The 55,662-nt window shown below is 73.8% G+C and carries 55 protein-coding genes (1 of these 55 cut by a window edge); 26 read left to right on the forward strand and 29 right to left on the reverse strand.

What is annotated here, in order from left to right; translation table 11 throughout:
• Positions 1 to 200 precede the first annotated feature (200 nt).
• The 5 genes from HGAM_RS00035 to HGAM_RS00055 are packed head-to-tail and all read left to right on the forward strand — an operon-like array spanning position 201 to position 6,210.
• Positions 201 to 923, forward strand: a complete 723-nt coding sequence (locus HGAM_RS00035) for a response regulator transcription factor (protein WP_019143420.1) — start codon at positions 201 to 203, stop codon at positions 921 to 923.
• A 1-nt stretch (position 924) separates the two neighbouring features.
• Positions 925 to 2,346 carry a sensor histidine kinase gene (locus HGAM_RS00040; protein WP_019143421.1) on the forward strand — a complete coding sequence of 474 codons (1,422 nt, stop codon included), beginning with the start codon at positions 925 to 927 and terminating at the stop codon, positions 2,344 to 2,346.
• A gap of 51 nt (positions 2,347 to 2,397) precedes the next feature.
• A complete protein-coding gene (locus HGAM_RS00045) occupies positions 2,398 to 4,461 on the forward strand; it encodes an ArnT family glycosyltransferase (RefSeq protein ID WP_019143422.1) in 2,064 nt (687 codons plus the stop codon).
• Complete coding sequence (locus HGAM_RS16915) at positions 4,458 to 5,738, forward strand: bifunctional glycosyltransferase family 2/GtrA family protein (protein ID WP_019143423.1); 1,281 nt, start codon at positions 4,458 to 4,460, stop codon at positions 5,736 to 5,738. Before HGAM_RS00045 ends, HGAM_RS16915 begins: the two co-directional genes overlap by 4 nt.
• Positions 5,725 to 6,210, forward strand: coding sequence for a DUF2505 domain-containing protein (locus tag HGAM_RS00055; RefSeq protein ID WP_172636406.1), 486 nt, complete (start codon positions 5,725 to 5,727; stop codon positions 6,208 to 6,210). Before HGAM_RS16915 ends, HGAM_RS00055 begins: the two co-directional genes overlap by 14 nt.
• Positions 6,211 to 6,303: 93 nt before the next feature.
• Here the strand turns inward: HGAM_RS00055 and HGAM_RS00060 are convergent, their stop codons facing one another.
• The 4 genes from HGAM_RS00060 to HGAM_RS16920 are packed head-to-tail and all read right to left on the reverse strand — an operon-like array spanning position 6,304 to position 9,829.
• Positions 6,304 to 6,603, reverse strand: a complete 300-nt coding sequence (locus HGAM_RS00060; protein WP_020691552.1) for a hypothetical protein — start codon at positions 6,601 to 6,603, stop codon at positions 6,304 to 6,306.
• Positions 6,604 to 6,610: 7 nt separating this feature from the next.
• Positions 6,611 to 7,996, reverse strand: a complete 1,386-nt coding sequence (locus tag HGAM_RS00065; RefSeq protein WP_049798145.1) for a wax ester/triacylglycerol synthase family O-acyltransferase — start codon at positions 7,994 to 7,996, stop codon at positions 6,611 to 6,613.
• 46 nt (positions 7,997 to 8,042) lie between these two features.
• Positions 8,043 to 9,191 carry a CpaE/TadZ family protein gene (locus HGAM_RS00070; RefSeq protein ID WP_019143427.1) on the reverse strand — a complete coding sequence of 383 codons (1,149 nt, stop codon included), beginning with the start codon at positions 9,189 to 9,191 and terminating at the stop codon, positions 8,043 to 8,045.
• Positions 9,191 to 9,829 (reverse strand): hypothetical protein, encoded by a 639-nt coding sequence (locus HGAM_RS16920; RefSeq protein ID WP_019143428.1) that lies wholly within the window; start codon positions 9,827 to 9,829, stop codon positions 9,191 to 9,193. Before HGAM_RS16920 ends, HGAM_RS00070 begins: the two co-directional genes overlap by 1 nt.
• Positions 9,830 to 9,991: 162 nt before the next feature.
• On the opposite strand from HGAM_RS16920, the gene HGAM_RS16925 reads away from it, so the two are divergent.
• Positions 9,992 to 10,231, forward strand: a complete 240-nt coding sequence (locus HGAM_RS16925; protein WP_019143429.1) for a helix-turn-helix domain-containing protein — start codon at positions 9,992 to 9,994, stop codon at positions 10,229 to 10,231.
• Between the two features lie 8 nt (positions 10,232 to 10,239).
• Here HGAM_RS16925 and HGAM_RS00085 read toward each other — a convergent pair whose 3' ends face one another.
• A complete protein-coding gene (locus HGAM_RS00085; RefSeq protein WP_019143430.1) occupies positions 10,240 to 10,743 on the reverse strand; it encodes a hypothetical protein in 504 nt (167 codons plus the stop codon).
• A gap of 128 nt (positions 10,744 to 10,871) precedes the next feature.
• On the opposite strand from HGAM_RS00085, the gene HGAM_RS00090 reads away from it, so the two are divergent.
• Together HGAM_RS00090 and HGAM_RS00095 are read left to right on the forward strand one after the other, a co-directional pair.
• Positions 10,872 to 11,474: a LysM peptidoglycan-binding domain-containing protein gene (locus HGAM_RS00090; RefSeq protein ID WP_038951426.1), complete on the forward strand. Its 603-nt coding sequence runs from the start codon at positions 10,872 to 10,874 to the stop codon at positions 11,472 to 11,474.
• Positions 11,471 to 11,944, forward strand: a complete 474-nt coding sequence (locus HGAM_RS00095) for an Rv3235 family protein (RefSeq protein WP_019143431.1) — start codon at positions 11,471 to 11,473, stop codon at positions 11,942 to 11,944. The genes HGAM_RS00090 and HGAM_RS00095 overlap by 4 nt, the downstream gene beginning before the upstream one ends.
• Before the next feature lie 64 nt (positions 11,945 to 12,008).
• On the opposite strand, the gene secA is transcribed toward HGAM_RS00095, so the two are convergent.
• The 9 genes from secA to ahcY form a co-directional block, all read right to left on the reverse strand.
• Positions 12,009 to 14,741, reverse strand: a complete 2,733-nt coding sequence (secA, locus tag HGAM_RS00100) for a preprotein translocase subunit SecA (RefSeq protein ID WP_019143432.1) — start codon at positions 14,739 to 14,741, stop codon at positions 12,009 to 12,011.
• Between the two features lie 37 nt (positions 14,742 to 14,778).
• The gene (locus tag HGAM_RS00105) at positions 14,779 to 15,990 is read right to left on the reverse strand and encodes a winged helix-turn-helix domain-containing protein (RefSeq protein ID WP_019143433.1); all 1,212 of its coding nucleotides are present in this window, start codon (positions 15,988 to 15,990) and stop codon (positions 14,779 to 14,781) included.
• A gap of 108 nt (positions 15,991 to 16,098) precedes the next feature.
• The gene (locus tag HGAM_RS00110) at positions 16,099 to 16,761 is read right to left on the reverse strand and encodes a response regulator (protein WP_245532093.1); all 663 of its coding nucleotides are present in this window, start codon (positions 16,759 to 16,761) and stop codon (positions 16,099 to 16,101) included.
• 54 nt (positions 16,762 to 16,815) lie between these two features.
• Entirely contained in the window at positions 16,816 to 17,472 is a 657-nt protein-coding gene (hpf, locus tag HGAM_RS00115) for a ribosome hibernation-promoting factor, HPF/YfiA family (protein WP_019143435.1), read from the reverse strand.
• A gap of 45 nt (positions 17,473 to 17,517) precedes the next feature.
• A complete protein-coding gene (locus HGAM_RS00120) occupies positions 17,518 to 18,195 on the reverse strand; it encodes a ComF family protein (protein ID WP_019143436.1) in 678 nt (225 codons plus the stop codon).
• Positions 18,196 to 18,252: 57 nt separating this feature from the next.
• A complete protein-coding gene (locus HGAM_RS00125; protein ID WP_019143437.1) occupies positions 18,253 to 19,995 on the reverse strand; it encodes an LpqB family beta-propeller domain-containing protein in 1,743 nt (580 codons plus the stop codon).
• Positions 19,992 to 21,533, reverse strand: coding sequence for an MtrAB system histidine kinase MtrB (gene mtrB, locus HGAM_RS16930; RefSeq protein WP_019143438.1), 1,542 nt, complete (start codon positions 21,531 to 21,533; stop codon positions 19,992 to 19,994). The genes HGAM_RS00125 and mtrB overlap by 4 nt, the downstream gene beginning before the upstream one ends.
• Positions 21,534 to 21,537: 4 nt before the next feature.
• Entirely contained in the window at positions 21,538 to 22,248 is a 711-nt protein-coding gene (mtrA, locus tag HGAM_RS00135; protein WP_038951428.1) for an MtrAB system response regulator MtrA, read from the reverse strand.
• 25 nt (positions 22,249 to 22,273) lie between these two features.
• On the reverse strand, positions 22,274 to 23,704 hold the full coding sequence (gene ahcY / locus HGAM_RS00140; RefSeq protein WP_019143440.1) for an adenosylhomocysteinase: 1,431 nt from the start codon (positions 23,702 to 23,704) through the stop codon (positions 22,274 to 22,276).
• A 166-nt stretch (positions 23,705 to 23,870) separates the two neighbouring features.
• Here ahcY and HGAM_RS00145 point away from each other — a divergent pair, with 166 nt between their 5' ends.
• Positions 23,871 to 24,806, forward strand: a complete 936-nt coding sequence (locus tag HGAM_RS00145; RefSeq protein WP_019143441.1) for a DUF808 domain-containing protein — start codon at positions 23,871 to 23,873, stop codon at positions 24,804 to 24,806.
• Positions 24,807 to 24,813: 7 nt separating this feature from the next.
• On the opposite strand, the gene HGAM_RS19935 is transcribed toward HGAM_RS00145, so the two are convergent.
• The 3 genes from HGAM_RS19935 to HGAM_RS16935 are packed head-to-tail and all read right to left on the reverse strand — an operon-like array spanning position 24,814 to position 26,684.
• Positions 24,814 to 24,984 carry a Trm112 family protein gene (locus HGAM_RS19935; RefSeq protein ID WP_019143442.1) on the reverse strand — a complete coding sequence of 57 codons (171 nt, stop codon included), beginning with the start codon at positions 24,982 to 24,984 and terminating at the stop codon, positions 24,814 to 24,816.
• Positions 24,981 to 26,345: a phosphomannomutase/phosphoglucomutase gene (locus HGAM_RS00155; RefSeq protein ID WP_019143443.1), complete on the reverse strand. Its 1,365-nt coding sequence runs from the start codon at positions 26,343 to 26,345 to the stop codon at positions 24,981 to 24,983. Before HGAM_RS00155 ends, HGAM_RS19935 begins: the two co-directional genes overlap by 4 nt.
• 3 nt (positions 26,346 to 26,348) lie before the next feature.
• Complete coding sequence (locus HGAM_RS16935; RefSeq protein ID WP_049798077.1) at positions 26,349 to 26,684, reverse strand: DUF3499 domain-containing protein; 336 nt, start codon at positions 26,682 to 26,684, stop codon at positions 26,349 to 26,351.
• Positions 26,685 to 26,746: 62 nt separating this feature from the next.
• Between HGAM_RS16935 and HGAM_RS00165 the strand changes: the two genes are divergently transcribed.
• A complete protein-coding gene (locus tag HGAM_RS00165) occupies positions 26,747 to 27,193 on the forward strand; it encodes a peptidase (RefSeq protein ID WP_147543445.1) in 447 nt (148 codons plus the stop codon).
• Positions 27,194 to 27,199: 6 nt separating this feature from the next.
• On the opposite strand, the gene HGAM_RS00170 is transcribed toward HGAM_RS00165, so the two are convergent.
• From HGAM_RS00170 to HGAM_RS00180, 3 genes are all read right to left on the reverse strand, one after another.
• Entirely contained in the window at positions 27,200 to 28,531 is a 1,332-nt protein-coding gene (locus HGAM_RS00170) for a DUF5719 family protein (RefSeq protein ID WP_019143446.1), read from the reverse strand.
• A complete protein-coding gene (locus tag HGAM_RS00175) occupies positions 28,528 to 31,299 on the reverse strand; it encodes a glycosyltransferase (protein WP_019143447.1) in 2,772 nt (923 codons plus the stop codon). The genes HGAM_RS00170 and HGAM_RS00175 overlap by 4 nt, the downstream gene beginning before the upstream one ends.
• Before the next feature lie 98 nt (positions 31,300 to 31,397).
• Complete coding sequence (locus HGAM_RS00180) at positions 31,398 to 31,658, reverse strand: WhiB family transcriptional regulator (protein ID WP_049798078.1); 261 nt, start codon at positions 31,656 to 31,658, stop codon at positions 31,398 to 31,400.
• A gap of 120 nt (positions 31,659 to 31,778) precedes the next feature.
• Between HGAM_RS00180 and HGAM_RS00185 the strand changes: the two genes are divergently transcribed.
• The 4 genes from HGAM_RS00185 (at position 31,779) to HGAM_RS00200 (ending at position 34,836) form a co-directional block, all read left to right on the forward strand.
• Positions 31,779 to 32,528, forward strand: coding sequence for a 2-phospho-L-lactate transferase CofD family protein (locus HGAM_RS00185; RefSeq protein ID WP_019143449.1), 750 nt, complete (start codon positions 31,779 to 31,781; stop codon positions 32,526 to 32,528).
• Positions 32,525 to 33,196 carry a TIGR03089 family protein gene (locus tag HGAM_RS16940; protein WP_019143450.1) on the forward strand — a complete coding sequence of 224 codons (672 nt, stop codon included), beginning with the start codon at positions 32,525 to 32,527 and terminating at the stop codon, positions 33,194 to 33,196. Before HGAM_RS00185 ends, HGAM_RS16940 begins: the two co-directional genes overlap by 4 nt.
• 70 nt (positions 33,197 to 33,266) lie before the next feature.
• On the forward strand, positions 33,267 to 34,118 hold the full coding sequence (locus HGAM_RS00195) for an ABC transporter permease (RefSeq protein ID WP_019143451.1): 852 nt from the start codon (positions 33,267 to 33,269) through the stop codon (positions 34,116 to 34,118).
• Complete coding sequence (locus HGAM_RS00200) at positions 34,111 to 34,836, forward strand: ABC transporter ATP-binding protein (protein ID WP_019143452.1); 726 nt, start codon at positions 34,111 to 34,113, stop codon at positions 34,834 to 34,836. The genes HGAM_RS00195 and HGAM_RS00200 overlap by 8 nt, the downstream gene beginning before the upstream one ends.
• A 45-nt stretch (positions 34,837 to 34,881) precedes the next feature.
• Here HGAM_RS00200 and HGAM_RS16945 read toward each other — a convergent pair whose 3' ends face one another.
• Positions 34,882 to 36,336 (reverse strand): LCP family protein, encoded by a 1,455-nt coding sequence (locus tag HGAM_RS16945; protein WP_019143453.1) that lies wholly within the window; start codon positions 36,334 to 36,336, stop codon positions 34,882 to 34,884.
• A 152-nt stretch (positions 36,337 to 36,488) separates the two neighbouring features.
• Between HGAM_RS16945 and HGAM_RS00210 the strand changes: the two genes are divergently transcribed.
• From HGAM_RS00210 to HGAM_RS00220, 3 genes are read left to right on the forward strand one after another with little or no spacing between them, the layout of a single operon-like run.
• Complete coding sequence (locus HGAM_RS00210) at positions 36,489 to 37,607, forward strand: LCP family protein (protein WP_019143454.1); 1,119 nt, start codon at positions 36,489 to 36,491, stop codon at positions 37,605 to 37,607.
• A gap of 43 nt (positions 37,608 to 37,650) precedes the next feature.
• Entirely contained in the window at positions 37,651 to 38,706 is a 1,056-nt protein-coding gene (locus tag HGAM_RS00215; protein WP_019143455.1) for an NAD-dependent epimerase/dehydratase family protein, read from the forward strand.
• 48 nt (positions 38,707 to 38,754) lie between these two features.
• Positions 38,755 to 39,582, forward strand: coding sequence for a hypothetical protein (locus tag HGAM_RS00220; protein WP_019143456.1), 828 nt, complete (start codon positions 38,755 to 38,757; stop codon positions 39,580 to 39,582).
• On the opposite strand, the gene HGAM_RS16950 is transcribed toward HGAM_RS00220, so the two are convergent.
• Positions 39,579 to 40,523, reverse strand: a complete 945-nt coding sequence (locus HGAM_RS16950; protein ID WP_049798079.1) for a DMT family transporter — start codon at positions 40,521 to 40,523, stop codon at positions 39,579 to 39,581. The two genes, HGAM_RS00220 and HGAM_RS16950, sit on opposite strands and share 4 nt — an antisense overlap.
• Before the next feature lie 45 nt (positions 40,524 to 40,568).
• Between HGAM_RS16950 and HGAM_RS00230 the strand changes: the two genes are divergently transcribed.
• Genes HGAM_RS00230 through HGAM_RS00240 form a run of 3 tightly spaced genes read left to right on the forward strand, consistent with a single transcriptional unit; the run spans position 40,569 to position 41,882 of the window.
• On the forward strand, positions 40,569 to 41,138 hold the full coding sequence (locus HGAM_RS00230) for a TetR/AcrR family transcriptional regulator (protein ID WP_038951432.1): 570 nt from the start codon (positions 40,569 to 40,571) through the stop codon (positions 41,136 to 41,138).
• 10 nt (positions 41,139 to 41,148) lie between these two features.
• Positions 41,149 to 41,451 carry a hypothetical protein gene (locus tag HGAM_RS00235; RefSeq protein ID WP_019143458.1) on the forward strand — a complete coding sequence of 101 codons (303 nt, stop codon included), beginning with the start codon at positions 41,149 to 41,151 and terminating at the stop codon, positions 41,449 to 41,451.
• Positions 41,452 to 41,477: 26 nt separating this feature from the next.
• Complete coding sequence (locus tag HGAM_RS00240) at positions 41,478 to 41,882, forward strand: hypothetical protein (RefSeq protein WP_019143459.1); 405 nt, start codon at positions 41,478 to 41,480, stop codon at positions 41,880 to 41,882.
• Positions 41,883 to 41,939: 57 nt separating this feature from the next.
• On the opposite strand, the gene HGAM_RS00245 is transcribed toward HGAM_RS00240, so the two are convergent.
• Positions 41,940 to 43,103, reverse strand: a complete 1,164-nt coding sequence (locus tag HGAM_RS00245) for an acyl-CoA dehydrogenase family protein (protein WP_019143460.1) — start codon at positions 43,101 to 43,103, stop codon at positions 41,940 to 41,942.
• Between the two features lie 107 nt (positions 43,104 to 43,210).
• Between HGAM_RS00245 and HGAM_RS00250 the strand changes: the two genes are divergently transcribed.
• The 3 genes from HGAM_RS00250 to HGAM_RS00260 all read left to right on the forward strand — a co-directional run bounded on the left by HGAM_RS00250 (position 43,211) and on the right by HGAM_RS00260 (position 46,003).
• A complete protein-coding gene (locus HGAM_RS00250) occupies positions 43,211 to 43,816 on the forward strand; it encodes a hypothetical protein (RefSeq protein ID WP_019143461.1) in 606 nt (201 codons plus the stop codon).
• Positions 43,817 to 43,994: 178 nt separating this feature from the next.
• The gene (mqo, locus tag HGAM_RS00255; RefSeq protein ID WP_019143462.1) at positions 43,995 to 45,506 is read left to right on the forward strand and encodes a malate dehydrogenase (quinone); all 1,512 of its coding nucleotides are present in this window, start codon (positions 43,995 to 43,997) and stop codon (positions 45,504 to 45,506) included.
• A gap of 71 nt (positions 45,507 to 45,577) precedes the next feature.
• Positions 45,578 to 46,003, forward strand: a complete 426-nt coding sequence (locus tag HGAM_RS00260) for a VOC family protein (protein WP_019143463.1) — start codon at positions 45,578 to 45,580, stop codon at positions 46,001 to 46,003.
• Between the two features lie 117 nt (positions 46,004 to 46,120).
• Here HGAM_RS00260 and purE read toward each other — a convergent pair whose 3' ends face one another.
• Genes purE through HGAM_RS00285 form a run of 5 tightly spaced genes read right to left on the reverse strand, consistent with a single transcriptional unit; the run spans position 46,121 to position 50,170 of the window.
• Positions 46,121 to 46,627, reverse strand: coding sequence for a 5-(carboxyamino)imidazole ribonucleotide mutase (gene purE, locus HGAM_RS00265; protein ID WP_019143464.1), 507 nt, complete (start codon positions 46,625 to 46,627; stop codon positions 46,121 to 46,123).
• Positions 46,620 to 47,780, reverse strand: a complete 1,161-nt coding sequence (locus tag HGAM_RS00270) for a 5-(carboxyamino)imidazole ribonucleotide synthase (protein ID WP_019143465.1) — start codon at positions 47,778 to 47,780, stop codon at positions 46,620 to 46,622. The genes purE and HGAM_RS00270 overlap by 8 nt, the downstream gene beginning before the upstream one ends.
• A 22-nt stretch (positions 47,781 to 47,802) precedes the next feature.
• Complete coding sequence (locus tag HGAM_RS16955; RefSeq protein WP_019143466.1) at positions 47,803 to 48,834, reverse strand: adenylate/guanylate cyclase domain-containing protein; 1,032 nt, start codon at positions 48,832 to 48,834, stop codon at positions 47,803 to 47,805.
• Positions 48,821 to 49,333, reverse strand: a complete 513-nt coding sequence (locus HGAM_RS16960; protein ID WP_019143467.1) for a PH domain-containing protein — start codon at positions 49,331 to 49,333, stop codon at positions 48,821 to 48,823. Before HGAM_RS16960 ends, HGAM_RS16955 begins: the two co-directional genes overlap by 14 nt.
• Positions 49,334 to 49,369: 36 nt before the next feature.
• Positions 49,370 to 50,170, reverse strand: a complete 801-nt coding sequence (locus HGAM_RS00285) for a biotin--[acetyl-CoA-carboxylase] ligase (RefSeq protein ID WP_019143468.1) — start codon at positions 50,168 to 50,170, stop codon at positions 49,370 to 49,372.
• Positions 50,171 to 50,219: 49 nt separating this feature from the next.
• Here HGAM_RS00285 and HGAM_RS00290 point away from each other — a divergent pair, with 49 nt between their 5' ends.
• Both HGAM_RS00290 and HGAM_RS00295 read left to right on the forward strand, forming a co-directional pair.
• Positions 50,220 to 51,809: an acyl-CoA carboxylase subunit beta gene (locus HGAM_RS00290; RefSeq protein ID WP_019143469.1), complete on the forward strand. Its 1,590-nt coding sequence runs from the start codon at positions 50,220 to 50,222 to the stop codon at positions 51,807 to 51,809.
• A complete protein-coding gene (locus HGAM_RS00295; RefSeq protein ID WP_019143470.1) occupies positions 51,806 to 52,069 on the forward strand; it encodes an acyl-CoA carboxylase epsilon subunit in 264 nt (87 codons plus the stop codon). Before HGAM_RS00290 ends, HGAM_RS00295 begins: the two co-directional genes overlap by 4 nt.
• Before the next feature lie 669 nt (positions 52,070 to 52,738).
• Here HGAM_RS00295 and HGAM_RS16965 read toward each other — a convergent pair.
• Positions 52,739 to 55,003 (reverse strand): putative bifunctional diguanylate cyclase/phosphodiesterase, encoded by a 2,265-nt coding sequence (locus HGAM_RS16965; RefSeq protein ID WP_019143472.1) that lies wholly within the window; start codon positions 55,001 to 55,003, stop codon positions 52,739 to 52,741.
• Between the two features lie 123 nt (positions 55,004 to 55,126).
• Here HGAM_RS16965 and HGAM_RS00310 point away from each other — a divergent pair, with 123 nt between their 5' ends.
• On the forward strand, positions 55,127 to 55,662 hold the 5' portion of the coding sequence (locus HGAM_RS00310) for a Maf family protein (protein WP_019143473.1). Its footprint extends 61 nt past the window's final position; the window shows 536 of its 597 coding nt (coding positions 1-536); it begins with the start codon at positions 55,127 to 55,129; the stop codon falls past the right edge of the window.

Genomic DNA, 55,662 nt, shown 5'->3' on the forward strand with positions numbered 1-55,662 from the left:
CGATGCCGAGCAGCAGGGCGCACGCCGCGGCGACGGCGGCGGTGCGCAGGGACCACGAGGATGTCTGGCTCATGGCCCCAGGCTGCGGCCCGCGGCTGTGGCGGACCTGTGCCGGACGCCGCAGGACGCTGTGACCCGAGCACAGGATCTCCACAGGCTTCTCCCAGGGGACGACCAGCCCGCGGTGCCACGATGGCCTCGTGGAAGCCACTCTCCAGCGCCCCGACGGATCCCCGCTGCGCGTCCTGGTCGTCGACGACGAGGTCAACATCGCCGAGCTGCTGCGCATGGCGCTGCGCTACGAGGGCTGGGAGGTCAGCGTCGCGCACACCGGCCGGGCCGCCGTGCAGACCGCCCGCGAGGTGCGTCCCGACGCCATCGTCCTGGACTGGATGCTGCCGGACTTCGACGGCCTGGAGGTGCTGCGCAAGGTCCGCACCGACCTGCCCGATGTCCCGGTGCTGTTCCTGACCGCGCGCGACGCCGTCGAGGACCGGGTCGCCGGGCTCACCGCCGGCGGCGACGACTACGTCACCAAGCCGTTCAGCCTCGAGGAGGTCGTGGCCCGGCTCCGCGGCCTCATGCGTCGCGCCGGGGCCGCCGACGTGCGTCCCGGGCACGTGCTCACCGTCGGCGACCTCGTGCTGGACGAGGACAGCCACGACGTCACCCGCGGCGGCGACCCGGTCGCGCTGACGGCCACCGAGTTCGAGCTGCTGCGCTTCCTCATGCGCAACCCCCGGCGGGTGCTGAGCAAGGCCCAGATCCTCGACCGGGTGTGGCACTACGACTTCGGCGGGCAGGCCAACGTGGTGGAGCTGTACATCTCCTACCTGCGCAAGAAGATCGACGCCGGGCGCGCGCCGATGATCCACACCCGCCGCGGCGCCGGGTACGTCCTCAAGCCCGCCGAGCAGGACTGACGTGCGCCGGCTGCTGCCCGCCTCGCTGACCGGACGCCTCGTGGTCGCCGTCGTGGCGCTCACCGCGCTCGTCGCCCTGCTGGTCGGCACGAGCGTCACGCTCGTCATGCGCTCCTACCTGACCGACCGGCTCGACCAGCAGCTCACCGAGTCCGTCGGCCGGGCACGCGCCGACCTGCTGCGCAACGGGTTCGGCGACGACGACCGCCGTCCTCCGCCCGGCCAGTCCGACGGTCTGCTCAGCCTGATCACCGACGGCCAGCGGTCGATCGCCACCTACATCGACACCGAGGGCGACCTGCTCGCGGTGCCGTCGCGCGTCCAGGCCGAGCTCGTCGACACCCCGTCGGACGGCGCGGTGCACCACCACGACCTGCCCAAGTACGGCTCGTACCGCGCGGTCGCCGTCACCGAGGACGGACTGACCACCGTGGTGGCCCTGCCGACGCGCGACGTCGACGAGACGATCGCCAGCCTGCTGTGGTGGGAGGTGCTGCTCGGGCTGGCCGCCACCGTCGCCGCCGGCCTGGCCGGACGCGCGATCGTCCGCCACCAGCTGCGTCCGCTGCGCGAGGTGGCGCAGGCCGCGCACGAGGTGACCGAGCTGCCGCTGTCGTCGGGCAAGGTCGACATGGACGTCCGGCTGCCCGAGCGGCTCACCGACCCCGCCACCGAGGTCGGGGCCGTCGGCGACTCGCTCAACCACCTGCTCGACCACGTCGCGACGTCCCTGGACGCCCGGCACGCGTCCGAGCAGCAGCTCCGCCGCTTCCTGGCCGACGCCTCGCACGAGCTGCGCACGCCGCTGGCCACGATCGCGGGGTACGCGGAGCTCTCGCGCCGCACACCGGACGACGCGACCGAGCTCGACCAGGCGATGCGCAAGGTCGAGTCCGAGGCGTCCCGGATGTCCGGGCTCGTCGAGGACATGCTGCTGCTGGCCCGGCTCGACGCCGGCCGCCCGCTGGAGCGCGAGCCGGTCGACCTGACCCTGCTCGTCATGGAGGCGCTGGACGACGCCCGGGTGGTGGACGCCGAGCGCACCTGGCGGCTGGACCTGCCGGGCGAGCCGGTGGGGACGGTCGGCGACGAGCAGCGGCTGCACCAGGTGGTGACGAACCTGCTCGGCAACGCCACGCGGCACACCCCGCCCGGGACCACCGTCACCGCCGGGGTGCGGGCCGAGGGCGACCGGGCCGTCGTGACCGTGCACGACGACGGACCGGGTGTGCCGGCCCCGCTGCAGCGCACGATCTTCGAGCGGTTCAGCCGCGGCGACTCCTCGCGCACGCGGGCGTCCGGTGGCGCGGGCCTGGGGCTGTCGTTGGTGCGCGCCATCGCCGAGTCGCACGGCGGCTCGGCGTCGCTGCACAGCGTCCCCGGCGACACCACGTTCACCGTGACGCTGCCGCTTCACAGGTAGTCCACGGTCGCGGCACACCGCCGCGCCAGCGGGGCTCGCGACCGTGAGGTCATGCAGCAGAGCATCCTCGACCCCCGCCCCTCGGAGCCCGCCGCTCCCCCACGTCCCCCGACCCCCTCGGCGCGTGACCGCGCCGTCGCGCGAGCCCGACGGCTCTGGCGCGGACGTCCGCAGGACCCCGCCTGGACCCGAGCGGCCCTGCTGGGCCTGCTCGGCCTCACGTTCGTGCTGTACGTCTGGGGCCTCGGCGCGTCCGGCTGGGCGAACTCCTTCTACTCCGCGGCCGTCCAGGCCGGGTCGGACTCGTGGACGGCGTTCTTCTTCGGCGCCTCGGACGCCGCCGGGTCCATCACCGTCGACAAGCCGCCGCTCGCGCTGTGGCCGATGGCGCTGTCGGTGCGACTCCTGGGCCTGTCGTCGTGGAGCATCCTGCTCCCGCAGGCGCTCATGGGCGTCGGCACGGTCGCCCTGCTCCACGCCACGGTGCGGCGCGCGACCGGGAGCCCGGCCGCGGGCCTGCTCGCCGGCGTCGTCCTGGCCACCACCCCGGTCGCCGTGCTGATGTTCCGGTTCAACAACCCGGACGCCCTGCTGGTGCTGCTCATGACCGGCGCCGCGTACGCCACGCTGCGGGCGCTGGAGCGTCCCGAGCGGGCCGTCCGCTGGCTCGTCCTGGGCGGTGCGCTCGTGGGCCTGGCGTTCCTGACCAAGACCCTGCAGGCGTTCCTCGTCCTGCCCGCCCTGGCCGTGGCCTACGGGCTGTGCGCGGCGGTGCCGCTCGGCCGCCGGCTCGTCCACCTGCTGGCGGCGCTCGGCGCCGTGCTCGTGGCCGGCGGCTGGTGGGTCGCGGTCGTGGAGCTGTGGCCCGCGTCCGCCCGACCGTGGATCGGCGGCTCGCAGACGAACTCGTTCCTCGAGCTGACCTTCGGCTACAACGGCTTCGGCCGCCTGACCGGCGAGGAGACCGGCTCCGTCGGTGGTGGCGGGGGCGGCGGCTGGGGCGAGACCGGCCTGCTGCGGATGTTCGGCAGCGACGTGGCCGGCCAGGTCGCATGGCTGCTGCCCGCCGCCGGGATCCTGCTCGTCGCCGCCCTGTGGCTGACGCTGCGCCGAGCCGGCCTGCGGGCCGGACGGACGAGCCCGGTCACCGCCTCGCTCGTGCTGTGGGGCCTGTGGCTCGGCGTCACCGCGCTGACCTTCAGCCTCATGGCGGGCATCTTCCACGCGTACTACACGGTGGCGCTGGCTCCGGCGGTCGCCGCGCTCGTCGGCACCGGCCTCTGGGTGCTGTGGACGCAACGGACGTCGCTCGGCGCCACCTTCGCCGCCGCGGTGACCGTCGCGTTCTCCAGCGCGTACGCATTCACGCTGCTGGGCCGGACGCCCGACTTCGCGCCCTGGCTGCGCTGGGTCGTCGTGGTCGTCGGACTGGCCGCCGCGGCGCTGCTGCTCCTGCACCGGCTGCTGCCCGCCCGCGCTGCCGCCGCGGTCGCGATCGCCGCGGTGATCGCCGTGCTGGCCGGCCCCTCGGCCTACGCACTCGAGACCGCCGCCACGCCGCACACCGGCTCCATCCCGTCGGCCGGTCCGTCCGGTGGCGCCGACCCCGGTGGTCGCGCGGGCGGGCCCGGTGGGATGCCCGGCCGGACCGGAGACGGCCAGCCCGGCACGCATCCGGGCGGCGCGACCGGCACCGCGCCCGGCATCGGCACCGCCCCGGGTGGCGCGACCGGCACGGGTCGCGGCGGGGGCCTGCTCGACGGCAGCGAGCCGACCGCGGCGCTCACCGCGCTGCTGGCCGAGGACGCCGACAGCTACACCTGGGTCGCTGCGGCCGTCGGCTCGAACAGTGCCTCGGGCTACCAGCTCGCGACGCAGGAGCCGGTCATGCCGATCGGCGGCTTCAACGGCACCGACCCGAGCCCGACGCTCGCCGAGTTCCAGCAGCTCGTCGCCGACGGCGAGATCCACTGGTTCATCGGCGGCGGAGGCGGCGGCATGCGAGCCGGCGGCAGCGGCACGAGCGAGCAGATCTCCAGCTGGGTCGAGGAGACGTTCGCGTCCCGCACCGTCGACGGCGTGACCCTGTACGACCTGTCCGAGGGCGTCCGGTGACCGCCGGTCAGACCGCCGAGCGTCCGGTCGTCGAGCCGGACCTCGCCCGGCCCGTCCTGGACGTGGTCATCCCGGTGCACAACGAGCAGGACGCGCTGGTGCGGGCCGTCCAGACCGTCCGGGCCCACCTGTCCACGCTCCCGTACCGGGCGCGGGTGACGATCGCCGACAACGCCAGCACCGACGCCACCGAGCTGCTGGGCCACCAGCTCGCCCACGCGCACGACGACGTCCGCATGGTCCGCCTGGCCCAGAAGGGGCGCGGTCGCGCGCTCAAGCAGGTGTGGTCGCGCTCGGACGCCGAGGTGCTCGTCTACATGGACGTCGACCTGTCGACCGACCTCAACGCGCTGCTGCCGCTGGTCGCACCGCTCATCAGCGGGCACTCCGACGTGGCGATCGGCTCGCGGCTGAGCCCGGCGTCCCGCACCGTGCGCGGTCCACGGCGCGAGGTCATCTCGCGCTGCTACAACGTGCTGCTGAGGGGCACGCTGCGGGCGCGCTTCCGTGACGCCCAGTGCGGGTTCAAGGCGGTCCGTCGCGACGTCGCCGCCGAGCTGCTGCCGCTGGTCGAGGACGACGAGTGGTTCTTCGACACCGAGCTGCTCGTGCTCGCCGAGCGGGCCGGCCTGCGGATCCACGAGGTGCCGGTGGACTGGGTCGACGACCCCGACAGCTCGGTCGACGTCGTGCGCACCGCGCTGCAGGACCTGCGCGGGATGGCCCGGCTCGGCGGCGCGCTCGTGCGCGGACGCCTGCCGCTCGCCGAGGTGCAGGCCCGGCTGGGCCGGGCCGCGCGCGAGGGCGGCGAGGGGCGGCTGCGGGCCCAGGTGGCGGTGTTCGCCGCGATCGGCGTCGCGTCGACGCTCGCGTACGCCCTCCTGTACGTCCTCCTCCGGCACGCGGTCCCCGCTCAGGCGGCGAACGCGCTCGCCCTGGTGCTCACCGCGGTGGCCAACACCGCCGCGAACCGGCGGCTGACGTTCGGCGTCCGGGGCCGCAGCGGCGCCGTCACCCACCAGGCCCAGGGCCTGCTCGTGCTGGGCTGCGGGCTGGTGCTGACCAGCGCGTCGCTGTGGCTGCTGCACCGGGCGTCCGGGACGGACCACCCGCTCGCCGAGGTGGTCGTGCTGACGCTGGCCAACCTGTGCGTGACCGTGCTGCGGTTCGTGGCGATGCGCACCTGGATCTTCCGCCGACGACGCGGCCCGGCGGCCGGTGGCCGCGTGGACGAGGACCGAGGCATGCACCATGATCGAGCGCATGAAGCTGACTGAGTCGTTCGCGTACGAGGGCGCCACGCCCGACCAGGTCTACGCCCTGATCACCGACCCCGCGTTCCGCACCGAGTCCGCCGAGGCCGACGGCGCCACCGAGCACGACGTCACCGTCACACCGCGCGGCGAGGGGCACGAGGTCTCGATCGTCCGCACGATGCCCGCCGACCTGCCCGACTTCGTCAAGAAGATCACCGGCAGCACGGTCACCGTCCACCAGACCGAGGTCTGGGGCGGCCCGGCGGCCGACGGCACGCGCACGGCGGACGTCAAGGTCGAGATCAAGGGCCAGCCGGCCACGATGAAGGGCGTCGCCACGCTGCTGCCGAACGGCACCGGCACGGCGTTCGAGGTCGATGGCGAGGTCAAGGTCGCCATCCCGTTCATCGGCAAGAAGATCGAGCCCGAGGTGCACAAGGCGGTCGTCTCGTCGCTGCGCCACGAGGTGCAGCTCGGCCTCACCAAGCTCTAGGGCCTCACCCCGGCTCGGCGCTGCCGAGATGTGTGAAGAAGCGGACCACCTTCGCCCTGAAAGTGGTCCGCTTCTTCACACATCGCGGCGGAGCTAGGGGCGGGTGAGGGCCTCGAGGACCGCCGGGAGCTCCTGGGTGGCGTACCAGGCCAGGTCGCCGCTGCCGTCGACGTCGACGTGGACCGACTCGACGACGTCCAGCGTGATCGGGGCGTCCTCGTCGTCGAGCTCGGCCACGACTGCGGCGTCGCCGGCCTCGGCCGCCGCCTCCAGGGCCGCGGCCTCGTCCTCCTCGTCCTCGGTGGCGGCCACGAACCGCTCACCGGCCAGCGCGGTGCCGTCGGCGTGCAGCGCCTCGAGCTCGTCGCGGGTCACGCCTGCGTAGATCCTCATCGGGTCCTCATCGTCGGGGTCGCTGACGTCCGCGCGGAGCCCGGCTCCGACTGCCGACGCCCTCGACCAGCTCCACCAGCGCCTCGTCGATGCACTGGGCCAGGACGTCCAGGTCGCGCATCGCGTCCCGGTCGCCCACCAGACCGTAGAACACCCGGCCCGCGTACGACGTGACGCCGATGGCCAGCGCGCGGCTGCCGGTCAGCGGGAGCGCCGGGTAGACCTCGCTGAGCCGCTGCCCGGCCATGTAGACCGGGTCCTGCGGACCAGGGACGTTCGTGACCAGCAGCTGGTAGCCGCGCCCGGACTCGGCCTCGCCCACCCGCGCGCCGACCGCGTGGAACGTGGACGTCGCGAAGCCGGGCAGGCCGGCGAGCCGGTTGGCCGCGACGGCCGACCCGGTCTCGCGGTGCCCCTTGAGCGCGTACGAGACCTGATGCAGGCGGACGACCGGGTTGGCCTCCCCCACCGGCAGCGACAGCAGGTGGCCGCGCACCTTCGTGCCGAACGTCGTGGGCAGGCCGTCCTCGGCGTCCACGGACATCGGCACGAGCGCCCGGACCCGGGTGCCGGGGCTGAGCGCCTCGCCCCGGGTGAGCATCCAGCCGCGGAGCCCGCCGGCGATCGCGGCCAGGACGACGTCGTTGATCGTGCCGCCGTGGGCGTCGCGGACGAGCCGGTGGTCGTCGAGGGACGCCGACACGGTCGCGAACCGGCGGCTCTGGCCGAGCGACGTGCTCAGCGCGTGGCTGACCGGCGGCTGCTTGGGGACGACCGCGGGCGTGCGGCCCAGCACCTTGCGCAGCTGGAACTCGGCGACGCCGAGCCCCTCGGCCGGGTGGGTGACGTTGCGCCGCACGGTGCGGGCGAGCAGCTGGGCGGCGGTGGGCTCGGGGTGCGGCGACCAGCCGTCGTCGGGCAGGTCGCGCTCGTGCGGGGTCTCCTCGAGCAGCACCTGGGCGAGGTCGATCGTCTCGGAGCCGTCGACCAGCGCCTGGTGGGCCTTGAACAGCAGCGCGACGCGTCCGTCGGTCATGCCCTCGACGAGGTACAGCTCCCACAGCGGACGGGCGGGGTCGAGCCGGCGGGCGACGAGCCGGCCGACCAGGTCGAGCAGCGCCTCCGGACCACCCGGGCTGGGAAGGGCGGAGCGGCGCACGTGCAGGCCGAGGTCGAAGTGCTGGTCGTCGACCCACACCGGGGTGCCGAGCAGCGGGACCGGGCGGGCGACCTGGCGGTAGCGCGGCACGAGGTCGATGCGCTCGGCGATGAGCCGGACGAGCCGCTCGTGGTCGAGCGGGACGTCGCCCTGCTCGAGCACGGCGAGCGAGGCGACCTGGCGCGGCTGGGTGGCGGTGTCGCGCGCGAGCAGCGACGCGTCCAGCGGGGTCATGCGGCGCACCGGCCACCTCCTTCGGCCTCGGACGCTACCATCGCGGTCAGGCACCCACCGGCTGGTCGAGCAGGGCGTGGCGGACGTCCCGGGCGAGCGTCCCGAGCGCGACGGTCAGCGGCGACCCGGACGCGCGCTCACGCAGCGTGGCCCCGTGCATGAGGGCCGTGTCGAGAGCCGTGCGGTCGTACGGCAGGACGTGGTCGGGCAGCAGGCCGGTGAGCCGCTCCAGCGTCCGGGCCACCTCGTCCTGCGACCACCCCAGCGACGGCCGGGCGCCGTTGACGACCAGCCGCAGACGCGCGCCGGGCACCACCTCGCCGAGCTCGGCGACGGCGCGCACGAGCCGGGACAGCCCGACCGGGTCGGCCGCCGCGACCACCACGACCTCGTCGGCCGCCTCGAGCGACAGCCGGGTCAGCTGGTGACGGCGCGGACCGCCGCGGTCGAAGCTCGCGCCGTCCTCGAGGCAGAACCCGGCGTCGACGACCGTCAGCTCGGCCAGCGCACGGCACTGGGCCAGGACGAGCTCGTACGCGCCGGCCCGCACGTGCGGCCACATGTCGGCCCGCGGCAGGCCGGTCAGCAGCACCATCCGGTCGGCCACCGTGACCGCGTGGCGGGCGACCGCGTCGGGCTCGCCCGCGTTGCTCGCCCGCGCGGCGGCGAGCAAGCCGCTGACCTCGTCGAGCACGCCCAGCGACTGCGCCAGCGTGCCGCCGAACGGGTCGGCGTCGACCACGGCGGTGCTCGTGCCGGCCGCGGCGAGCTCGGCGGCCAGGCCCAGCGCGACCGTGCTGCGTCCCGGCGCGCCGACCGGTCCCCAGACGGCGACGACGCGGCCGTCCGCGGACGGCCGTCCGGGCGGCGGCTCGAGCAGCAGGTCGTCGCCCAGCCGGGACACCTCGTGCCGGGCGACCACCCGCGCGATCCCCAGCGGCGCGACCCGCTCGGGCTCGGCCTCGACCGCGACCACGTGCACGCCGTCCTGCTGCAGCCGCCACACGACGTCGGCGTCGAGGCCGGGCAGGTCCTGGTCGACGAGGGCGACCGCGCCCGGACGTCCGTCGGCCGCCACCAGCAGGTCGGCCACGTCGACGCAGCGGCGCAGCAGCGTCAGCGCCGGGTCGGTCTCGGCCGTGCGGAGGACGTCCGGCTCCCAGGCCGCCCCGCCGGCGGCCACGAGGACGTCCATCACCGCACCCGCACGAGCGTCACGTGCCGCGCCGACACCGCGGCGACCACCTGGGCCTGCAGGGCGTCCGAGCCCACCGCCACGACCACCGTGCGCGCGGTCTGGCCGAGGGCCGGATCGGCCTCACCGGCGGCGACCACCCGCGCGTCGGACAGCACCCGGTCGGCCGGCTCCGTGCCGCCCTGTCCGGGCGCCGGCCCGGCCCAGACGTCGACCCGGTCACCGGCAGACAGGTCGGCGGGGTACGCGCCATCCTCGACCTTGAGCGGCAGCTCGTGCCCGTCGGAGGCGGCGGACGCCGCCGTGAACGCGCTCGCGTCGACCAGCGAGCCCGCCGGGACGTCGCGCGCCCACACGCGGCCGTCGAGCGGCGGCGGCTCGTCGGCGGTCAGGTAGTGCCGGGCGCTGTCGGCGTCGAGCCGGGCGCGGACCGGCTCGAGCTGGTCGGCGCTCACCGGCCCCGCCGCGCGGACGTCGTCCGCGACGGCCCAGTAGGCGACGGTGTCGTCCTGGCTGGCGACGAGCCGGGCGCCGCCGACCGTGGCACCGAGCACGAGGGCCAGCGCCACGAGCAGGCGTGGGTCGCGCCAGGTCCGTCCGGGCAGCCGGCGCGCCGGGCGCACCGGCGCCTGGTCCACGCTCTTCCTGGTCGTCCGTGCCGTCATCGAGCCCCCCGCAGGTCGTCGTGATGAGGCCATTCGACCGTGCGGCCGGGGCACCCGTCCAGGGCCTCCCGGGTTGTCCACAGGCGGTTCGGTCTCCCGTCCGAGCTGACACCTGGTGCGTGACATGCTTGCCGCATGTCGTCCGCCGCCACTCCGCGCTTCCTGACGCTGGCCGACGTCGCGGAGGTCCTGAACGTGACGGTGCGCCAGGTGTACGCGCTGGTCCGCTCCGGCGACCTGCGCGGCATCCAGATCGGCGGCCGTGGTCAGTGGCGCATCGAGAGCAGCGAGCTCGAGGACTACATCCAGCGCCAGTACGCCCGCACCGAGCAGCATCTCGACGCCGAGGCCGACGCCCACGCCGACCACGCCTGACCTGGCGGTCAGTCCCGCGTCGTGACCGTCGCGAGACCGCGGTAGGCCAGCAGCTCCGCGGCACCCGACTCCCCGACCAGCTCCACGTGGTCGCGCCCCACGCGGGCGACCCGCCCGGCGACCCGTGATCCGTCCACGAGCACCACGACGACGTCGGCCGCCTCGTCGCGCAGCACGCGCCAGGCCGACGGCCAGCCCAGACGCTGGGCGACCTCGGCCGCCGGCGGCCGGCGCGGACCGGGCGGTGCGACGCCGAGCACGGCGCGGCTCGCCACCAGCACGTCGCCGCCGGCGGTGCGCACGTGCACCAGCGCGGGGCGGACGCCCAGCACCTCGCCCTCGACGACTCCCGCCCCCAGCACACGCATTCGCGTCCGGACGCCCACGAGGTCGCTCCAGGACGTCTCGGCGTCCTCCTCCTCGGCCAGGTCCGCGACCAGGGCGTCGCGCTCCAGCAGGTCCTCGTCGGCGGCCTGCTGCTCGATCTCGGCGAACAGACGGTCCCAGCGCATGGCGGCACCGTACCGCCGTCCCGTCGTCCCCAGGTCCAGGGCGACCCGGTTGACGATGGACCCGGGACGCGCGTCCCATGGAGTCAGACGGTGTCAAACGACATCAAACGTGACGATCGGGGGCGATCATGCGTCGCAGCAGCACGATCCTGGGCACCGGCCTCGCGCTGGCCGCCTCCGCCGGGCTGGCCGTCAAAACACCCCGGGACCTCGACGTCCTGACCGGCCCCGACTTCGCCGCAGCGCTCGAGGCGCTCGTCTCCCTCGCGCTGCTGGGACTGTGCGGCTGGGCCGGGCTGGTCGGCACGCTGGCCCTGCTGGCCGAGCACGTCGGCTGGGCGGCCCGCGTGCTCGGGCGCCTGGCGCCCCGGCTCGTCCGGCACGTGCTGGTCGGCGGCGCGGTGGGGGCCGGGCTGGTCGTCCCGGCCGCCGCGGGCGCCACCAGCCTCGACGGCCTCCCCTACCCCGAGCGTCCGACCGGCGGACCGGTCCTGGCGCAGGCACCGACCGAACCCGCACGACCTGCGGTCGCCCCGGCCACCCACGTCGTCCGCGAGGGCGAGTCGCTGTGGACGATCGCCGCCGACCACCTGCCGGCGCAGGCCGGCACCGACGACGTCGCTGGCGCCGTCCGGCGCTGGCACGCGGCCAACCGAGCCGTCCTGGGCGACGACCCCGACCTCATCCATCCCGGCCAGCGACTGCGGCCACCGACGAAGGACACGCCATGAGAACAGCCACCTCGCTCGTCGTCCGGACGACGCCGTTCCCGCACACGCAGAGCGACGCGCCCGCCCCCGGCCAGTACCCGCTGCCGCTGCGCGGCATCCCCGCGGCGACGGTCGAGCCGCCGCGGACGACCGCCACGCCGGCCGGCACGTCCGAGCAGGCGATCCGGTTCACCCAGGCGCTCGTCGAGGTGCTGTCCGGCGGCCGGCCGCTGCGCCAGGTGGCGTCGTGGATGGCCCCCGACGTGTACGACGGGCTGCAGCGCCGGCTCGCGCTCGGCACCGGCCGCGGCGCCACCACCCGCGCCCGCCTGGCCTCGGTGCACACCGCCGTGGTCGAGCCGGGCGTGCTCGAAGTGGCCGCCCGCATGGTGCACGCGCAGCGCTCGCGCGCCGTGGCCGTCCGCCTGGAGCACCACACCGACCGGCGCGGCGTGCGCCAGTGGCGGTGCACCGCGCTCAGCTGGGCCTGACCCCCGGACGCACGACCGGCCGGCACCCCGAGGAGCACCGGCCGGTGGTGACGACGTCAGGACGTCAGCGGTTCTTCTTGCGCGACTGGCGCTGCGCCTTGGCCTTCTGCCGGGCGCGGTTCTTGGCGTTGGCCTCGCGACGCTTGTCGGCGTCGGCCGGCTCGGCCTCCTCGGCCACCAGCTCGGCCTCGCCCTGCTCGTCCGGGCCCGTGTACGACAGCTGCTGCGGGACGTTGGACTGCAGGCCCTTGGCGCTGAGCTGCGGCGCCTCCTCGACGGTCTCGCCCGACGGGCCGACCTCCTCGATCTGCACCTCGACGTTGAAGATGAAGCCCACCGACTCCTCGGCGATGCCCTCCATCATGGCGTTGAACAGGTCGAAGCCCTCGCGCTGGTACTCCACCAGCGGGTCGCGCTGGCTGTACGCGCGCAGGCCGATGCCCTCGCGCAGGTAGTCCATCTCGTACAGGTGCTCACGCCACTTGCGGTCGAGCACGCTGAGCACGACGCGACGCTCCAGCTCGCGCATGATGCGCTCGCCGAGCTCCTCCTCGCGCTGCTCGTACGCGGCCAGCGCGTCGGCGGTCAGCACCTCGGTGAGCTTCTCACGGGTCAGCTTGTTCTTGCCGCCGACCTGCTCCACGAGCGCGTCGGCGTCGACCGTCACCGGGTACAGGGTGCCCAGGGCGGTCCAGAGCTGCTCCAGGTCCCAGTCGTCGGCGTAGCCGTCGGACGTCACGCCGCGCACGTAGCCGGCCACGACGTTGCCGACCATGTCGCGCACCCACTCGCGCAGGTCCTCGCCCTCGAGCACCTTGCGGCGCTCGGCGTAGACGACCTCACGCTGACGGCTCATGACGTCGTCGTACTTGAGGATGTTCTTCCGCGACTCGAAGTTCTGCGCCTCGACCTGCGACTGCGCGGACGCAATCGCGCCGGTGACGCGCTTGTTCTCGATCGGCACGTCGTCGGGGATCTTCATGGTCTGCAGGACCCAGTTGACCCAGTCGGACTTGAACAGCCGCATGAGGTCGTCCTCGAGCGACAGGTAGAACCGGGTCTCGCCCGGGTCGCCCTGACGGCCCGAACGACCGCGCAGCTGGTTGTCGATGCGGCGCGACTCGTGCCGCTCGGTGCCGATGACGGCCAGGCCGCCGAGGTCGCGCACCTCGTCGCGCTCGGCCTTGACCTGGCGGTCGGCCTGCTCGAGCGCCGCGGGCCAGGCCTCGCGCCACGCGTCGGCGTCCTCGAGCGGGTCCAGGCCCTGCTTGCGCAGCTGCTGGTCGGCCAGGAACTCGACGCTGCCGCCGAGCATGATGTCGGTGCCGCGGCCGGCCATGTTGGTGGCGACGGTGACGGCGCCCTTGTGGCCAGCGAGCGCGACGATCGCGGCCTCGCGCTCGTGCTGCTTGGCGTTGAGCACCGCGTGCGGGACGCCGCGCTTGCGCAGCAGCTTCGACAGCCGCTCGGACTTCTCGACGCTCGTGGTGCCGACCAGGATCGGCTGGCCCTTCGCGTGACGCTCGGCGATGTCCTCGACGACGGCGTTGAACTTGGCGTCCTCGGTGCGGTAGACGAGGTCGGGCTGGTCGACGCGTGCGACCGGCTTGTTGGTCGGGATCGGGACGACGCCGAGCTTGTAGATCTTGTCGAACTCGCTGGCCTCGGTCATCGCCGTGCCGGTCATGCCCGAGAGCTTCTCGTACAGGCGGAAGTAGTTCTGCAGCGTGACGGTGGCGAGGGTCTGGTACTCCTCGCGGATGCGCACGCCCTCCTTGGCCTCGATCGCCTGGTGCAGGCCCTCGTTGTAGCGACGGCCATCCAGGATGCGTCCGGTGTGCTCGTCGACGATGAGCACGTTGTCGTCGACGACCACGTACTCCTTGTCGTTGTGGAACAGCTCCTTGGCCTTGACCGCGTTGTTCAGGAAGCTGATCAGCGGTGTGTTGACCGAGTCGTAGAGGTTGTCGATGCTCAGCTGCTTCTCGACCTCGTCGATGCCGGCCTCGGTGACGGCGACGGTGCGCTTCTTCTCGTCGACCTCGTAGTGCACGTCCTTGGACATCTGGCCGACGATCTTGGCGAACACGCCGTACCACTCGACCTCGTCCTCGGTCGGGCCGGAGATGATCAGCGGGGTGCGGGCCTCGTCGATGAGGATCGAGTCGACCTCGTCGACGACGGCGAAGAAGTGGCCGCGCTGGACGCACTCGGCCAGGTCGTCGGCCATGTTGTCGCGCAGGTAGTCGAAGCCCAGCTCGTTGTTCGTGGCGTACGTGATGTCGCAGGCGTACGCGTCGCGGCGGTCGGCCGGGCGCATCGACGGCTCGATGATGCCGACGGTGAGGCCGAGGAACTGGTGCACGCGGCCCATCCACTCGGCGTGGTACTTGGCCAGGTAGTCGTTGACCGTGACGACGTGGACGCCCTTGCCGGCCAGCGCGTTGAGGTAGACCGGGAGCGTCGAGACCAGCGTCTTGCCCTCACCGGTCTTCATCTCGGCGATGTTTCCCAGGTGCAGCGCGGCGCCGCCCATGATCTGGACGGGGTAGTGCCGCTGGCCGAGCACGCGGGTCGCGGCCTCGCGCACGACGGCGAACGCCTCGGGCATGAGGTCGTCGAGGGTCTCGCCGTCGGCCAGGCGCTCGCGGAACTCCGCGGTCATGCCGCGCAGCTCCTCGTCGCTCAGGCCGGCGAACTCGTCGCCGAGCGCCTCCACCTGGCGGGAGATGCCCTGCAGCTGCCGGAGGATCTTGCCCTCGCCGGCACGGAGGATCTTGTCGATGATCTTGGGCACGGGGACGTACTCCTGGGAGAGGAAGGGCTGAGCCAGTTCAGTCTAGACATGCCAGCGCAGCCGCCAGCGGGTCGGCCAGGTCACCACGCCGCTCCACGGACGTCCGGCCGAGCCCGAGCCAGCCTGCCATCTGCACCAGCTCGGCCGCCAGGGAATCGGCGGTGTGGTCCGGCGCGTGGTCCTCGGCGAACGCCGAGCGGACCCGCAGGACGCCCTCGGCCCGGTCGGCCTTGAGGTCGACGCGGGCGACGAGCCGGTCGCCGAGCAGGAACGGCAGCACGTAGTAGCCGTGCACCCGCTGCGCCTCGGGGACGTAGATCTCGATCCGGTAGCGGAAGCCGAACAGCTTCTCGGTGCGGGTGCGCTCGAACACGAGCGGGTCGAACGGGCTGAGCAGCGCGCGGGCCTCGACCTTGCGCGGGCGCACCGCGTCGGCGTGCAGGTAGGCCGGCCGGTTCCAGCCGGCGATCTGCACCGGCTCCAGCTCGCCGGCGGCGACGAGCTGCTCGACGGCCGCCTTCGTCGGCGCCGCGGCCAGGCGGAAGTAGTCGCGCAGGCAGCCGGCGGTCGCGACGCCGAGCGCGCGGGCCGCGTGCGACACCAGCAGCCGGTGCGCCTCGTCGGCGTCCAGGTCGGGCACGCCGCGCACGGCCGGGGGCAGCACCCGCTCGGGGACGTCGTAGAGCCGCTCGAACGAGCCGTTGCGTCCGGCCGCCATGACGGCGCCGGTGTAGAAGAGGTGCTCCAGGGCCTGCTTGGCCTCCGACCAGTTCCAGCCCCAGTGGTCGCGGTCGGCTGGCGGCTCGTGCTCCACCTGCCGCGCGGTGATCGGGCCGCGCTCGCGGACGTCCTGGAGCACCCGATCCAGCAGCTCGGGACGCTCCTCGGCGATGCGTCGTGGTCCGCCCCACATGCCCGAGAGGTCACGGCGACGGAAGCCGAACGCGGGCCACAGCCGCACGTCCAGCAGGGCGGCCTCGTGCGCCCAGTACTCCACCAGCCGGCGCGGCGCCCGCGAGGACGCCCGGTGCAGCAGCTCGGTGTCGTAGGGGCCCAGCCGCGAGTACAGCGGGACGTAGTGCGCTCGGGTCAGCACGTTGACCGAGTCGATCTGGAAGAAGCCGAGCCGGTCGACGACGCGACCGAGGTGACGGGCCTGCACCTGCTCGGGGCGCGGACGGGTGAATCCCTGGGCGGCCAGCGCGATGCGCCGCGCCTGCAGGACGCTCAGCCGCAGCGGCTCGGTCACGGGCGACCGTCCGGGAAGAACGCACGACACGAACGGCCGCCCGCGAGCGGCTCGGTGGCTCGCTCGCTGTGCTCGCTCACGGCCGTCCGGACGTGTCGCTGCGCTCGCTCACGTCTCGTCGACGAGCTTGCTGCGGACGGCGTACATGGCCGCCTCCACCCGCGACTTCATCTGGAGCTTCTCCAGGATGTTGCGGATGTGGTTCTTCACCGTGTTGTCGGAGATGAACAGCGCCTCGGCGATCTGCCGGTTCGACTGGCCCTTGGCCACGTGGCGCAGGACGTCGAGCTCGCGCGGCGTGAGGCTGTGCGGCTGGGTCGTCTGGCCCTTGGCCATGTGGACGAACTCCTCGAGCAGCTTGGTGGCCATCGAGGGGTTGATCAGCGACTGACCGGCGGCGACGAGACGCACGGCCTCGGCGACCTGGTCGAACGATGAGCCGTCCTTGAGCAGGTAACCGGCCGCGCCGCTCTTGATCGAGTCGTAGAGGTCGGTCTCCTCGTCGCTGGCCGTCAGCATGATGATGCCGGTGGTCGGCGAGAGGGCCTTGATCGCGGCGCACACCTCGACGCCGCTGCGGTCGGGCATGCGGACGTCCAGCAGGACGATGTCCGGCGGCTCGGCCGCGACCAGCGACAGCGCCTGGTCACCACTGTTGGCCTCGGTGAGCTCGAGGTCTCCCTCGGCGGCGAGGACCATCTTCACGCCTCGGCGAAAGAGCTCCTGGTCGTCGACCAGGAGCACCTTGATCCGGTCCGGCTTCGTCGGCACGGGGTCGATCATGCCACGCGGCATGCGCACGACCCCGCACCGACGCCCGGTGTCTCAGGACTGCGGCGTCCGCAGATGAATGACGCCGTAGTCGTAGCCGTGCCGGCGGTACACGACGCTGGGCAGCATCGAGTCCTTCTCGACGAACAGGAAGAAGTCGTGCCCGACCAGCTCCATCTCGCTGAGCGCCTGGTCCAGGGTCATGGCCTCGGACTCGTGCGTCTTCTCGCGGACCACCAGCGGCCCCTCGCCCACGACCTCGACCGAGCCCTCGTGCCGGACGAGCAGGCCGTCGTCGACGGGCTCCTCGGCGAGCACCTGCTCGGGGACGACCGCGGTCGCCTCCGCCAGCGACGTGGGCTTGCGGTGGCCACGATGGATGCGCTGGCGGTCGGTCAGCTTGCGCAGCCGGGCCTCGAGCTTGTCGACGACGGCGTCGAGCGCCGAGTGCTGGTCGGTGGAGCAGGCCTCGCCACGGACGACCGGGCCCCGCGACCGGATCGTCACCTCGACCCGGCACGCGCAGTCGGGCCGGGAGGTCTTCTCGTGCGTCACCTCGACCTCCACCCGGCTGATCTTCTGGCGCTGGTCGAACTTGTCAAGCCGCTGCAGCTTCTCGCGTACGTGCTCGCGGAAGCGCTCACTGATCTCGCTGTTGCGGCCGTTGACGACGATCTCCATCGGGACCTCCAGTCGGTGCGACGTGCTCACGAATGCATGCCTCGACCGTAGCCCCGACCCGCACACCACGCCAGGTCAGGACCGGGGTCCGGACGCCCCTCCGGAGTGTCGCCGGGGAGTCGCCGCGACGAACGCCGCGGCGTGCGTCACCAGGCCCGCCGAGCGCAGCGCCCGGACGCTCTCGCGCAGCGTCGCGCCGGTGGTGACGACGTCGTCGACGACCAGCAGGGACCGGCCGCGCAGCGCCCGGCGTGGCTTCGCGGCGAAGGCGCCGGCGAGGTTCTCACCGCGCTCCTGGACCCCCAGGCCCGCCTGGTCGTCGACCCGGCGGACGTGCCGGAGCGCGGGCACGACGACCACGTCGAGCCCGACGACACGCAGCCGGGCGGCGGCAGCCTCGACGAGGTCGCCCACCGGGTCGCCGCCGCGCCGGCGGCGCGACGCGCGGGTGGACGGCACGGGGACGAGGGCCACGGGCCCGTCCGGGGCCGCGACGCACGCCGCGGCGGCCAGCGCGTGCGCGAGTGGAGGCTGCAGCTGCCATCGTCCGTGCTCCTTCAGCCCGGCGAGCACCGGCCGCACGACGCCGTCGTAGCCGAGCCCGGCCACCGCCGGGACGACCGACGGCACCGGTCGCGGGTCCGGCGCCAGCGCGTGGCGGCAGGCGTCGCACAGCACGAGCCCGGGCCGGTCGCATCCGGCGCAGGCGGCCCCGGTCACCAGGTCGGCGGCGGCGCTCCAGAAGGCTCCCACCCGGCGAGCGTGACGCCGCACGGCCGCGCGGGCCAGGGCCCGCCGGGCTGCTGTGGACTAGCCGGTCGGCGCGAGCGCGCGGACGCCCTCGACGTCGATGCGTGTCCAGGCGGCCGCGCCGTCGGTCTGCCAGACCGTGCCGTCGCCGGCGCGGACGAACAGCCGCCCGGTGACCGGGTCGGCGACGACCTGGCGGGCGTCGACGTCGACCAGCGTCGGCCCGTCGCTGGAGCGTCCACCGGTCACCGACGAGCCGTCGACCCGCGCGGTGAAGACCTGCTGCTCTCCGGCGACGCTGGTGGCCGCCACCACCACGTACCCGGAGCCGGCGAAGGAGACCGACCGCGGGCTCGTGAACGAGGCGGTGACCAGGGGCGTGCCGGACGGCAGCGGACGCGGCACCGACAGACCGGTGACCCGGTCCTGGGCGTCGCTGAGGACGCGTCCGACGAGCACCTGCGTGCGTCCGCCGGCGCGGGCCACCAGCGCGTAGCGGGCCTGGTCGCGCGACAGCGCGAACGAGAGCGGCTCGAGCCGCGGCCATCCGGCCAGGGACGGCGTGGCGTCCTGGCTGCCCAGCAGGCGCACCCGCGCGCGGCCGTCGGCCCGGTCGACCGCCCACACGCGGCCGCTGGCGTCCCACACCGGCGGCAGGAGGCCCGAGCCGGACACCCGGCGGCGGCCCTGCCCCGACACGGCGCCGACCACGAGCTCGGAGCCCGAGGACGTCACGGCGGCCAACGACTCGCCGCCCGGCGCGACCGTGAACGACTCCACGTCGCCACCCTGGACGACGCGCTGCTCGAGCACCTCGGGCGCGCCGTCGGCCAGGCTGACGACCGCTCCGCCGAGCAGGGCGAAGGGACCGGCCCACGCGCGCGACGGCCCGAAGACGCCCCAGCCGCCGACCGGCTCCAGGTCGCCGGACTCGGCCCGGACGACCGGGCCCGGCGGGCGGATGCGCAGCGTGCGCACCTCCGGCAGCTGGCGCAGCGTCCAGACGAGCTGGGCCGAGACCCGGTCGCGGGTGTCGGACGGGACGTCGGCCAACCCGTCGACGACCACGTCGGCCAGTCCGTCGGGCGCCACCGGGACGCTGCCCCGCAGGCGCGCCGCGTCGGGAACGAAGCTGCGCAGCGTGCCGGCATCCTGCTCGCGCGGCCCGGCCACGAGGTTGGTGACCAGCGCGGTCGCCACCTGGTCGCCCAGTGGCAGGTGGACGGGGTCGGCGACCACCCGCGAGCCCGACGGGTCGAAGAAGTACAGGTCGAACGGGCGGTAGTAGTCGGCGAAGAAGTCGTCGGTGACGAAGGTGCCCGGCGGTGCCACCTCGATGCGCCACTGACCGTCCGCGCGGCGCAGCACGAAGCTCACCGTGCGCGTCCGGACCGACGGCTCGTAGTGGCCCGTGCGGTCGAGACGGGCCTGCTCCTGGAGCCGCACGACGACCTCCAGCCCGATGTCGCGGCCGATCGCGACCTGGCGGGCCTCCTCGACACTGGCGGCGCGGTAGACGACCACCCCGGCCGTCGGGTCCCACGGCTCGGCGTCGGGGTGCAGGAACTGCTCGGCGGTGCCGCTGGAGACCGGGTAGGCCAGCATCGCGTCGAGGTAGCCGCGCACCACCTGGTCCGGCGTCGCGTTCTGCCGCGGCCCGGCCGGCTGGTAGCTCACCGGGCTCTCGGCCCCGCCCTGGTCGGCCTCCACCCGGTGGACGCGGACCTCGTCGGGGATGCCGCCGCACGCGCTCAGCGCACAGACGGCGACCAGCAGCCAGGCCAGGACGCGACGGGTGTTCATGCGAGCTCCGAGACGATCGCGGGCGGGTGCACGGACCCACCGGGACGGGGCAGGGTGAGGACGAACTCGGTCCCCTCGCCGGGCCGCGACCAGACCCGCAGCGTGCCGCCGTGCAGGGCCGCGTCCTCGCGGCTGATCGGCAGCCCGAGGCCGGTGCCGCCCTGGGTGCGGGCCGGGTCGGCGCGCCAGAACCGGTCGAAGACGCGCTGGGTCTCGTCGCCGCGCAGCCCGATGCCGAAGTCGCGGACGGCGATCGAGGCGCAGCCGTCGTTCTCGCCGACGCGCACGAGCAGGCGGTCGGTGCGGCTGTACTTCACCGCGTTGGCGACCAGGTTGCGCATGATGCGGTCGACCCGGCGGATGTCGGCGTCGACCACGACGGGCACGTCCGTGCCCTCGAGCTCGACCGGCAGCCCGGCGGCGCGCACGACGGGGTCCTGGGTCGCGTCACGGGCCACCTGGGAGAGGTCGACGGCGTCCAGCTCGAGCTGGGCGGCCCCGGCGTCGAAGCGGCTGAGGTCGAGCAGGTCCGACAGCAGCTCCTCGAACCGCTCGATCTCGGCGGTCAGCAGCTCGGCGGCGCGGGCCGTCGCGGGGTCGAACCGGTCGCGCGAGCGGTGCAGCACCTCCCCCGCCATGCGGACGGTGGTCAAAGGCGTGCGCAGCTCGTGCGAGACGTCCGACACGAAGCGCTGCTGCAGGCGCGACAGGTTCTCCAGCCGGCGGATCTGGCTCTGCAGGCTGGCCGCCATCTGGTTGAACGACGTGCTGAGCCGGGCGATGTCGTCCTCGCCGCGCACGTGCATGCGCTGCTCGAGGTTGCCCGCCGCGTACCGCTCGGCGATCCGGCGGGCGAGCCGGACCGGGTTGACGACCTGGCGCGAGACGATCCAGGCGACGGCGGCCACCAGCAGCACCATCGCCATCCCGCCGAGCAGCAGTGCGCGGAGCACCAGGTCGAGCGTCGACTGCTGCTCGGCCATCGAGAAGACGTAGTAGAGCGCGTAGGCGTCGCCGGTGCTCGGGACGTCCAGGCGCCCGCCGACGACCACGGCGGGGGCCGACTCGTCCGTGCCCGGCGAGCGTGCCGTCGAGTACGACCAGAACACGCCACCGTCGTCGCGGACCGAGACCCGCAGCGGCTCGGGGACGGTCGTCGCGTCGAACGCCACCGACGAGCGCACGGGCGCGGCCACCCCGGCCCCGCTGACCAGCGGTCCCTCCAGCACGAGGTCGTAGGGACGGGTCTCGCTGCCGGTGGTCGAGAGCTCGTCGACCATCTCGGCGAGGGTCTGGGACTGCGCACCGTCCTGGGTCTCGACGGCGGCGTCGAGCTGCACCTGCGTGGCCTCGAAGCCCGCGCGCGCCTCGGCGACGGCCACGTCCCGGCGTCCCTCGGCCAGGCCGTCGGCGACGCTGCGCACGAGGGCCCACCCGGTGAGCCCGATGACGATGACGCTCAGGACGAGCGTGCTGGCGACGACCCGGAACTGCAGCGAGCGGCGCCACAGCCGGGCCGGCGACCTCGTGGCGCTCACGCGCTCACACGGGTCCGGCGCCGGGCAGGACGGCCTGGTAGCCGATGCCGCGCACGGTGCGGATCACCCGCGGGTCGTCGGCGTCGTCCTCGATCTTGCTGCGCAGCCGAGTCATGTGGACGTTGACCAGCTTCGTGTCGCCCGGGTGGTGGTAGCCCCACACACGCTCGAGCAGCACCTCGCGGCTGAACACCTGCTCGGGGGTGCCGAGCAGGCAGGCGAGCAGGTCGAACTCCAGCGGGGTCAGGTCGAGCGGCTGGCCGGCGCGCGTCACGGTGTGCGCGGCCGGGTCGAGCACGATGTCGCCGAACACCAGCGGCTCGGCGAGCCGGTCGGTGCGGCGCAGCCGGGCCCGGATGCGCGCGACGAGCTCGGAGCTCTTGAACGGCTTGGTGATGTAGTCGTCCGCACCCGCCTCGAGGCCTTGGACGACGTCGGTCGTCTCGGCCTTCGCGGTGAGCATGACGATGGGCACGCCCGAGCGCTCCCGGATCTGGCGGCACACGCTCATGCCGTCCAGACCCGGGAGCATCAGGTCCAGCAGGACGATGTCGGGCTTGAACTCCACGAACCGCTCCAGGACCCGGTCACCGGAGGAGCACACCTCGGTGACCAGGCCCTCGCCCTCCAGCACGATCGTGAGCATCTCGGCGAGCGCGGCGTCGTCGTCGACGACCAGCACCCGGTCGGGGTTGGACCTGCGGCGATAGCTCATGTGCGGGAGGGACCGGCGACGCGGCTCAGTAGCGGTAGTGCTCGGACTTGTACGGCCCGGCCACGTCGACGCCGAGGTACTCGGCCTGCTTCTTGGACAGCTCGGTCAGCTCGACGCCGAGCGCGTCCAGGTGCAGACGGGCGACCTCCTCGTCCAGGTGCTTGGGCAGCACGTGAACGCCGAGCTCGTACTGGTCGGCCTTGGTGAACAGCTCGATCTGGGCCAGCACCTGGTTGGTGAACGAGTTCGACATGACGAACGACGGGTGGCCGGTCGCGTTGCCGAGGTTCAGCAGACGGCCCTCGGACAGCACGATGATCTTGCGGCCGTCCTGGAACTGCCAGACGTCGACCTGCGGCTTGATCGTCGTGCGCGTGATGCCGGGGACCTTCGCCAGGCCGGCCATGTCGATCTCGTTGTCGAAGTGGCCGATGTTGCCGACGATGGCCTGATTCTTCATCTTCTCGAAGTGCTCGACGCGGACGATGTCGAAGTTGCCCGTGGCCGTGATGATGATGTCGGCCTGCTCGACGACGCTCTCCAGCGTGGCGACCTGGTAGCCGTCCATCGCCGCCTGCAGCGCGCAGATCGGGTCGATCTCGGTGACGATGACGCGGGCGCCCTGGCCGCGCAGCGACTCCGCGCAGCCCTTGCCGACGTCGCCGTAGCCGCAGACGACCGCGACCTTGCCGCCGATGAGGACGTCGGTGGCGCGGTTGATGCCGTCGACCAGCGAGTGGCGGCAGCCGTACTTGTTGTCGAACTTGCTCTTGGTGACCGAGTCGTTGACGTTGATCGCCGGGAACAGCAGCGAGCCGTTCTGGAAGCGCTCGTACAGGCGCAGCACGCCGGTCGTGGTCTCCTCGGTGACGCCCTGGACACTCTCGCCGATCTTCGTCCAGCGCTGCGGGTCCTGCTCCTGAGCCCGGGCCAGGACGCGCAGGACCTCCTTGAGCTCGGGGTTGTCGGTGGTGTCGGGCGAAGGGACCGAGCCGGTCTTCTCGTACTCGACGCCGAGGTGGAGCAGCAGCGTGGCGTCGCCGCCGTCGTCCAGGATCATGTTCGGGGTCTGGCCGTTGGGCCAGACGAGGATCTGCTCGGCGAGGTCCCAGTACTCGGCCAGCGTCTCGCCCTTCCAGGCGAAGACCGGGACGCCCTTCGGGTCCTCGGGGGTGCCGTCGCGACCGACCACGATGGCGGCGGCCGCGTGGTCCTGCGTGGAGAAGATGTTGCAGCTCGCCCAGCGCACCTCGGCGCCCAGGTCGACCAGGGTCTCGATGAGGACCGCGGTCTGGATCGTCATGTGCAGCGAGCCCGCGATGCGGGCGCCCTTCAGCGGCTTGCTGGCGCCGTAGCGCTCGCGCATGGCCATGAGGCCGGGCATCTCGTGCTCAGCGAGGGTGATCTCCGCACGCCCGTACTCGGCGAGGGACAGGTCGGCGACGTTGAAATCCATGAGCGACAGCCTATCTCCCCGGGGAAGCCGTGCCCCGGGCGAGCGGGTGACCCGACGCACCGAGCCTCGTCCCCGGACTGCTGCCATGCTGGGAGCGACCGCACGACCGAAGGATCACGATGACCGAGCAACAGACCCTCCCGACGACGTCCGCCCGGAGCCCCCGGTGAGCGCCGGCCTGTTCGGCCTGCTCGACGACGTGGCCGCGCTGGCCCGCCTGGCGGCCGCCTCGATCGACGACGTGGGGGCCGCAGCGGCGAAGGCGACCGCGAAGGCCAGCGGCGTCGTCATCGACGACACGGCCGTGACGCCGCAGTACGTGCGGGGCCTGGCCGCCGAGCGCGAAGTGCCGATCATCAAGCGCATCGCGAAGGGGTCGCTGCGCAACAAGCTGCTCGTGATCCTCCCGCTGGCGCTGCTGCTGAGCCAGTTCCTGCCCTGGCTGCTCACGCCGATCCTCATGCTCGGCGGCACGTACCTCTGCTACGAGGCGGCGCACAAGATCCACGGCGCGCTCGTCGGGCACGGACCCGCGGACGCGGAGGAGGTGAAGCGCTCCGAGGACGACATCGTCTCGTCCGCGGTGCGCACCGACCTCATCCTCAGCGCCGAGATCATGGTGCTGTCGCTCAACGAGGTCGCCGACGAGAGCTTCTGGTCGCGGCTGGCCATCCTGCTCGTGGTGGCCTTCGCCATCACCGCGGTCGTCTACGGCGTCGTGGCGCTCATCGTGAAGATGGACGACGCCGGCCTGGCCCTCGCGGCCCGCGGCCAGGGCGCCGTCGCCGCGCTGGGCCGCGGCCTGGTGCGCGCCATGCCCAAGGTGCTCTCGGTGCTGTCGGTCGTCGGCACCGCCGCGATGATGTGGGTCGGCGGGCACATCCTGCTCGTCGGCGTGGACGAGCTCGGCTGGCACGGACCGTACGAGCTGGTGCACCACCTCGAGGAGGCCGCGCACGACGCCGTGCACGGCGTCGGCGCGGTGCTCGGCTGGCTGACGAACACCGCCGCGTCCGCCCTGGTGGGCCTGGCGGTCGGCTTCGTCGTGCTGGGCGTCGTCATGCTCGTCCAGCGGCTGCGCGGCGCTCCCGCCGCGCACTGAGGCCCGGTCAGCCGACCGGGCGCGCCTCGTCGATCAGCATGACCGGGATGTCGTCGCGCACCGGGTAGGCCAGCGCGCACGCGTTGCACACCAGCTCGCTGCGGTCGTCGTCGACGAACAGTGTCGAGCGGCACTGCGGGCAGACCAGGATGTCGAGCAGGCCCGGGTCGATGTTCATGCGGCGTCTCCAGATCGGATCAGGCCGAGCACCTCGTCGCGCACGCGCGCCATGGTCGCCTCGTCGGCACCCTCGACGTTGAGGCGCAGCAGGGGCTCGGTGTTGGACTTGCGGACGTTGAACCACCAGTCGGCGGCGGTCACCGTGAGGCCGTCGAGGGTGTCCTGGTCGTGCTCGGCGTACGTGCTGCGCAGCGTCTCCAGGACGGCGTCGGCGTCGTCGACGGTGCTGTTGATCTCGCCCGAGGACGGGTAGCGGTCGTACTCGGCCATGAGCTCGGACACCGTGCCCTCGGTCTCGGCGAGCGCGGCCAGGACGTGCAGGCCGGCGATCATGCCGGAGTCGGCGAGGTAGAAGTCCTTGAAGTAGAAGTGGCCCGAGTGCTCGCCACCGAAGACCGCACCGGTGCGGGCCATCTCGGCCTTGATCAGCGAGTGGCCGACCGGCGTGCGGACCGGCGTGCCGCCGTGCTCGGCGATGATCTCGGGCACCGCGCGCGAGCAGATGACGTTGTGCAGCACCGTGGCGCCGGGGTGCTCGCGCAGCGCGCGGGCGCCGATGAGGGCGGTGATGGCCGACGGCGAGACGACCGCGCCGCGCTCGTCGACCACGAAGCAGCGGTCGGCGTCGCCGTCGAAGGCCAGGCCGACGTCGGCGCCCTCGGAGCGGACGCGCTCCTGCAGGTCGACGAGCGTGCTGTGGTCGAGCGGGTTCGCCTCGTGGTTCGGGAAGCTGCCGTCGAGCTCGAAGTACATCGGCACCAGGTCGACGTCGAGGTCGGCGAAGACCGACGGGACGGTGTGCCCGGCCATGCCGTTGCCGGCATCGGCGACGACCTTCAGCCGGCGTCCGGTGACCGGGACCAGCTCGTGCAGGTAGGCGGCGTAGCGGCTGAGCGCGTCGACGGACTCGACGCCGCCGGTGACCGCCGGGGTCTGCTCGCGGTCGAGCAGCTCGCCGGCCCGGTCGGCGATCGCGCGCAGGCCGGTCTCGAGGCCGATCGGGCGGGCCCCGGCGCGGCACAGCTTGAGGCCGTTGTAGACCGCCGGGTTGTGGCTCGCGGTGACCATGGCGCCGGGCAGGTCGAGGTCGCCCGACGCGAAGTAGAGCATGTCGGTGGACGCCAGGCCGATCTCGACGACGTCGGCACCGGTGGAGCGGACGCCCTCGCCGAAGGCCCGGGCCAGCACCGGGGACGTGTCGCGCATGTCGTGGCCGACGACGACCTTGCCGCCGCCGGCGACGCCGACCTCGTGGGCGAAGGCCTCGCCGAGGGCGCGCGCGATGGTCGCGTCGAGCTGCTCGGGCGAGCGTCCGCGGACGTCGTAGGCCTTCACGATCGGTTCCAGCCGGGGGTCCATGGTCTACTCCTCGTCGTCGGGCGCGGGCACGAGCCGCAGCCCGGGGGAAGGCTCGGGGTTGGGCACCTGCCGGCCGGCCTCGCGGACGGCGTCGGCCAGGGCGAGCAGGTCGTCGTGCGACGGCTCCAGCGTGGCAGGGTCCGGCGCGAGCCGCAGCACGTCCCACCCGCGGGGGGCGGAGAGACGCTGCGAGTGCGCGGCGCACAGGTCGTAGGTGTGCGGCTCGGCATAGGTCGCGAGCGGGCCCAGCACGGCGGTCTGGTCGGCGTACACGTAGGTCAAGGTGGCGACGGCCGGCTCCGAGCAAGCCGTCCGGGTGCACCTGCGCTTCGTCGCCACCCGGGAAGGTTAACCGGCGAGGCCGACAGGGTGCGCACGCGGCGCGCCGTATGCTCGCCGGCGTGGACCTGTACAGGGGCGTGGTGGCCGGCCCGCGCGGCGGATCGATGCGCGACCGCCGCGGCCGCGGACGTCGCGGACCGGTCGCCCTTCCCGGTCCGCTCTCGCCGAGCAGCGTCCCCGTGCACCGTCCGCCGCGGGCCGAGTTCGACCTGCTGGTCGGCGACGCGCTGGACCAGCTGCGCCCCGCCTTCGAGCGCGAGGCGGCGGCCGTCGAGGTCGTCGTCGAGGAGGTGCCGATCCTGCCCGAGGAGTGGCAGGACGAGGTGCCGCTCAGCCTCGCGACCGAGCACGGCGGCACCCCGCGGGTCGTGCTGTTCCGGCTGCCGCTGACGCACCGCTCGACCGGACGCGAGGACCTCGTCGACCTGCTGCTCGACCACCTCGTCGACCGGCTGGCCGAGGTCTGGCAGGTGCCGCCGGACGACCTGGACCCGCGGCTCGGCTGAGCCGGGTCAGCGCGCCGGACGCAGGTCGGGCGCGGGCACGTCCACGGGCGCCGCGGCGAGCGTCAGCGTCGAGGCGCCGCTGCCGGACCGGTAGGCGACGGCCGCGTGCAGCTCGCCGTCCGGACGCACCTCGACCCAGGCCGCCCCGTCGCCGACCCGGCGCAGGTCGGTGACGGCGGTGGCACCGGCCGCGACCTCGACCGCGGCGGTGCCCACCTCGCGTCCGGCGGCGTCGCGCGCCACCAGGCGCACCGAGGCGGCCCGGCCGGGGGCGGAGAGCACCAGGTCGGCGCGCTGCCACGAGCCGATCGCCAGCGGCGCGACGGCCGGGCCGTCGAGCGCCGGCGCCGGGGCGGCGTCGGCGACGTCGCCGTTCGCGGCGGAGCGCACGGTGGCCACGAGCGGCACGTCGGCCCGCACCCGCAGCGAGACCACGTCGTCGCCCAGCGAGGCCGGCAGCGGCACGGCGGTGACGGCTCCGGCGCGGGCCTGCAGGTCCTCCAGCCCGGTCGGCGCGAACGTGCCGTCCGGGCCGAGCGCCTCGATCGTGACCGGCGTCGACGTGCCCGTCGGGTTGAGCAGCACGAGACGGCGGTCGCCGGGCACCACGCCGGTCACGACCTGGACCCGGCGCGCGGTCGCCACCGGAGTGACCACCTCGCGACCCGAGGCCGGCTCAGCGGCCCGGTCGCGCAGCGAGGCCGCGACCTGGCCCGAGCGCACGACGACCTGCACGGCGAGCTCGGACTCCCCCGCGGCCAGGTCGGTCAGGCGCACCGAGCGCGCCTCGCCCGGCTCGAGCGCGATGCCCGTCGTGCCGACGCCCTCGACCGGGCCCTGGGCTCCCCACAGCCGCAGGTCGACCACCGAGGAACCGCCGGACGTGCCGGTGAGCTGCAGCGTGGACTGGTGGTCCCCCGCCGCGCCGCCGCCGACCAGGTAGGGCGCCGAGGCGGCTGCCGCCCACGGACAGGCTGCCAGCTCGAGGCCGTCCTCGTCGGAGCGGGTGAACGCGACCGCTCCCGCCCCGCGCTCGTCGGTCGTGCGGACCGACACCGGACCGGACACCGTGCCCTCGGCCCAGGTGGTCGCCCCGCTGAGCGCCTCGACCGGCTCGCCGGCGGGCAGGACGGTGGCCTCGCGCCGGGCACCGTCGTGCACGGCGAGCGCCCCCGCCGCGACCCGGGTGCCGCCGGCACAGGCCAGCGTGCGGGCCTCGACGGTGAGGGTGTCGTCGCCGTCCGAGGACGTGCGGTCGGGCTCGGGAAGCAGCACGCCCGCGGCGACGAGCGCCGCGGCCACGAGCGGCCAGAGCAGGGCGCGGAGCCGGCCGGTCATCGCAGCACCTCCTTGCGGCGTCGGCGGACGGGGGCGGTCAGGACGACGGCGACGAGCCATGCCACCGCCAGCACGACGGCCACCACGGTGCGCCACCAGGAGCCGTCGGCGCTCGGCGGGGTCGCGCCCTCGAGCGTCCACACCCGGGAGGCGGGGTCGTCGCTGCCGGCGGCGCGCAGGTCGGGCAGCGCGTCCAGCCGTTGCGCGAGCGCCCGGTCGGCGTCGGGCAGGTAGACGGCGTCGACGCCGAGGTCGGCGAGCTCGGAGACCTGCGCGGCCCCGGTGCCGGCGACGAGCGCCTCGACCGTGGTGAGCAGGGCGTCCTGGCGCTCGGCGTCCGGACGCAGCGTCTCCTGGCCCAGGAACGGGCCCGCGCCGCGCACGACGTCGACCTGCATCGGGCCGTCGAGGGTGCCGGTGAGCACGAGCGTGGTGGCGTCACGGTCGGCGAGGTACGCCGGCACCGGGGTGTCGCGGTCGCGCTCGAGCGGGTCGCCCGCGCCGTGGACGACCAGCCAGGCGGCCGTGCCGAGCGGCAGGACGAGCGCCAGCAGGACGACGGGCACGGTCAGCGCCACGCGCAGCGGCCCGACCGCCTCGGCGGCCAGCAGGCACGCCACCAGCAGGGCGCCGACCCACAGCAGCGCCGGCAGGCCGGTCCACGCGGCGGCCGTCGCCGCGCCGGTGCCGGTGTCGACGGAGCTGAACAGGCCCACGACCGCCACGGCCAGGGCGACGAGCGCGGCGGACCACGCGACGACGACGGCGCGGCGCTCGCGGGCCGGGACGGCGAGGAGGGCGACGACGGCCAGGAGCAGCACCGGCGCGACGAGCCCGAGCGGGGCGCCCGCGTCCGAGCCCCGGCCCAGCGCGACGTCGATCGCCGAGGCGTCCGCCGGGAGTGGGAGTCCGGCCTCCCACCAGACCCGCGCGGGCGCGACGACGCGCTGCCACGTCCAGGGACCGACGAGCACCAGCGGCAGGACGACGGCCAGCGCGGCCGCGACCAGGAACGGCCGGGTGCGGCGCAACGCCAGGGCGAGGGCCAGCGGGAGCGCGAGCCAGAAGGCGACGGGGGCGAACGCGGTCGCGACGGCGACCCACACGCCGAGCGCCACGCCGCGCTGCCAGCGCGGCTCGAACCACAGCCGCACGGCCACGCCGGCCGCGATCGGCGCCACGACGGCGGTGACGAGCGTCCCGACCCGGCCCTCGGCGACCGCACCGGAGGCGGCCACGGCGGCGGCGTAGCCGAGCGCGGCGAGGATGCGCAGGCCGCGCCGGTCGGTGAACAGCCGGACGAACCGGTGGGCGGTGAGCGCGGCGAGGGGCACGGCCCCGAGCACCAGCACCGAGGTGACGAGCCCGGGCGCGAGCCACACGGGGGTGGCGACGACCGCGAGCAGCAGCGCGAGCACCGGGCCGGACCCGGACGTGCCCAGCCCGACGTCGTGCCCGCCGGAGAGGAACAGCTCCCACCAGCCGCCGGCCGTCCGCGGCGCGGGCAGCATCGCGCCGCCGTGCAGGTACGGCCCGCTCAGCAGGTCGCGGGACGCGACGCCCACCACGGCCAGCACGAGCAGGACGGTGAGCAGCCAGGGGCGTCGGCGCCACAACGACGGGCCGTCGTCCGGGACGTCGTCGGGCTCGGGGTCGAGCACCGAGCTGCGCCGTCCGGTGGTGACCATCGACTCGGGCCGCAGCAGCGCCGCCGCCCACTCGCGCACCGTGTCGAGCGCCCGCAGGTACGGCAGCCAGGGTGACGGGAACAGGTGGCGCAGGCGGGCGTGCGGGACGGTCTCGGCGGCGGCTCGCTCGGCCCGCGCCCGGCGGACCGACCGCGGGTGCAGGTAGACGTCGCGCAGCGCCTGCAGCTCGTCCCCCGCCTCCTCGGGCGCCTGGGCCAGCAGCAGGCCCAGCGTGCGCAGGAACGAGCCGACGAGCAGCCGCCACCAGGCGAGCGCGGCCCGGCGCCCGGTGGCGTGGGCCAGGGTGAGGAACAGCATCGCCCGCCGCTCCTCGTGCGGGCTCACGTCGCCGGTGCTGCGCGGACGCGCCCGCCGGGCGGTGGCCTCGGCGTGGAACAGGACGGCCGGCGGCGCGACCCGCACCCGGTAGCCGGCCCGGGCGGCGCGCCAGCCCAGGTCGAGGTCGTCGCCGAACATCGGGAAGTCGGCCGAGAAGCCGCCCAGCGCGTCCCACGCGTCGCGGCGCACGAGCATGCCGGCGCTGCTGACGGCCAGGACGTCGCGCGGCCGGTCGTGCTGACCGGCGTCCGGCTCGCCGGTCTCCAGCCCGGTCTCGCGGTGGGCCGTGCCGCTGACCGTCACGCCGACCTCGAGCAGGCGGCGCAGGGAGGGCCACTCGCGCAGCTTCGGGCCGACGACCGCGACGTCGTCACCGGCGGTCGTGGCCTCGTCGAGCAGCCGGGCCAGCGTGTCGGGCTCCACCGCGGAGTCGTCGTGCAGCAGCCAGATCCAGTCGGTGCGAGGCAGTTGCTCGACCGCGAGGTCGACCGCGGCCCCGAAGCCGGTGCCGGACGGGGCGTAGCTCAGCCGCTCGTCGCCGAAGGAGGCGCGCAGCAGGTCGCCGCTGCCGTCGGTCGAGGCCACGTCCACCGCGTGCCACGCGGTCGGGGCGTGCTCCATGGTCGCGATCGAGCCGAGCACGGTGGGCAGCCAGGCCATGCCGTCGTGGGCGACCAGGACCGCAGCGACGGTCGGCGGGTCCTCGAGCCAGGCGCGGGGGTCATCGGGCTCGTCGAACACCCGGCGAGCGTACAAGCCCGCGCCCAGGTGGGCACGGGCTCGGGGAGGGGGCGGGTCGGGCAGGGGTCAGCGCACCGGCAGCGCGCCGGCGGCGACGCTCAGGCGCGCTTCTTCAGCTTGCGTCGCTCACGCTCGGACAGACCGCCCCAGATGCCGAAGCGCTCGTCGTTCTCGAGCGCGTACTCCAGGCACTCCGTGCGGACCTCGCAGGTCGTGCAGACCTTCTTGGCCTCGCGCGTCGAGCCGCCCTTCTCGGGGAAGAACGCCTCGGGGTCGGTCTGGGCGCACAACGCACGCTCCTGCCAGGAGAGCTCTTCAGCGTCTTCCAGAGGCAGGTCCACACCCAGATCGAATGACATGGATGAAATTACAGTCCTGCGACACGGCCTGAGTCAAGCCGAACGCCGAAATATCATGGCGACCCGCCGCAGAACCACCCCGACACGCCGTGCGAACACGTCTTTGGCACGATGGCGGGCATGCGCGTCACCGTCCTCGCCGGGGCCGAGTCAGCCCCCTTCGTGCGCGAGCTGGCCTCCCTCCTCCCCGGTCACGACCTCACCGTCGTGGCCTCCGTCGCCCGCGACCAGTGGGTGCACGGGCTCAAGCGGACGCCGGACGCCGACGCGCTGCTCGACGGCCTGCGCGCCGAGCCGGCGCCGGCCACCAGCCGGGTCGCCGAGGAGCTCGCCGCTCTCGGTGCCGAGCCGCGCTGGGCCCACGACGACGACGCCACCCTCGCCCGCCAGGTGCTGCGCACCGAGCTGCTCGCCGCCGGCTTCGGGCTGGCCGAGGTGACCGCCGCCCTGTCGTCGCGGCTCGGGCTCCCGGCCACCGTCGTGCCGGTCTCCGAGCACCGCACCGAGCTGCACGTCGTGGTCGCCGACGGTGACGACCGCAGGGCCGTCCACGTCGAGGAGCACCTGGCCATCGGCACCGCGGCGGCCGAGGCCCTGGTCGTGGTGAGCACGGACGACTCCGCCTGCGACGCCGCGCTGGCCGCCGTCCGCGACGCCGACGTCGTCGTCCTGGCCCCGGTCGGGCCCACCGTCACCCGGACGCCGCTGCTGCGGGCCGGGGGCCTGCGCGACGCCCTCGCGGCACGGCCGCAGCCGCTGCTCGCCGCCCCCGAGGCCGACGACCCGCTCGCGAGCCTCGCCGACCCGCTCGACCTGCCGGCCACCGCGATCGGCTCGGCCGCCGACGTCGCCGCGGCGGTGCGGGCATGACCGCGCTCACCACGCTGCTCGGCCGTCGCCGCGAGCCGGGCCGCCCGTTCGTCACCTACTACGACCTCGGCAGCGGTGAGCGCGTCGAGCTGAGCGCCGTCACCACCGCCAACTGGGTGGCCAAGACCTGCGGCCTGCTGGTCGACGACCTCGACGTCGAGCCCGGCACCCGGGTCCGGCTCGGCCTGCCCACGCACTGGGAGCGCGTGGTCTGGGCGCTCGCGTGCTGGCAGGTCGGCGCCGTCGTCGTCGACACCGACGCCGCGATCGGCGTCACCGGACCCGAGCTGGACGCCGACGAGGACGTCCGCGTCGCGCTGTCGCTGCGTCCGCTCGGCCTGCCGTTCGAGTCGGCCCCCGAGGGGTTCCTCGACTTCAACAGCGTGGTGGCCGGGCACCCGGACGTCTTCGTCGCGCTCGACGAGCCCGGCGAGGACGACCTCGCGCTCGGGCTCGGCGGGCTCGTCATCAGCCACGCCGCGCTCGTCGCCGGGGCCGGCGCCGACCGGGCCCGCCGCCTGCTCGTGGACGCCGACCTGGCCGCCGAGTGCGCCGCCGTGGTCGCCGCCGCGGCCGGCGAGGGCAGCCTCGTCCTGGTCACCGGCGGCACCGCCGCGGACGTCGCGCGCGTCGCCGCGCAGGAGCACGCCGAGCCGGTCCGGCCGTGACCCCATGCCCTAGACTCGGCGCGGTCCCGGCTCCGTCCGGCCCCGCATCCCCTCGCACGAGTAGGAATCCATGAACCTGGCAGCGTACGCGGAGCAGCACGGCCTCGGCCGGGTCGGCGCCCGTCCCCCGCTCGGGGCCTACCTGCGCGAGACCTGGCGCCGGCGCGAGTTCATGTGGCTGCTGGCCCTGTACCGCGTCCGGGCCGACAACCAGCGCAATCAGCTGGGCCTGGCCTGGGTCGTCCTGCGCCCGATCATCAACGCCGTCGTCTACGGCACGGTCTTCGGCCTGATCATGGGCGGCGCGAAGCCCGACCGGTTCATCGAGTTCCTCATCGTCGGCGTCTTCTTCTTCGAGTTCTTCTCGCGGACGTTCACCAGCGGCGCGAAGTCGATCACCAGCAACCGGGCGCTCGTCCAGAGCCTGCGCTTCCCGCGCATCGTGCTGCCCATGGCCCGGGTGCTCGAGGAGCTCGTGCTCTTCCTGCCCACGCTGGCGGTGCTGCTGATCTTCGTCACGGTGAGGGGCAACACCCCGCAGTGGCACTGGCTGCTGCTCGTCCCGCTCGTGCTGCTCTACGCGATGTTCAACGTCGGGCTCACCCTGATCACGTCGCGGCTGTCGGTGCACCTGAGCGACCTGAGCGAGATCCTGCCGTTCATCAGCCGGCTGCTGTTCTTCTCCACAGGCATCTTCTTCGACCTCGAGAGCCGCTTCGAGGGCAACGAGGTCGCGCTGCGGATCCTGGACTTCCAGCCCCTGCACGAGCTGCTGACGCTCGCCCGCGGCCTGCTGCTCGACGGGCAGTACACGATCGACAACCCGTGGTACTGGATGTACTTCGCGGTGTGGTCGGTCGCCCTGCTCGTCGTCGGCATCGTGTTCTTCTGGCAGGCCGAGGAGCGGTACGGACGTGACTGAGATCCTCCCGGGCCGTCGCCCGTCCGTCGTGGTGGAGCACGTCTCGGTCGACTATCACGTCAAGACCGGACGCAAGGGCCCCGACGGCAAGCGCGCGCCGCGCACGCGCACGGTCAACGCGCTCAAGGACGTCTCGTTCGTCGCGTACGAGAACGACAGCATCGGCGTCATCGGCACGAACGGCTCGGGCAAGTCGACGCTCATGCGCGCGATCGTGGGGCTCACCCCGGTCTCGGGCGGCGCGATCCACGCCAGCGCGAACCCGAGCATGCTCGGCGTCGGCGCGTCGCTGATCAAGGACCTGCCGGGCTCGCAGAACATCATCCTCGGCGGGCTGGCCATGGGCTTCACCCGCGACGAGATCGAGGCCGCCTACGACGACATCATCGAGTTCTCGGGCCTCGGCGAGTTCATCGACCTGCCGATGCGCACCTACTCCTCGGGCATGACCGCGCGGCTGAAGTTCGCCATCGCGACGGCGCGCACCCACGAGATCCTCATCGTGGACGAGGCGCTGGCCGTCGGCGACAAGCAGTTCCGCGAGCGCAGCGAGGCCCGCATCCGCGACATCCGCGACCAGGCCGGCACGATCTTCCTGGTCAGCCACTCGATGACCTCGATCCTGGACACCTGCAACCGGGTGCTGTGGATCGAGAAGGGCGAGCTGCTCATGGACGGCGAGCCCGAGCCGGTCATCGAGGCCTACCGGGAGCGCTGAGACGCTCCCCTGCCGGCGCGCCCGCGGGCCCGCCCGGCTCCTGCGTCAGCAGGCCTTCTGCAGGTCGTCGGACTGGTTCGCCCGGCGCGGGTCCTTGCGCGGGTCGGCGCCCTCGACGGTGATCTTCGGCTTCGACAGCGGCGACAGGGTCGCGTTGCGGACGCCGTTCGACGAGTACGTCCCCTCCGACTTCGCCACGGCCTGGTGCACCATGCGGCGCACCTTGTCGAAGTCCGGGTCGCTGGTGTTCACCTGCGGCGGGACGATCGAGACCGACGAGACCTTCGCCTTGCGCGCCTTGAGCGCGAGGTCCAGGAAGGTGCCGACGTCGCCCTGCGGGATGCTGGTCTCGAAGAACGACTCGGCCGAGTCGGCGATGGCGTCGAGCTTGGTGAGCACCTTCTCCGGGCTGAGCTGGCCGAGCATCTCGGTCATGATGCACTTCTGCCGGCCCATGCGGGAGTAGTCGTCGTTGTCGACGCGGCTGCGGGCGTACCAGGTGACCTGGCGGCCGGTGAGGTGGCGCCGCCCCTCCTTGATGTAGCCGGTGACCGGGGCGCCGATGCCGCCGATGGCGGTGCGCTCCTTGACGTCCAGCGTCACGCCGCCGAGCGCGTCCACGAGGTTGGCGAAGCCGTTCATGTTGATGATCGCGTAGTAGCCGATGTCCAGGCCGGTGGTCTCCTCGACCGCCTCGACCGTCGCGTCCATGCCGGGATGCTCGGTGTCGAACAGGTCGGCGTGGTCGTTCGCCCAGGTGTTGACGCCGTTGAGGTAGCAGTCGGCCTCGCAGGAGAACCCGTCGGGGAACTGCTCGTGCATGACCGTGCCCTCGGGGAACGGGACGTCCTGCAGGTTGCGCGGCAGGCCGACGAGCACGGTGCGTCCGGTCTCGGCGTCGATCGAGGCGACGTTGATCGAGTCCGGGCGCAGGCCGACGCGGCCCTTGCCGGAGTCGCCGCCGAGCAGCAGGACGTTGTAGCGGCCGTCGGCGGCCTTGCCCTCGGCCGCCTTGCTGGCCGCGCCGGACCCGGTGACCGAGCCGATGAGCTTCTGCTGGGCCGAGACGGTCTGCGACGCCAGGATCATGGTCGCGGCGACGCCGATGCACAGCGCGCCGTTGAGCCCGGCGACGACGGCGCGGTGCCCGCGGCGCAGGTCGTGCGGGGCGCCCAGGCGCCAGGCGTCGATGAGCAGGCCGGCCCAGGCGACGGCGCCGACGATCAGCAGCAGGCGCAGCGGACGCATGACCCAGCCGTCGGTCAGCAGCGTGAGCACGGTGGCGCGGTCGACGAAGTAGACGACGACGGCGGCGACGGCCAGGGCGATGACGGTGAGCCAGACGCGGATCGCGAGACGCCCGACCCGGCGGTTGCCGGCGACGACCTGGGCGGACCCGGGCATCACCAGCGTCATCGCGGTCAGGGTGAGCGCGCGGCGGAACCGGACGGCCGCCGAGCGGTCGGCCGTGTGGGCGCTGGAGCTGATGACGTCGGGCATGGGTCCTCTGCGTGCGTGGGGAAGGTGTCGAGGTCTGGTCAGTATCCCCACGAACCCTCAACCTCGGGTCGAGGGCGCGCCGGGACACGCCGCAACTTTTCGCGCTGCCGCGCTGCCCGGACGTCCGTGACCGGTCCGGTACCCTCGGCGCCATGCCCAGCGGCCCCGACGAGAAGCGCTACGACTGGCTCTACGACGACGGGACCTCCCGTCCCGCGCCGCGTGCCGCCGACGAGCTCCCCCCGCCCGACCTCCCGCCGCCCGGACGCAAGGCCGGCGCGACCCGCGACCGCGGCGCCGGCGACGGCGGACGTCCGCGCAAGCGTCGCGTCCGCGTCGGCCGCATCGTCGCGCTGGTGGTCGTGGCCTGGATCGTCTTCCTGGTCGCCGTGCCCGTGTGGGCCTGGAACCAGGTGACCCGCGTCGACGCGGACCCGGACGAGCGCCTGGCCGACCAGCCCGGCACCACCTACCTCGTCGTCGGCTCCGACAGCCGCAAGGGCCTGAGCCAGGACGAGCGCAACAAGCTCAACACCGGCGGCGACGTCGGCGAGCGCACGGACACGATCATGCTGCTGCACGTCGGCGGGGGCCCGTCGCTGCTCATGTCGATCCCGCGCGACTCGCCGGTGGACATCCCCGGCCACGGCGAGAGCAAGATCAACGCCGCGTACGCCTACGGCGGCCCTGAGCTGCTGGTGAGCACGATCGAGGAGAACACCGGCATCCGGGTCGACGACTACGTCGAGATCGGCCTGGGCGGCCTGGTGAACCTGGTGGACGCCGTGGGCGGCGTCGAGATCTGCCCGGAGGAGGACCTGAAGGACCGCGACTCCGGGCTCGACGTGAAGGCCGGCTGCCAGGAGGCCGACGGCGTGACGGCGCTGGCGTACTCGCGCAACCGGCACAGCTTCGCCACGCAGGACATCCAGCGGGTGCAGAACCAGCGCGCCGTGATCGGCTCCATCGGGTCCGAGCTGCGCTCCCCCAGCACCGTGCTGAACCCGTTCCGGTACCTCTCGGTCGCCAAGGGGGGCGCGACCGCGCTGACCATCGGCGACAACGTCGGTCCGGTGTCGCTGGCCCGGTTCGCGCTGTCGCTCTCGTCGGTGATGGGCGGCGACGGCCTGAACTGCACCGTGCCGCTGGCCGACTTCTCGGCGCGGTGGGACAAGCAGCGCTCGGAGAAGATGTTCGACCTCATCGCCACCGACCGCACCGAGGACGTCGGCAGCCTGTGCACGAAGGACGGCCTGCCCGCCGGCGAGTGACCCCGGCGGTTTGACCGCTCGCGTCCGGGGGCACCGGCCGGGCATGAAGATCGTCGTCACCGGAGCCACCGGCAACGTCGGCGGCGCGGTCGTCCGGGCGCTCGCCGCCGACGACCGTGTCACCGAGATCCTGGGCCTGGCCCGACGCCTGCCGGACGCCGGCGCGCCGAAGACCACCTACGCGGTCGCCGACGTCGGCGAGGACGACCTCGCGCCGTTCTTCGCCGGGGCCGACGTCGTCATCCACACCGCGTGGCTGTTCCAGCCGACGCACTCGCCGACCGTAACGTGGCAGGCGAACGCCGTCGGCAGTGTCCGCGTCTTCGAGGCCGCCGCGCAGGCCGGCGTCGGCGCGCTCGTCCACACGTCCTCGGTCGGGGCCTACTCCCCCGCGCCGGGCCGGACGGTGGACGAGTCGTGGCCCACGCACAGCCAGCCGCACGCCGCCTACGGACGCGAGAAGGCGTACGCCGAGCGCGCGCTCGACGCCCTGGAGGCGGCGCATCCCGACCTGCGCGTCGTGCGCATGCGGCCGTGCTTCATCCTGCAGCGCAGCTCGGCCTCGGCCCAGAAGCGGCTCATGGCCGGACCCTTCGTGCCCACCGCGCTCGTGCGGCCCGGGCGCCTGCCCGTCGTGCCGTGGCCGAAGGGCATGACCCTGCAGACCATGCACACCGACGACGTCGCCGAGGCGTTCCGGCTCGTGTCGCTCGACGAGCGGGCGCGGGGCGCGTACAACGTCGCCGCCGGCCCGGTCATCGACGCCGAGACGTTCGGCCGGGTGATGGGCGCGAAGGTCGTGCCGGTGCCGGACGTCCTGACCCGCTCGGCGCTGTCGGCCCTGTGGCACCTGCACGTCGTCCCGGCCGAGCCGGCCCTGTTCGACCTGCTGCGCAGCCTGCCGCTGCTGGACGCGTCGCGGCTGCGGTCGCTCGGCTGGGCCCCGCGGGTCCCGGCCGACGAGGCGCTGCGCGAGGTGCTGCACGGCATGGCCGACCACGCCGGCGGCGCGTCCCCCTCGCAGGCCGCGGACGCGGCGACCACCCGGGCCGACGAGGTGCGCACCGGCGTCGGCGAGACGTCCACCCCGGAGGGCTAGCCGGCCGGGACGGTCCGGAGCGACCCGCTGCGCGCCTAGCCTCGGAAGATGACCGAGAAGGACGACACCGCGGGCCGCGTCCCGGCGTGGAAGCGGCCGTACCTGCTGGCCACGCTCGTCTTCGGCACGGCCTGCCTGGTCGCGGGCGCCGTCGCCGTCTTCACGACCGACAACGAGCTGGGGTCGGCGTCGCTCGTCGCGGCCGGCGTGGTCGTCGCCGGGTTCGGCGTCTTCGGCGACCGCGTCCGGTCGGTCGAGGCCGGCGGGGTCAAGCTCGGCCTGGAGCAGCGCGCCGAGCAGGACTTCGTCGCGGCGGCGCAGGCCCGGGCCACCGGCGACGTCGAGCGGGCGTCCCGCCTGGAGCGACGCGCCGCCATGCTGCGGGCGACCGCGGCGGCGGTGGGCACCCGCTACGAGCACCTGCGATCGTCCCAGCCGTCCGGCTGGGACCGGACCAAGCAGCTCGAGGCGGTCATGCAGAGCGCCCGCGAGATGGAGACCTCCGACCTGTCGCCGTCGGACGTGGAGGACGTCTTCGACACCGACGGCGAGGGCAACCGGGTCGTCGCCCTCGCCCTGATCGAGCGCGACCCCCGGCTGGCCACGCTCGAGGTGCTCAAGCAGGCCATGGTCCACAGCCGCTCGTCGTTCGAGCAGTACCACGGCCTGTCGGCGGCGGAGGCCGCCCTGCCGTTCCTCGCCGCCGACGACCGGCTGCGGCTGCGGCGCGCCGTCGAGGCGCTGCTCATCGGCCCCCTGGGCGACCGGACGTCCGACCGGCGGACCGTGGCGCGCCGGATCCTCGAGGCCACCCGGGCCGACGAGGAACGCTTGGGCGTCGGCCGCGAGCCCGGCTCGCCGGACCCGCGCGGCTAGGCGGGCGCGGCGACCGCCGTCCGGCGCCGCGCCGTCGCGGTGGCCGCGGCGACGAGCGTGAGGGCGAGCCCGGCGACCGTCACGGCCGTCAGCGGCTCGCCGAACATGAGCGCGCCCCAGACGCTGGTCACCGGCGCGACGAGGAACATCAGACTGTTGACCGGCACCACGCCGATGCGCTCGACCAGCAGCCAGTACAGGCCGTAGCCGCCCAGCGTCGCCAGCACGACCAGCCAGGCGGTGGCCAGCCAGAAGTCGCGCGAGGCCGGCGGCACCGCGGTGCCGGTGAGCACCGCGGCGCTCGTGAGCAGCACCGCGGACGTGGCGGCGTGGACGGCCAGGGCGGTCAGCGGCGGCGTCGCCAGCCCCGCCCGGCGCTCCACGATCGTGGACGCGAGCAGGCTGAGCATGCCGCCCAGCGGCACCGCGTAGGCCCAGGCCGGGACGTCCCCGGCACCGGACGTGGCGTCGGCCCACGAGACCAGCAGCACGCCGGCGAGACCGAGCCCGAGGCCGGCCCACTGGCGTCCAGTGACCGCCGCACCCAGGAGCGGGCCGACCAGCACGGCGGCCACGAGCGGCTGCACGCCGTCCACGAGCGCGGTCGTGCCCGAGCTGACGCCCAGGTCGATCGCGCCGTAGACGGTGAGCAGGTAGCAGGTCTGCGAGAGCACGCCGACGACGACGTGGACACGGACGGCCCGCCACGACAGTCGGGCACCCGGCCGGGTGCGGCGCCCACGCTCCAGCCGCCAGGCCAGGGGCAGGAGCAGCAGCGCGGCCGGGAGCGCCCGCCACATCAGCAGGGTCGTCGGCGCCGCCTCCCCCGTGCCGAGCTTGGCGCCGACGAAGCCGGACGACCAGCACACGACGAACAGGGCCGCCAGACCCGCCGAGACGAGGCCACGAGGAGCCCGCGGTATACCGATCGGTGTAGTCATCCCTCGAATATACCGATCGGTCTACTGCCCCGCTATTCTCGGAGCATGACGATCGACTGGACGCCTAAGGCGCACGCCGTGCTCGACGCCGCGTCCGCGCTGTTCTACGAGCACGGCATCCACGCCGTCGGGGTGGACGCGATCGCCGAGCGGGCCGGGGTCACGAAGAAGACGCTGTACGACCGCTTCGGCTCGAAGGACCGCCTGGTCGCCGAGTACCTGGCTGCGCGCGACACGCGCTGGCGCGCGCAGCTGGACGCCCGGCTGGCCGACGTCGGCGCCGACCCGCTCGAGCGGCTGCGTGCCGTCTTCGACGCGGCCGCCACGTGGGCCCGGGCCGAGGGCAGCCGCGGCTGCGCCATGATCAACGCCCACGCCGAGATCGCCGAGGACCACGTCGCGCACGAGACCACCGCCCGGCAGAAGGCCTGGACCCGCGACCTGTTCGTCACCATCGCCGCCGACGCCGGCGCGTCCGACCCGGCGGCCCTGGGCGAGCAGCTGATGCTGCTGCACGAGGGTGCGGTCGTCACCGCCGGCCTGCACGCGATGGACGCCCCGTTCGCCCGCGCCCTGGCCGCCGCCGAGACGCTGCTCGCCGCCGCGTCGCGGTAGCCTGCCGACCGTGATCGAGCCGAGCGCCCCCGCCCGCGACGTCTTCGTCCTCTCGCTGGAGCGGCACGCGCACCAGGGATGGCGCCGGCTGCGGCTGCTCGCCTGGTCGGCGCTCGCGCTCGTCTCGCTCGGCGCGGTCGACACACCGTCGGTGGGCGAGTTCGTCCTGCGCCGCCGCGCCGACGGCGTCGAGGTGCTGCGCATGGACGCCGAGTCCCAGGAGGAGACGAGCATCCTGCAGCACGAGCTGGAGTCCCAGCTCGACACCCTCACGGCCGGCGCCCTCGCCGAGCGCTGGAGCTTCGCGCTCTAGACCGCGGGCGCTCGTAGCCTGGGCCGATGACGCGCTTCGCCATCGACGCCGCCACGCTGCTGCACGTCGTCGAGTCCGGCCTCGTCCTGGGCGAACAGCACCAGCTGGTCGCCCCACGCTCGGTGCGCACCGGCGCCCTGCAGCTGCTGCTGGACGACGTCCGGGCCGGACGCCGCACCGAGCAGGACGCGCGGGCGCTGCACGACCCGGTGACCGAGCTGCGGTTCCGCGCCCTGGGCGACCGGGTCACCCGTGGGGTCGGCTGGCGCCTCGCGCTCGAGCACCAAGGACTGAGCGTCGCCGCGGCCGAGCACGTGGCCGTCGCCCGCCAGCAGGCCGACGTCCTCGTCACGACCGACCCTGCGCTCGTGGCGGCCGCCGAGGGCGTCGTCCCCGTCGTCGGGCCGCAGGCCCTGCACGACGCCACCTGACCCGGACGCACGAGGGCCCCGCGGCCGACACGGTCGCGGGGCCCTCGCGGGCGGGCGTCAGAGCTTGGACTGGACGCCGGCGAGCAGCTGGCGGGCCATGACGATGCGCTGCACCTGGTTGGTGCCCTCGTAGATCTGGGTGATCTTCGCGTCGCGCATCATGCGCTCGACCGGGTAGTCGCTGGTGAAGCCGTAGCCGCCGAGCAGCTGCACGGCGTCCGTGGTCACCTGCATGGCCACGTCGGAGGCGAACGCCTTGGCCGCGGCGCCGAAGAACGTCAGGTCCTTGTCGCCGCGCTCGGAGCGGCCGGCCGCGGCGTAGGTGATCTGCCGCGCGGCCTCCACCTTCATGCCCATGTCGGCGAGCATGAACTGGATGCCCTGGTTGTCGCTGATCGGCTTGCCGAACTGCTTGCGCTCCTGGACGTAGCCGAGCGCGTAGTCGAGCGCGCCCTGCGCGACGCCGACGGCCTGCGCGGCGATCGTCACGCGGGTGTGGTCGAGGGTCTGCATGGCGTAGGCGAAGCCCTTGCCCTCCTCACCGATGAGCCGGTCGGCCGGGATGCGCACGTCGTCCAGGTAGACCTCGCGCGTCGGCGAGCCCTTGATGCCGAGCTTCTTCTCCTTGCCGCCGAACGAGACACCCGGGTCGGACTTCTCGACGACGAACGCGCTGATGCCCTTGCTGCGCTTCTCCGGGTCGGTCATCGCCAGGACGGTGTAGTACTCGGACTCGCCGGCGTTGGTGATCCAGCGCTTCACGCCGTTGAGCACGTACGCGTCGCCGTCGCGCACCGCGCGGGTCTTCTGCGCCGCGGCGTCCGAGCCGGCGTCCGGCTCGCTGAGGCAGTACGAGAACCCGCCGTCGCCGCGGGCGAGCGCGCCGAGGTACTTGGCCTTGAGCTCCTCGCTGCCGCCGATCTGGACCGGGAGCGAGCCGAGCTTGTTCACGGCCGGGATGAGCGAGGCGGAGACGTCGACGCGGGCGACCTCCTCGATGACCAGCACGGTCGCGAGCGCGTCGGCACCGGCGCCGCCGTACTGCTCGGGCACGTGCGGGGCGTGGAAGTCGGCGGCCAGCAGCGCGTCGGCGGCCTCCTGCGGGAAGCGGGCCTGCTCGTCGACGTCGGCGGCGTGCGGGGCGATCTTGGCCTCCGCGAGCGCGCGGACGGCCTCGCGGATCGCCTGGTGCTCCTCGGAGAGGGCGAAGAAGTCGGACACGGGTTCTCCCAAAAGGTAGGACGACCTAGTAATCGTATCCGCGCCGCCCACGGCGCCCGCAGCGCCTCCGGGGTGCGCGGCCGCCCCCAGCCCCGGAGGGTGGACGCATGACGCGCTCCTTCACCGGCCACATCGCCGGCCTGGGCACCACCAGCGGCACCCGGCTCGTGCTCGGCCACTGGCTGACGAGCCCGTTCGGGTCGTTCGCCGACGTGATGGTCGAGGAGCCCGACGGCGTCCGCACGCTCGTCGCGCCGAGCACCGAGCTGGGCGACTTCGTGGCGTCCACCTACACGTTCGACCGGATCGTCGTGGAGCCGGTCGACGTCGTGCCGGGACCGACGTGGCGGGTCTCGACCCCGTCGCTCGAGCTGTCCTTCGAGGTCGGACGCCGACACCCGGTCGCCTACCCGCTGCGGCTCGTCCCGGCCGCGCTCGGACGTTCGCAGGGCTGGGCCCGGGCCGTCGACCCCGTCGCCCGCCGGCTCATGCGCGGCGTGCGCACCCACGGCAGCGCCGGCAACGGCGACCGGGTCGAGTGGTACGCCGCCCGGGACGTCCACCGCCTGCGGTCGGCGTCGGCCCGCTGGGCCGGCACCGACCTGGGCACCATGGCCCCCGTCGACCCGCCGGTGCGGTTCGGCTTCGGCTCGGCGCCGCGGACACCCACGCTGACGCACCTGACGTCGTACGTCGCCGACCGGGCTCAATAGCACCTCAACGACAGGGTGCGCCACCGCTACGCGACCCAGAACACTCCAACGCGACGAAGATCACACCACCTGGCGGCGAGTCTTCCGGCGAAGCGAGCGACACTGGAGGGGAGGGTCCTGCCGTGCCGTAGCCCCGGATCCTGACACCTGTCGTCGAATGCGGAAGTTGGTTTCCTGCGTGTCCGAGAGCGCGAACGTACCGGCCGTCTCCACCCCCTCGTCCGTCTCGCCGGGCACCACCGACGTCCTGCTGGTCGGCGCGGGCATCATGAGCGCCACCCTCGGCACCCTGCTGAAGATGCTGCAGCCGGACTGGACGATGAGCGTCGTCGAGCGCCTGTCGCAGCCCGCGCAGGAGAGCAGCGACCCGTGGAACAACGCCGGCACCGGCCACTCGGCCCTGTGCGAGCTGAACTACACGCCGCAGAAGGCCGACGGCAGCGTCGACGTCAGCAAGGCGATCACGGTCAACGAGCAGTTCCAGCTGTCGCGCCAGTTCTGGTCGTTCGGCGTCGAGAACGGCCACCTGGCCGCTCCGTCGAGCTTCATCAACTCCGTCCCGCACGTCAGCTTCGTCACCGGCGAGGCCGACGCCCAGTACCTGCGCAAGCGCTACGACGCGCTCGCCGGCAACCCGCTCTTCGCGGGCATGGAGTACGTCGACGACTCCGCCGAGTTCGCCAAGCGCCTGCCGCTCATGGCCCAGGGCCGCGACGCCGCGCAGAAGGTCGCGCTCAACTGGAGCGACAACGGCACCGACGTCGACTTCGGCTCGCTGACCCGCCAGCTCGTCGCCAACCTGTCGCAGCGCGGCGCGGACGTCCGCTACGGCACCGAGGTCGTCAAGCTCAGCCGTGACGGCGAGGGCTGGGCGGTCACGCTCCGCGACCTGGCCACCAAGACCAAGACCCGCGTCCGCGCGCGCTTCGTGTTCGTCGGCGCCGGCGGTGGCGCCCTGCACCTGCTGCAGAAGTCGGGCATCAGCGAGATCAAGGGCTTCGGCGGCTTCCCGGTCAGCGGCCAGTTCCTGCGCTGCCTGGACTCCTCGATCGCCGAGCAGCACGACGCCAAGGTCTACGGCAAGGCCGCGGTCGGCGCCCCGCCGATGTCGGTGCCGCACCTGGACACCCGCGTCATCGACGGCCAGCGCTCGCTGCTGTTCGGCCCGTACGCCGGCTGGTCGCCCAAGTTCCTCAAGGCCGGCTCGGTCACCGACCTGCCGCGCTCGATCCGCCCGAACAACCTGTTCTCGATGCTCGGCGTCGGCCTGAACTCGTTCTCGCTGACCAAGTACCTCATCGGCGAGCTGCTCAAGGGCCAGGAGAAGAAGGTCGACGCGCTGCGCGACTTCGCCCCGCTCGCCGAGTCCGGCCAGTGGGAGCTCATCACCGCCGGCCAGCGCGTCCAGGTGATCAAGCGCAACGGCGCCAGCGGCACGCTGGAGTTCGGCACCTCGGTGGTCAACGCCGCCGACGGCTCGATCGCTGGCCTGCTGGGCGCCTCCCCCGGCGCGTCCACCGCGGTCGCCGCGATGCTGGACGTCCTGGAGAAGTGCTTCCCCGACCGCATCGACGGCTGGCGCCCGCAGCTCAAGGAGGTCGTGCCGTCCTACGGCGTGCACCTGCGCGAGAACCCGTCGCTGCTGGCCGACCTGCGCGCCTACACCGACAAGACGCTGCAGCTCGCCTGAGCCGCTGACGAAGGGCCCCTCCCGCGCGGGAGGGGTCCTTCGTCGTCCCCCGGGACGGCTAGCGTCGGGGCATGGACACCCGTCTGCACTTCGTCACGCTCGCCACGCCCGACCTCGAGGCGTCGCGCCGCTTCTACGCCGAGGGGTTCGGCTGGGAGCCGCTGCTGGTCGTCCCCGGCGAGATCGTCTTCGTCCAGGTCGCCCCCGGGCAGGTGCTCGGCCTGTTCGACGCGGCGTCGTTCGCCCGCGACGTGGGCGAGCCGGTCGGCGGGCCGTCGGGCCTGTCGCTCGCGCACAACGTCGGCTCGCGCGACGAGGTCGCCGCCCTCGTGGAGCGGCTCGGTGCGTCCGGCGGCGAGGTCGTGAAGCCGCCGCAGGACGGCGCGTTCGGCGGCATCTTCCACGCCTACGTCCGCGACCCCGCCGGCGCGCTGTGGGAGGTCGCGCACAACCCGGGCTGGACGGTCGCCGACGACGGGTCCGTCAGCTTCGCCTAGTCAGCTCACCCGAGCCCGGCGCTGCCGCGATGTGTGGAGGTATCGACCGCGATCGCGCGGATCAGGGTCGATAGCTCCACACTTCGCGGCAGAGCGGCCGCGGGGTGAGGGACGCCGTCAGGGGCGCGGGCGGTTCCGGACGCGCTCGCCCTTGGCCCGCGCGACGTCGGCGAGGTCGGCCTGGAACTCGACCATGCGCGCGGTCAGGTCCGGGTCGCCCGCGGCCAGGATGCGCACGGCCAGCAGGCCCGCGTTGCGCGCGTTGCCGATCGACACGGTCGCCACCGGCACGCCGGCCGGCATCTGGACGATCGAGAGCAGCGAGTCCATGCCGTCGAGGTGCTTGAGCGGCACCGGGACGCCGATGACCGGCAGCGGGGTGACCGCCGCGAGCATGCCGGGCAGGTGGGCGGCCCCGCCGGCGCCGGCGATGATGACCTCGAGCCCGCGGGCGTGCGCCTCACGGCCGTAGGCCAGCATCTCGTCGGGCATGCGGTGGGCCGAGACGACGTCGGCCTCATGGGCGACGCCGAACTCCTCGAGCGCCGTCGCCGCGGCCTCCATGGTGGGCCAGTCCGAGTCCGAGCCCATGACGATGCCGACGCGCGGCTGCTGGTCACTCATCGACTGCTCCGTTCTCCAGGAGGCGGCCGCCTCGGCGCGCTCGCGCCAGGACGTCCATGAGGTCGTCGCCGTAGGCGGTGACGTGGCCGACCTTGCGGCCCGGGCGCACCTCCTTGCCGTACAGGTGGACCTTGAGGTCGGGGTCCTGGGCCATGACGACGGCCCGCTGGCCCTCCAGGTCGGTGACCTTGCCGCCGAGGATGTTGACCATCACCGTCCACGCGGCCCGCGGACGCGTGGAGCCGAGCGGCAGGTCGAGCACCGCGCGGACGTGGTTCTCGAACTGGCTGGTGACCGCGCCCTCCATCGACCAGTGGCCGGTGTTGTGCGGACGCATCGCCAGCTCGTTGACCAGCAGGCGTCCGTCGTTGGTCTGGAACATCTCCACGGCCAGCACGCCGGTGACCCCGAGCTCGGTGGCGACCCGCTCGGCGATCTCACGAGCCTGGTCGGCCAGCCGCTGCGGCAGGTCGGGCGCGGGGGCGGTGACCTCGCGGCACACCCCGTCCTCCTGGCGCGACTCGACGACCGGCCAGGTGACGACGTCGCCGGACGGACGCCGCGCGGCGAGCACCGACAGCTCGCGCTGGAAGGCGACGTGCTCCTCGGCGAGCAGCTGGGTGCCGGCGGCGCTGGAGCCGAGCGCCTCGAACGCGGCGTCGGCCTCAGCCAGCGAGCGGACGAGCCAGACGCCCTTGCCGTCGTAGCCGCCGCGGGTCACCTTGAGGATGAGCGGGTAGCCGCCCAGCGACTCGGCGAACGCGTCGAGCTCCTGCCGCGTGCTGACCACGGCGTGCCGCGGCCCGGGCACGCCGAGCCCGGCGAGCCGGCTGCGCATGGCCGCCTTGTCCTGGGCGTACAGCAGCGCGTCCGGGCCGGGACGGGCGACGACGCCCTCGTCCGCCAGGGTGCGCAGGTGGGTCGGCGGGACGTGCTCGTGGTCGAACGTGATGACCGGCGCGTCGCCGACGACCTTCCGCAGCACGTCCAGGTCGGTGTAGTCGCCGACCACGTGGTCGGGCACGACCTGGGCGGCCGACACGTCCGCCGCCTCCGCGAGCAGCCGCACGCGGACGCCGAGGGCGCTGGCGGACTCCTGCATCATGCGGGCGAGCTGGCCGCCTCCGATGATTCCGAGCTCGGGCTTCGTCACCGGAACAGGGTAGCGAGGCCGGTCAGTGCGCCCGGAACGTGCGCCGCCGGCTGACCGCCACCGGGGTCACGAGGCCGAACCCGCGCAGCGGACGCGCCGGCAGCGGACGCGCCTCGAACTCCTCGCCGGTCAGCGCCTTGGCCGTCTCCTGGTCGACCAGGACGCGGTTGGCCCGCGCCACCGCGGACATGCGCGCGGCCAGGTTGACCGGCGGGCCGAAGACGTCGCCGAGCCGGCTGATGACCGAGCCGGTCGCGAGCCCGACGCGGACGTCCGGCAGGTCCTTGCGGGCGCCGATCTGGCGCACGAGCTCCAGCGAGAGCGTGGTGGCGGTGCGCGGGTCGGGGCAGGTGAAGAGCACGGCGTCGCCGAGCGTCTTGATGACCCGGCCACCGCGTGCGGCGACGATGTCGGTGGCGTGGTTCTCGAAGCCCTGGACGACCTTGGCCAGGCCGATCTCGTCGAGCTCGTTGGAGAGCTTGGTGAAGCGCGACAGGTCGGCGAAGCCCACCGTGACCCGCGTGCTGAGCAGCTCGGAGTCGGACTCGCCCAGCGCCTCGACCCGGGCGGCGGACGCGGCGAGGTGACGGCGCCACGCGTACCGCAGCACCTCGTCGAACGTCGGCACCACGTCGGTGGCCACGTCGACGGCGGCCTCGAGCCGGGTGCTGGCCCGGCCCTCGCTGACCTGGCTCTCGACGGCGTCGACGATCACCGAGATCTGCCAGTCGGCCAGGCGCGACACCAGGTGCCCGATCGCGCGGACGAGCTGGAAGAGGGCGTCGGTCGGCAGCGCCTCGTCGCGCTGCAGCCGGTCGATCGCCTCGAGCACGCGGACGTCCTGCTCGGAGTAGGCGGCGGTGTCGCCGGCGTCGGGGAAGCCGATCGCCCGCCACAGCCGCTGGGCCAGCTCGGCGTCGACGCCGGCCTGCTCGACGACGTCGGAGCCGGTGAGCTCGCGCTGGTCGCCCAGGATCAGCAGGTTCAGCCGGCGGCGCAGCGCGTCCCGCTCGGCCGACGACAGGTGGTGGTGGTCGGGCTCAGACGGACTCATGGTGGCCGCTCGCGCTCCCCTCGGCGTGGATCAGCTCGGTCAGCGTGCGGTGCAGCTCGTCGACCCCCGGCACGTCGTGCAGGCGCAGCCCGGTCTGCTCGCTGGCGTCGTGGATGACGAGCGTCCCACTGCCCAGCACCCGGTCGTTGAGGTTCTTCTCGAACGAGACGTCGTTCACCCGGCTCAGCGGGATCACCCGGCCGGTGCGGGTGAGCAGGCCCTTCTGCTCGACGATGCGCTTGTTCGTGACCGTGTACGTCCAGGTCAGCCAGCGCAGGAAGGGCAGCACCGAGCGCCACAGCACGAGCACGAGCGCGACCCCGGCCACCGCCCAGGCGGCGCTCGCGCCGGCCTGGTCGCGGGTCCAGGCGGCCAGGAAGCCGCCGGCGGCCGCGACCACGAGCAGGACGACGACCGGCGCCAGCAGCACCTTCACGTGCGTGCGGGTGGACGCGACGACACGCTCGCCGTCGGTCATGAGCCTGCGCGGGAGCGTCATGGCGTCAGTCTGGCACGCAGGCGCCGGCGTCCGGCGTCATGCCACGGCGCGCACGTGGGTCACGTCGCCGGCGCTGACCGCCTGCCCGGCCACGACGAGACGGCCCTCGAGGTCGACCGTCTCCGCGGTGCCCTCCAGGGTGCTGCCGTCGGGCATCTCGACCCGCACCTGCCGGCCGAGCGTCGCGCAGCGGCGCACGTACGACTCGCGGACGTTGGTCGGCTCGCCCTCGTCGGCGACCCAGGCCCGGTGCAGCGCGTCGAACGTGCGCAGCAGCTCGCGCAGCACCACCGTGCGGTCGATCGTCGAGGCGCCCTCCAGCAGCATCGACGTCGCGGTCGGGACGGGCAGCTCGTCGGCCCGCAGCCCGGTGTTCAGCCCGACGCCGACGACAGCGGCCGGGCCGTCGGGCGTCACCACCACCTCGACCAGGATGCCGGCGAGCTTGTGGTCGTCCACGAGGACGTCGTTCGGCCACTTCAGCGCCGACGGCACGTCGAACGAGCGGACGGTGGCGTCGACCGCGAGCCCGGTGAGCAGCGGCAGCCACGCCCAGCGGTGCATCGGCACCTCGCGCGCGGCCACCAGCATCGAGACGGCCAGGCCGGACGAGCGCGGCTGCTCCCAGCGCCGGTCCAGGCGTCCGCGCCCGGCGGTCTGCTGCTCGGTGACCACCACCGTGCCGGCCGGGGCGCCGTCGCGGGCCAGGGCGGCCAGGTCGGCGTTCGTGCTGCCCGTGCGGGTGCTGACCCGGACGTCCGCCCAGCGCGTGCGCGCCAGCGCGGTGCGCAGCGCGCGGACGTCCAGGGGCGGTCGGTCGAGGTCCTCGTAGGCCATATGACTAGCCTCACACACCCCTCCGAGGGGCCCTGGATACCCTAAGGCGGTGAGCGAACAGATCGAGGTCCACCCGGAGCTGCACACCACGGCGGGGAAGATCAGCGACTTCCAGCGCCGCCAGCACGAGGCCACCGTCGAGATGGCCGAGCGTGCAAAGGAGAAGCAGCACAAGAAGGGACGCCAGAGCGCCCGCGAGCGCATCGAGCAGCTCTTCGACGAGGGCTCGTTCGTCGAGCTCGACGCGCTGGCCCGGCACCGCAGCGTCGCCTTCGACCAGCAGAAGAACCGCCCGCTCGGCGACGGCGTCATCACCGGCTACGGCACGATCGACGGCCGTCAGGTGTGCGTGTTCAGCCAGGACTTCAGCGTCTTCGGCGGCAGCCTGGGCGAGGTCTACGGCGAGAAGATCCTCAAGGTCATGGACCTCGCGCTCAAGACCGGCAGCCCGATCATCGGCATCAACGAGGGCGCCGGCGCCCGCATCCAGGAGGGCGTCGTCTCGCTCGGTCTGTACGGCGAGATCTTCAAGCGCAACGTGCACGCCTCGGGCGTCATCCCGCAGATCAGCCTGATCATGGGCTCCTGCGCCGGCGGCCACGTCTACTCCCCCGCCGTCACCGACTTCACGGTGATGGTCGACAAGACCTCCAACATGTTCATCACCGGCCCGGACGTCATCAAGACCGTCACCGGCGAGGACGTCTCCATGGAGGAGCTCGGCGGCGCGCGCACGCACAACACCAAGAGCGGCAACGCCCACTACATGGGCCACGACGAGCACGACGCGCTCGAGTACGTGAAGGCGCTCATCTCCTACCTGCCGCAGAACAACCTCGAGGAGCCCGAGGTCTACGACGAGGTCGTCGACCTGGAGCCGTCCGAGACCGACCTGGCGCTCGACACGCTCATCCCCGACTCGGCGAACCAGCCCTACGACATCCGCACCGTCATCGAGGCGACGCTGGACGACGGCGACTTCCTCGAGGTCCAGTCGCTGTTCGCGCCCAACATCGTCGTCGGCTTCGGCCGGGTCGAGGGCCGCAGCGTCGGCGTCGTCGGCAACCAGCCGATGCAGTTCGCCGGCTGCCTCGACATCGACGCGTCCGAGAAGGCCGCGCGCTTCGTGCGCACCTGCGACGCGTTCAACATCCCGGTGCTCACGTTCGTCGACGTCCCGGGCTTCCTGCCCGGCACCGACCAGGAGTGGAACGGCATCATCCGCCGCGGCGCGAAGCTGATCTACGCCTACGCCGAGGCCACCGTCCCGCTGGTCACGATCATCACGCGCAAGGCGTACGGCGGCGCGTACGACGTCATGGGCTCCAAGCACCTGGGCGCCGACGTGAACCTGGCCTGGCCGACCGCCCAGATCGCGGTCATGGGCGCCTCGGGCGCGGCGAACATCATCTTCCGCAAGGAGATCGCCGCCTCCGACGACCCCGAGGCCCGTCGCCAGGAGCTGATGGTCGAGTACGAGGACTCGCTCTGCAACCCCTACGTGGCGGCCGAGCGCGGCTACATCGACGGCGTCATCCAGCCGTCGCAGACCCGCGCCGAGGTCGTGAAGGCGCTGCGCCTGCTCAAGACCAAGCGCGAGACGCTGCCGCCGAAGAAGCACGGGAACATCCCGCTGTGAGCGAGCACGACGAGACGGCCGGGACGCCCGAGGTGCCTGCCGCGAAGCCAGTGCTGCGGGTGGTCAAGGGCGACCTGACGCCCGAGGAGCTCGCCGCCCTGGTGGCGGTCGTCGCCGCCCGCAACGCGGCCGCCGCGAACGCCGCCGCGCGCGAGGCCGGACGCAGGCGCGTCCGCTCCGAGTGGGGCCACCCGGCCCGCGCCGTGCGCGGCACCCACCGCCACGGCGCCGACCAGTGGCGCCGCTCCGCCTGGGGCTGAGCCCCACCAGCACGTCGTCCGGTTTCCCTGGGGCCCCAGGGAAACCGCCAGGTCCCCGGGATGCTTCCCGGGGACCTGGTGGCTTCCCGGGGACCTGTGGCGGTCGGCCGCGGTCGGACGATCGTCCGAGAACCCCACCTTCTCGGTCTAGCCGCAGGACGACGAGCGCCTGCCCGCGCTACAGAGGACACCTGACCGCACGATCGGGGGATCCTCATGAAGCGCTGGGCCGTCGGGGTCCTCACCGTCACCCTCGTCGCCGCCGTGGCGTTGACCGGCCTGGCAGCCGCGGCCGCGCTGCGCCCGTCCTCCGAGCCGAGCCCTCGGGTCGAGCCGGCCGCGCCGTCGCCGGCCTCGCCCCATGACGTCCGGGAAGATGTCGACCCGGACGACGCCGCCCCGGTGGCACCAGGCGACCTCCTGGGCGACGCGCTGGAGGCGGAGAAGCGTGCCCAGGCCGCGCGCCGGGGACCGGTGGGACCTCCACCCGCGAGCACCAGCTGCACGACGGTGGGCGAGGTCACGGAGTGCCTCGTCCTCACGCCGTTCCGGGAGCTGACGCCTGAGGAGTCGGAACGCGCTCTCGAGGAGCTCCGGCAGACCCGCGGTGACGGGGCGGCCCAGTCGTCCCGTTGACCCGTCGGCCCCACGAGGCGCGGACGTCCTGGATCAGGACCGCTGGTCGACCGCGGTGCGCTCCTGGAACCAGGCGCGCACCTCGTCGGCCGGGACCGGGCGGGCGTGCAGGTAGCCCTGGCTGACGTCGCAGCCCAGCGCGCGCAGCGCGTCCAGGGTCTCGGCGTCCTCGACCCCCTCGGCCACGACCCGCAGCTGCAGGCGGCGCGCGAGCTCGATCGTCCCGGCCACCACGGCGTGCGTGCGCGGGTCGGCCAGGAGGCGGCGAACGAACGAGCGGTCGATCTTCAGCTCGTCCACCGGCAGGTCGGCCAGGTAGGCCAGGGACGAGTAGCCGGTGCCGAAGTCGTCGATGCTCAGGCCGACGCCTCGCTCGGCCAACGACTGCAGCACGGGCGGCACCGCCTCGACGTTCTCCATCAGCACCGACTCGGTGATCTCGAGGGTGAGCAGCGCGGGTGCCAGGCCGGTCGCGGTGAGCGCCTCCTGCACCAGGCACACCACGTCGCCGTCGGCGAACGAGGACGACGACAGGTTGACCGAGACGCGGTAGGGGAAGCCGGCCTCCGCCCAGCGGGCGGCCTCGAGCGCGGCGAGCCGCAGCACCTGGCGGGTCAGCGGCGCCATGAGGCCGTGCCGCTCGACGAGGTCCACGAACGCGACCGGGGCCAGGAGCCCGTGGCGGGGGTGGTGCCAGCGCACGAGCGCCTCGGCACCCACCACGGCACCGGTCCGCGCGTCCACCTGCGGCTGGAAGTGCACGACGACCTCGCCGCACGCCGGGTCCGGGTCCTGGGCCAGCAGGCCGCGCAGCTCCTCGACCCGTTCGTGGCGCAGCCGCTCGCGCTCGTCCTCGGCCGGGTCGAACGCCGCCACCTGGGTGTTGGCCGCCCGGGCGGCGTACATGGCGGCCTGGCCGCGACGCAGCAGCTCCACGCCCGCCGGGGCCGGCTGCTCGTCGGGGTGGACGTGCGTGACGCCGACGTGGACGCCGAGCCGGACCACCGCGTCGGGCACGTCGAACGGCTGCGTGACGGCGTCCGCGACCCGGGCCGCGACCTCGAGGGCGTGGTGCTCGTCGGCCCCGGGCAGGAGCACCGCGAACTCGTCGCCGGTGACCCGGGCCAGGACGTGGCGGCCCTCCAGCAGGTCCGCGACCCGTCCGGCGACGGCGCGCAGGACGTGGTCGCCGGTGTCCGGGCCGTAGCGGTCGTTGACGTGCTTGAAGCCACCCAGGTCGAGGACGAGCAGCGCCGCCTCGTGCCGGTCGCGGCCGGTGCCGGGCGCGGACGCCAGGGCCGCGACCAGGCCGCGGCGGTTGGCCAGGCCGGTCAGGTCGTCGGTCCGGGCCTCGCGCCGGGCCCGGGCCAGCGACTCCAGCTCGCGCACGATGCCCGAGACCCGCGAGAACGTCACGACGGTCGCCGCGACGCCGATCGTCGCGGCGAGGCGGGTCCGGGCCAGGTCCGAGAACGCGGTGACCGCCAGCAGGAGGCTGCCGGCGCCGAGCAGCACCAGGGACCACGTCGAGGTGACGGGCGGGCGCACCACGTCCGGACGCCTGGCCGGCAACGGTCGCTGCGCGGCCGCGACCGCCGCCGCACAGATCGTGACCTGCCCCAGCGCGCTCGCGCGCTCGGTGAGGGCGAAGCCGCCGGACGACAGGGCGCTCTGGCACACCACGTGGACGCCGTAGGCGCCGACGACGCCCCACAGCCGCACGTCGCGGGCCATGCCGGCGAGCACGCCCACCGCCAGGCAGGTGGCGATGAGCACGGCGCCGATGCTCAGCTGGCCCAGCCACGCCACCAGCTGCCAGGCCGGCCACCAGGCCGGCGAGACGTCCATCGCCTGGGCCAGCAGCAGCCCGGCGCTGACCAGCACCGCGACCGAGCCCAGGGCGTTCACCCAGTCGCCGGCGTCCGGGGCGCCACGTCCCAGCCGGCTCCAGCGCAGCACCGCCTGGAACGCGAACACCGAGGCCAGGGTCGAGCCGGTCATGAAGCCGAGAGCCGCGGGCAGGTCGGCCCCGGCCGCACCCGCGACCACGTCCGCGAGCAGACCGGCGGCCAACAGCTGGGCGGCGGTCGCCAGGGCGCGCTGGGGGCCGCCGTCGCGGAGAACCAGGCCCGTCCCGGCCAGCATCCAGCCCGCCTGCACCAGCAGCAGGACGGCCACGCAGGTCTGGAGCACCGGGTCCGGACCGGGGGTGAGCGCCACGCGCACCTGCGCCAGCACCGCGGCCACGGGCAGCGCGAGGCGCAGCGGGCCGCGCAGGGCCACGAGCACGGTGCTCATCGGTCGCCTGGTCCCCCGTCCTGGTGCCGTGCCACGTCCCCGGGCAGGGGGCGGACCCTGTCCATCGGCAGGCGCGAGCCGGACGTGAGCGTCCCGGACGAACAGGGCCTAGGCTGCCCAGCGATGAGACTCGTCCTCGCCTCCCAGTCCCCCGCCCGCCTGGCCACCCTGCGCGCCGCCGGCCTCGATCCCGAGGTCGTCGTGTCCGGGGTCGACGAGACGCAGGTGACGTCCACCGACCCGGCCAACCTCGCCGCGGCCCTGGCGCAGCTCAAGTGCCGCGCGGTCGCCGAACGGGTCGAGGGCGACGCCCTGGTCGTCGGCTGCGACTCCGTGCTCGCCTTCGAGGGCGAGATCCTCGGCAAGCCGGCCGACGCCGCCGACGCGACCGCCCGCTGGCGTCGCATGCGCGGACGCTCGGGTGTCCTGCACACGGGGCACTGCGTGCGTCGCGGCGACGAGGAGTTCCTCGACTCCGCGTCCACCGTCGTCCACTTCGCCGACGTCACGGACGCCGAGATCGCCGCCTACGTCGCGACCGGCGAGCCGCTGCACGTCGCCGGCGCGTTCACGCTGGACGGGTACGGCGGCGCGTTCGTGCGCGGCATCGAGGGCGACCCGCACAACGTCGTGGGCATCTCGCTGCCATTGCTGCGGCT

Origin of the sequence: Aeromicrobium massiliense JC14 (assembly GCF_000312105.1) — a bacterium.
In the GTDB taxonomy this organism is placed as follows: Bacteria; Actinomycetota; Actinomycetes; order Propionibacteriales; family Nocardioidaceae; genus Aeromicrobium; species Aeromicrobium massiliense.

Coding starts and splice junctions, on each gene's coding strand:
- HGAM_RS00045 (WP_019143422.1), top strand. CDS start 2,398: ATGCAGCAGAGCATCCTCGACCCCCGCCCCTCGGAGCCCGCCGCTCCC.
- HGAM_RS00055 (WP_172636406.1), top strand. CDS start 5,725: ATGAAGCTGACTGAGTCGTTCGCGTACGAGGGCGCCACGCCCGACCAG.
- HGAM_RS00060 (WP_020691552.1), bottom strand. CDS start 6,603: ATGAGGATCTACGCAGGCGTGACCCGCGACGAGCTCGAGGCGCTGCAC.
- HGAM_RS00065 (WP_049798145.1), bottom strand. CDS start 7,996: ATGACCCCGCTGGACGCGTCGCTGCTCGCGCGCGACACCGCCACCCAG.
- HGAM_RS00070 (WP_019143427.1), bottom strand. CDS start 9,191: ATGGACGTCCTCGTGGCCGCCGGCGGGGCGGCCTGGGAGCCGGACGTC.
- HGAM_RS16925 (WP_019143429.1), top strand. CDS start 9,992: ATGTCGTCCGCCGCCACTCCGCGCTTCCTGACGCTGGCCGACGTCGCG.
- HGAM_RS00085 (WP_019143430.1), bottom strand. CDS start 10,743: ATGCGCTGGGACCGTCTGTTCGCCGAGATCGAGCAGCAGGCCGCCGAC.
- HGAM_RS00090 (WP_038951426.1), top strand. CDS start 10,872: ATGCGTCGCAGCAGCACGATCCTGGGCACCGGCCTCGCGCTGGCCGCC.
- HGAM_RS00095 (WP_019143431.1), top strand. CDS start 11,471: ATGAGAACAGCCACCTCGCTCGTCGTCCGGACGACGCCGTTCCCGCAC.
- HGAM_RS00125 (WP_019143437.1), bottom strand. CDS start 19,995: ATGAACACCCGTCGCGTCCTGGCCTGGCTGCTGGTCGCCGTCTGTGCG.
- mtrA (WP_038951428.1), bottom strand. CDS start 22,248: ATGAGCTATCGCCGCAGGTCCAACCCCGACCGGGTGCTGGTCGTCGAC.
- ahcY (WP_019143440.1), bottom strand. CDS start 23,704: ATGGATTTCAACGTCGCCGACCTGTCCCTCGCCGAGTACGGGCGTGCG.
- HGAM_RS19935 (WP_019143442.1), bottom strand. CDS start 24,984: ATGAACATCGACCCGGGCCTGCTCGACATCCTGGTCTGCCCGCAGTGC.
- HGAM_RS00155 (WP_019143443.1), bottom strand. CDS start 26,345: ATGGACCCCCGGCTGGAACCGATCGTGAAGGCCTACGACGTCCGCGGA.
- HGAM_RS00170 (WP_019143446.1), bottom strand. CDS start 28,531: ATGACCGGCCGGCTCCGCGCCCTGCTCTGGCCGCTCGTGGCCGCGGCG.
- HGAM_RS00180 (WP_049798078.1), bottom strand. CDS start 31,658: ATGTCATTCGATCTGGGTGTGGACCTGCCTCTGGAAGACGCTGAAGAG.
- HGAM_RS00185 (WP_019143449.1), top strand. CDS start 31,779: ATGCGCGTCACCGTCCTCGCCGGGGCCGAGTCAGCCCCCTTCGTGCGC.
- HGAM_RS16940 (WP_019143450.1), top strand. CDS start 32,525: ATGACCGCGCTCACCACGCTGCTCGGCCGTCGCCGCGAGCCGGGCCGC.
- HGAM_RS00195 (WP_019143451.1), top strand. CDS start 33,267: ATGAACCTGGCAGCGTACGCGGAGCAGCACGGCCTCGGCCGGGTCGGC.
- HGAM_RS16945 (WP_019143453.1), bottom strand. CDS start 36,336: ATGCCCGACGTCATCAGCTCCAGCGCCCACACGGCCGACCGCTCGGCG.
- HGAM_RS00210 (WP_019143454.1), top strand. CDS start 36,489: ATGCCCAGCGGCCCCGACGAGAAGCGCTACGACTGGCTCTACGACGAC.
- HGAM_RS00215 (WP_019143455.1), top strand. CDS start 37,651: ATGAAGATCGTCGTCACCGGAGCCACCGGCAACGTCGGCGGCGCGGTC.
- HGAM_RS00220 (WP_019143456.1), top strand. CDS start 38,755: ATGACCGAGAAGGACGACACCGCGGGCCGCGTCCCGGCGTGGAAGCGG.
- HGAM_RS16950 (WP_049798079.1), bottom strand. CDS start 40,523: ATGACTACACCGATCGGTATACCGCGGGCTCCTCGTGGCCTCGTCTCG.
- HGAM_RS00230 (WP_038951432.1), top strand. CDS start 40,569: ATGACGATCGACTGGACGCCTAAGGCGCACGCCGTGCTCGACGCCGCG.
- HGAM_RS00240 (WP_019143459.1), top strand. CDS start 41,478: ATGACGCGCTTCGCCATCGACGCCGCCACGCTGCTGCACGTCGTCGAG.
- HGAM_RS00250 (WP_019143461.1), top strand. CDS start 43,211: ATGACGCGCTCCTTCACCGGCCACATCGCCGGCCTGGGCACCACCAGC.
- HGAM_RS00260 (WP_019143463.1), top strand. CDS start 45,578: ATGGACACCCGTCTGCACTTCGTCACGCTCGCCACGCCCGACCTCGAG.
- purE (WP_019143464.1), bottom strand. CDS start 46,627: ATGAGTGACCAGCAGCCGCGCGTCGGCATCGTCATGGGCTCGGACTCG.
- HGAM_RS16955 (WP_019143466.1), bottom strand. CDS start 48,834: ATGAGTCCGTCTGAGCCCGACCACCACCACCTGTCGTCGGCCGAGCGG.
- HGAM_RS16960 (WP_019143467.1), bottom strand. CDS start 49,333: ATGACGCTCCCGCGCAGGCTCATGACCGACGGCGAGCGTGTCGTCGCG.
- HGAM_RS00285 (WP_019143468.1), bottom strand. CDS start 50,170: ATGGCCTACGAGGACCTCGACCGACCGCCCCTGGACGTCCGCGCGCTG.
- HGAM_RS16965 (WP_019143472.1), bottom strand. CDS start 55,003: ATGAGCACCGTGCTCGTGGCCCTGCGCGGCCCGCTGCGCCTCGCGCTG.